This window comes from Pseudooceanicola nitratireducens (genome assembly GCF_900109195.1).
Classification (GTDB): domain Bacteria; phylum Pseudomonadota; class Alphaproteobacteria; order Rhodobacterales; family Rhodobacteraceae; genus Pseudooceanicola; species Pseudooceanicola nitratireducens.
The window spans coordinates 338,585-393,723 of sequence record NZ_FNZG01000003.1 but is presented as its reverse complement, the minus strand read 5'-3'; the positions used below and the strand labels follow the sequence as shown (position 1 = coordinate 393,723).

Here is a 55,139-nt window from a genome sequence, read left to right as displayed (position 1 = left end):
CATCGCCGCCCGTCATCTGAAGGTAGACTGGACATGAGCCTGAGAGACCTGCCCAAGCTGGAACTTCACCTGCACCTCGAAGGGGCGGCCCCGCCGTCGCTGATCCGGGGCATGGCGAAAGAGAAATCCGTCGATATCAGCCGGGTGTTCTGCGAAGACGGATCCTATGATTTCCGCGATTTCGTGCATTTCCTGTCGGTCTACGAGGCCGCGACCAGCGTGTTGAAATCGCCCGAGGATTACGCCCGGCTGATGACAGCGGTGCTGGAGGAAAGCGCCTCTCACGGGGTGATCTACACCGAATTCTTCGTCTCGCCCGACTTCTGCGGCGGCAGCGACGTCACGGCCTGGCGCGAATACCTGCACGCCATGGAAGAGGCCGCCACCCGCGCCGAGGCCCAGCTGGGCATCGCCAGCCGCGGCATCGTCACCTGCATCCGCCACTTCGGCCCCGACAAGGCCAAGCCCACGGCGCTTTGCGCGGCGGAAACGGCAGGCGGCTGGATTACGGGCTTTGGCATGGGGGGCGACGAATCCGTCGGCCATCAGGGCGACTACGCCTACAGCTTTGACATGGCGCGCGAGGCCGGGCTGCGGCTGACCACCCATGCGGGCGAATGGGGCGGGCCGACGTCGGTACGCGAGGCGCTGGACGATCTGAAGGTCGAACGCCTGGGCCACGGCGTCCAGGTGATCCAGGACCTGGCCCTGGTCGACCGCCTGATCGAAGAGGACATCGTGCTGGAAGTCTGCCCCGGATCGAACATCGTGCTGGGCGTCTATCCGAAATGGGATCGCCACCCGATCCAGGCCCTGCGCGAACGCGGGGTCAAGGTCACGGTCAGCACCGATGATCCGCCCTTTTTCCACACCACCATGACGCGCGAATACGAACAGCTGGCCCGCGTTTTCGGCTGGCGCGCGTCGGATTTCCACGAGATTTCGCAAACCGCACTGGACGCCGCCTTCTGCGACGCCGATACCAAGGCGCGACTCGCCGACAAGCTGAAGGACCATCCGCAATGACCGATCACCTGACAATCGTCGATCACCCCCTTGTCCAGCACAAGCTGACCCTGATGCGGGATCAGACGACCTCGACCGCCGTGTTCCGGCAGCTCCTGCGCGAGATTTCCCAGCTTCTGGCCTATGAGATCACGCGCAACCTGCCGATGACCACCCAGACCATCGACACGCCGCTGCAGCCAATGGAGGCCCCGGTGCTCGAGGGCAAGAAACTGGCGCTGATCTCGATCCTGCGGGCGGGCAACGGGTTGCTGGACGGGGTGCTGGAACTCATCCCCTCGGCGCGGGTCGGTTTCGTCGGGCTCTACCGGGACGAGGTCACGCTGCAGCCGGTGCAATATTACTTCAAGGTGCCCGAAAACCTCGAAGATCGCCTGGTGATTGCCGTCGATCCGATGCTGGCCACGGGCAATTCTTCGGCCGCCGCCATCGATCTGCTGAAGAACGCCGGGGCGACGAACATCCGCTTCCTCTGCCTGCTGGCCGCCCCCGAAGGCGTGGCCCGCATGAAGGAAGCCCACCCCGATGTGCCGATCGTCACCGCATCGCTTGACGAGAAGCTGAATGAAAAGGGCTATATCGTACCGGGACTAGGGGATGCGGGCGACCGCATGTTCGGTACTAAATAAGCGGCAAATATCGCTTTGCCCCCCGGCAGATCCCTTTACTCGGCCCCGCGCTTGGGGCAGGGTGAAGGCCACAGACCGGGGGGTTCTATGACCAGATTTTCGCGCCGTTTTTCGCAGTCCTGTTCCGTTGCCACCGTTGCCGCCGTGGCCCTGACCATCGGCGTCGCGGGCATCGGATCCTCGGCCATGGCGCAATCGCGCGGCCCGGCGGAATATCCGCCGGCCAGCTACGCGGGCTCGCAATATGTCGACAGCAAGGGCTGCGTCTTCGTGCGCGCCGGCGTGAACGGCAATGTCACCTGGGTGCCCCGCGTGGCGCGCAACCGCCAGGCGGTCTGCGGCTTCCAGCCGACGCAGGTGCAGGGGGCGACTGCTGCACCCACGGCCCGCCCGCCCGTGACCGTCATCACCGCCGCCGAACCTGAAACGCAAGCCGCCCCCGCGGCAGGGCCGGCACAGACCGCGGCCGCCCCCCAGGCGCAGCCTGCTGTGCCTGCGCCCGTGCGCCGCCCTGCTGCCGTTGTAGCCGGGCCCTCGGTGGCCCCGGTCGCGGTGCAACCGGTCCCCCGCGTCCGCGCCCCCGCCGCCCCGGTGGTCGAGGCACGCCCCCGCATCCTGCCCGCGCCTGCTGCTCCGGTCGTTTCTCCGGTCTTGGCACCGCAGGTGGCAACACCATGTGACGGATTGTCCGCCACGGGCCGCACCTACATGGGCTATGGCGGAACCCAGGGCCTGCGCTGCGGGCCGCAGTCTGACTATGCGTCGAATTACGCCTCCGGTGCGCCGCGCTTCATGGTTCCCGGTGCGGCCCCGGCCATGACCGCGCCGCAGGCCCCCCAGGCAGCCGCACCCGCGAGTGGCCCAAAGGTCTTTGCCGTGCCGACCCGCGATGTGAAACGCGTGGTCACCGCGCGCACAACCAGTGACCATCAGATCGATCCGGACGCGCGGGTCATGCCGAAACACGTCTACGAGAACAAGCAACTGACCCAGCAGGGCATTGCCGTGCCCAAGGGCTATCGCAAGATCTGGGAAGACGACCGGCTGAACCCGCGGCGCGCGGAACAGACCCTCTCGGGCAAGCGCAAGATGGAGATGGTCTGGACCAATACCGTCCCCCGCCGCCTCGTTCCGGTCGAGGTCGCGCCCGCCAAACCCGTCGCCCGCGCCGCCTCGGTCTCGTCGCGCAGCGCGCCGCAACCGGCCGCCCCCGCAGGCCGCTACATCCAGGTCGGCAGCTTCCGTACCCCCGGTAATGCCCAGGCCGTGGCCCAGACCCTGGCCAACAAAAGCGGCCAGCGCGTGCAGCTGCGCCAGTCCGGCACCGCGCGGGTGGTCATGATGGGACCCTTCACCAACGATCGTGACCTTGGTCGCGCCCTTGCCATCGCGCGGCAGGCCGGGTTCGCGGATGCCTTCCCGCGCCACTAGGCCCCAATAAAAATCCCCCGATCATCTTGCCCTAATTACTCCGGGGTAAGCGCGGAACGGCCCCTCGGGGCCGTTTTGCGTGAAGGGGCAGCGCCCCTTTCAACGCCCATCACCCCGCGCTGGCACCCATCTGACGCTCCAGCGCGATCAGCCGTTCCTTGCGCCACAGTCCGCCGCCATATCCGGTCAGGGACCCATCCGCCCCCAGCACCCGGTGACAGGGGATCATCACCGCGATCTGGTTGGCCCCGTTGGCGCGGGCGACGGCGCGGGTGGCCTCAGGGCGGCCGATCTCTTGCGCCAGGCCGGAATAGCTGCGGGTTTCGCCGGCGGGGATGCGGCGCAGGGCCTCCCAGACCTGGCGGGTGAAGGGTGTGCCGTGCAGGACCAGCGGTGTTTCGAACCGGGTCAGGCGGCCCGCCAGATAGGCGCGCATCTCCTCGGCGGCTTGGTCGATTGGGGCGGGACGGCCCAGGGCGACCCGGCCTTTCACCGCCTTGCGCAGCCGCTCCAGCTCTTTCGGCAGGGCGGGGCGGTCGGCGAATTCCAGAAGATGCAGCGCGTGATCGTCCGCCACGGCGATCATCGGACCAAGATCGGTCGAGATCCAGTCGATGCGCAGCAGCGGGTCAGGATGGCTCCAGCGATCCGGCGGGGCCCCCATGAGGCGGGTCAGCGCGGCACGAAAGCCCGATCCGCTGTCGAACCCGGCCTCCAGCTGGGCGTCGATCACCCGTGCGCCGCCCGCCAGCTGCCCCAGACCTGCCTGCAATCGCCGCATCCGGGCGAGGTCTAGGAAACTGATCCCCAGGCTGCGCCGGAAGGCGCGCCGTACGGTCGAGGGATCCAGGCCAAGCGCCAGCAGATCCGCCTCGCGCCAGCGGCGGGCGGGGTCATCCTCCAGCGCGCGGGTCAGGCGGGTGACCAGGGGATCGGCCCCCTCAGGCTCCAGCGGGCGGCAGCGCTTGCAGGGGCGGAACCCGGCCTCGACACAGGATTGGACAGAGGCGTGCCAGCTGCAGTTCTCGGGCTTCGGCTGACGGGCCGGACAGCCCATCCGGCAGAAGATCCCGGTCGAGGTCACACCGACCCAGAGCCGCCCGCGCATGTCGGGGGACCGGGCAAAGAAGCTGTCGTAACAGGTCTGGCTGTCGGGAAGGTCAAACATCATGGCCCAAGCCTAGCCGATTCCCCCGGGCCGCTGCGCCGAAAATCGGGCGTTGATGTCGGGGCCTGAATGGGGCCTGAACGCGGGCCTGAACGGGCGGGCAAAACCACCCCTCAAGATCCGCCCGGCAGCCCTATCCGCCGCAGATCGTCTGCAACCGCAGCCAGTCCGCATCGCGCAGCAGGGGCGGAGGGGCGGTGTCGGCAAAGGGGTCGGCCTCGATCAGGTCCAGGACGGATTCGCCGGTGACGTCCAGCGCATAGGCGTAGGGGGTCGAGCGCAGCTGCGCCTCGGCAAAGCGGGGGATCAGCGCATCGGCAGGCGGGCGGGCATCCGGCCCGGTCAGCAGGTATTCGGCGTATTTGCGGATCGTGCCCGAGGGCAGGTTGCCCGTGGTCAAAAGCCGGAAAGACGCGGTCAGCCCGGCCCGGTTCAGAAGCGCCGCCAGCGGATCGCCCGAGGTGCCGCGATACAGCTCGGCCACGACATAGCCGGCGACCACGTCGGGTTCCTCGTAGTCCTCGATCAGGGACTTGTTCAACAACATGCGGCGGCCCGGCAGCAGCAGCGCGCCGGTGACGCCCTGGCGCACGACCTCGACACTGAGGGTGGGTTCCTGCGGGGCAATGCGGGCGGTCAGCCGGTCCAGCGCCGCCTGGCCGCGCGGCGCATCGCAGGCAGGACCCGAGACGCGGGCGATTTCCGCCTGCAGCGCCTCGCCGATCTCGGCGCGCTTGGCCTTGGGCACGACGCTGATGGCATGGCGGCGCATGGCATCGGGCAGCCAGAAGATGCCCCCTGCCAGCACCGCGCCCAGCACCGCGATCAGGATGAACAGACGCAGCCGTCCGGGATGCGGGCGGCGGCGTTCGATATGGCTGCGCATCCGGTCCAGCGCAGCGATCATCGCGGCGTGATCTGCGGTCAGTTCCAGCGTCTCGCCGGGGTCGCCATCGGGGTGAAAGATCGCCGGAACCTCGCCGGGGTTGGCACGGTCCAGGGCGCCGATCGACCAATGCGCAAGGGTCTGGCCCTTGTTGTCGGTCAGGATCAGCGTGGCCTCGCCTATGGTCACCACGACCTCGCGGCGCTGCGCCTCGACACTGTCACGCCACAGCCCTACTGCGGTAAGGTTTTGATATTGCTGAAATACTGACATTCTGCCCGACTGCCTGTTCGCTGGTCCAAAGCCTAGCACGCACTGCCATGGGGGGCAATTCCGGCAATGCAATCCGGGGCTTCGGCAAGATTTGGCCGGCTGGAATGCAAATATGCGGTTGCGTTTGGTTGATAGGGCTTGTGGAAACGTTTTTCGCGGCTTTAGACTTCCCTCACGGCGCGGGAGAGGAGCCTGAGCCCAGGATCGCCCCATGTTCCATGTGTCCCATTCGGGGGTGTGCGGAAGATGCGGGCAGGTCCGCGCGGGACCGGGATCGGGTTCTGGACGCCCCTGGCGCAGAGTCCGATACCGGTCACGCAGATCCGCCGTGCGGGCGGTTCCAGGTCTGGCGCGCTTTCCGATTGTTCCGCGATTTCAAGCAACTGCTGTCAGGCGCGGGGAACCGGGGCCCCGGTGTCGGGACCCCGTGCAGCGCCGGACCGTCACAGGGCCTTGGCGCTTTGGCGCAGTTCGAATTTCTGGATCTTGCCGGTCGAGGTCTTGGGCAATTCCTGGAACACCACCTTCTTGGGCGTCTTGAACCCGGCCAGCCGTTCACGGGCGTATGCAATCAGCGCGGCCTCGTCCCCGGTGCGGCCGTCCTTCAACTCCACAAAGGCGCAGGGCACTTCGCCCCATTTCTCGTCGGGCTTGGCCACAACCGCGCAGAGCAGGACGTCGGGATGGCCCATCAGCACGCCCTCGACCTCGACGGACGAGATGTTTTCCCCGCCCGAGATGATGATGTCCTTGGCCCGGTCCGAGATCTGGATATAGCCGTCGGGATGCTGCACGGCGATGTCGCCGGTGTGGAAGTACCCGCCCGAGAAGGCCTCTTCCGTGGCCTTGGGGTTCTTGTAATAGCCCTTCATGACGCCATTGCCGCGCATCATGATTTCGCCCGTCGCCTGACCGTCCATGGGGATCTGATCCATTTCCGATGTCATGACGGTAATGTCGTCATAGGCGGGCATGGCCACGCCCTGACGCGCCTTGATTGCGGCGCGGGCGTCGCCCTGCAGGTCCCCCCAGAGGTCGTCATCCCAGGTGCATTCGGTGGCGGGTCCATAGACCTCGGTCAGGCCATAGACCTGGGTGACGTTGAAGCCCATGGGCTCGATCGCTGCAAGGGTCGCCGGGGCGGGCGGCGCACCGGCGGTAAAGACCTCGACCGTCTGGGGGAAGGGGCGGCGCTGATCCTCTGGCGCGTTGACCAGCATGTTCAGCACGATGGGCGCGCCGCCGAAATGGGTCACACCTTCGTCGGCAAAGGCCGAGAAGAGGGCGGGCGCGGTGATGTCCCGGCAGCAGACGACCGTGCCGCCCAGAAGCGGGATCATCCAGGTGTGGCACCAGCCGTTGCAGTGAAACAGCGGCACGATGGTCAGGTAGCGCGGGTAAAGCTGCATCCGCCAGGACAGGATCTGCCCCATGGCGTTCTGATGCGCGCCGCGGTGGTGATAGACCACGCCCTTGGGCCGCCCCGTGGTGCCCGAGGTATAGTTCAGCGCGATGCTTTCCCATTCGTCTTCGGGCAGGATCCAGTCGAACCCGGGGTCGCCGCTGGCCAGCAGGTCTTCATAGGTCTGGTGGTCGGATTGCACGTGCACCCCGGCCTGGTCATCGGGACATTCGATGATGGTCGGTGCGGGGCCCTCCATCCGTTCGAGGGCCTCGGCGAGGACGGGAATGAACTGGCTGTCGCACAGGACAACCTTTGCGCCGCCATGGTCGAGGATATAGGCGATCGTGTCGGGTTCGAGCCTTGTGTTGATCGCGTTCAGCACGGCACCGCAGGCGGGCACGCCAAAATGCGCCTCGGCATGGGGGGGCAGGTTGGGCAGGATCGTCGCCACCACGTCGCCCGGTTTAATACCCAGGGTGGTCAGCGCCGAGGCCAGCCGGGTGACGCGGTCGATGTATTCGGCATAGGTCTTGCGGAAGCTGCCATAGACCAGCGCCTCACGCCCGGGCCAGATGCGGGCGGCACGGCGCAGGTTGGTCAGGGGCGTCAGCGGAACGTAGTTTGCCTTGCGTTTCTCCAACCCGTTTTCGTCGGCCATCCAGCCCATGTGCGATCCTCCCTTTTCGCCTGCGCAGGGCAACGTAGCAGATCGCAGGGCAAGGGAAAGGGCCGGTGCGCCGGGCAGGGGACCTGTCGCAGGCTTTGTGCCCCGGCGGATCGCCTAGGGCTGGATCAGCCCGGTGATGCCCTTGGTCAGCAGGATGACGGACAGAAGCAGCAAAAGCGCCTCGATCACGCGGACATAGGCGGCCTGGGGCAGCACGCCGGTCAGCCAGCGGCCAAGGGCGGTGCCGGCGACGCCGGTGGCCACCAGCCCGGGCAGAAGCGCCCAGTCCAGCGCGTCGAACTGCCCGGCCAGCCAATAGCCCGGCAGTTTCGACAGGTTCACCACGGCAAAGCACAGGGCGATCGTCCCGGCGAATTCCAGTTTCGGCAGGCGCTGAGGCAGCAGATAGGCTTGGGTCGGCGGGCCGGCGGAATGGGTGATATAGCTGGCGACCCCGGCCAGAAGGCTCCACCCCAGGCCGGGGATCAGGGCGGGCCGGGTGGCATTGGGCTCGGGCCGTTTCAGAAGCGCCCGCCCCCAGGAGCGCAGGCAGTACCACAAGCCGATGACCCCGGTGAGGATCAGCAACAGCGCCTCGGGAGCGATGGTGACCAGCAGGGTGGCAAGGGCGACGCCCGCCAGCATGCCGGGGATCATGATCTTCAGGTTGGGGGCCGAATAATGCCGCCGGTATAGCCCGACGCTGACCCAGTCGGTGACGATATAGACCGGCAGCAGCAGCGCCGCCGCCGTCACCGGGTTCATCACCAGCGCCACCAGCGGCACCGCCAGCGACCCGATTGAAGACAGCCCGCCCTTGGCGGTGCCGACCATGAGGGCGGCGGGATAGAGAAGGTAGATCGGGTCCATGCGGGGCCTTGGTAGATCGGCGGGGTGGTGGGGCCGAGTGTTCCGGACTTTTGGTAGAACAGGGTACGCGAGGCGGCAATGGGGCGGCGCTGAATGGGCGGGCTTGTTGCAGGATTTGCTCTGGGGGGGGCTTGCTCCTCGGCCCTGACAGGCCTTGTCGCGGCCCGTGACACCCCGCATGTCCTTGCCTCATGCGGCAAGTTCCGCCTAACTCCGCCGCATGATCCTGTCGCACGGCCGCCGCTACCTGTTCATCCATATCCCCAAGACCGGGGGGACCTCTCTTGCGCTGGCGCTCGAGGGGCGGGCGATGAAGGACGACATCATGCTGGGCGACACGCCCAAGGCGCGCAACCGGCGCAGCCGGGTGAAGGGGATCGAGACGCGGGGGCGGCTGTGGAAACATTCGACCGTGGCGGACCTGGACGGGCTGATCAGTGCGCAGGACCTGGACGGGCTGTTCCTGTTTGCCCTGGTGCGCAACCCCTGGGCGCGGGCGGTTAGCTATTACCACTGGCTGCGGCGGCAGGACTTCGACCATCCGGCGGTGCGCATCGCCAAGGCGCATGACTTCAGCCCCTTTCTGAACCACCGCCTGATCACCAACAGCTTTCGCGTCAGCCCGGCCCGCCACTACGTGACCGATGCCACAGGGTGGGAACGCCCCGCGCTGTTCATCCGGCTGGAGCATTTTGAGGAAGACGCGCAGCCGCTGTTCGATCACCTGGGCTTCCGGCTGGAGCTGCCGCAGGAGAACGTGACCGGCACCGGGGCCACCTATCGCCAATATTACAGCGAATCCGATTCTCTTTTGCTGGCCGACAGCTGCGCCGAGGACATAAATCGCTTTGGCTACCGCTTTGACGGGGCCTGACTGTCGCGGCGGGTGGGACAATCCCGGGGGTCGCAGAAAGATCGTGTCCAAAACGCGGCCAAAGTCCGAAACTTGCCCCAATTCGATCCTGATCTGGCCCTGAACCCCGGGCTTATTGGATCCTGTCAAAAGACACGGCAAGAACGCCGCTGGACGGGAGAACGACCATGATCAAGGCCACCGACATCAACGTCACCATCACGCGCCGCATGACGGAAACGACGGGTGCCTACAACGGTGCGATCCTGGGTGCGATCTCGGGCCTGGTCGAAGGCACCAAGGTCGTCACGGCCAAGGGGTTCCAGCGTGTCGAAGAGATCAAGGCCGGTGACCGCGTCGTGACCCATGACAACGGTCTTCAGGTGGTGCGTGCCGTCCGCCGCACCCCGGTCTGGACCGCCGCCGTCTGCCCCCGGTCGATGCAGCCGCTGTTCGTTCCCGCCGGTGCCATCGGCAATGCCGCCGACATGATCCTGCTGCCGCATCAGGCGGTCATGGTCGACAGCGCCGCCGCCCGCGAAGAACTGGGCGATGCTTCGGTGCTTATGCTGGCCAAGGACCTGGACGGCGTGCGTGGCATCACCCGCATCACCCCCGAGGCCCCGGCCTATGTGGTGTCGCTGGAATTCGACAATGACGAAGTGATCTTCGCCGCCTCGGGCGCGATGTGCATCTGTCGCGCTGCCGTGGACGTCGACGCCGTTGCCCCGACCCGCGCCTATACCACGCTGAAATCCCGGTCCGACGCCGGTCTGGTCGCCGCCGTGCGCGCCGAGCTGTCGGATGATCTGGCCCGCGCGGCCTGATCCCCCCGCTTTCCCTTTCGCACATTCCCTTCCTGCGAAAGACATGCCTTCTGCTCTGTGAAGGTATCTGGACCACGGCCGTTGCCGTGGTCTTTTTTCGTTTTCCGTCAGTGTGATGTGTCGCGGCCCTTGCGGCGGCGCAATGCCAAGAGGCCAAGGCCGCCCAGCATCAGGGGCAGCCCCGCCGGCAGCGGCACGACCGAGGCCTCGGCACGGGCTTCGCCTTCGAAGGAGGCCTGGAAACCGCCAGAGGACAGGAAGGCCGCATAGTCGATGGCAAAGCTGACGCTGTCGGTGACGCTGAACCCGGTGGCCTGGATCATGCCGGGGGCGGTCAGAAACGCGGCCTGGTGGCTGATCAGATCGCCAAGGACTTCGGGGGCCGGAGCGCCCGGGCCAAAGCCGACGCCCCCGTCGAACGACGTCAGCCCGTTCCAGCGATGCAAAAGCATCACGCCGCCGGTGCCGCCCTGGGCGGACAGGTCCATGGCCTCGATCCGGTAGTCCAGCGTCGCGATGGCCGACAGCACGTTGCCCACCTCGGGCAGGGCACCAAGCAGGGCTGGGGGCAGTTCGCCCTTGGCTTCGGCCTTGACCTTGCCGTTCCAGGTGATGACCGCACGGGACGCGGCCACCTGTCCGCTGGCCTTGGCGCGCACGCCGCGCGGGGCACCGCCGGGCGGGTTGTTGCGGGCCGTTGCCTCGGCCGAGCCGGTGGCGTCGGTGGCCTGAGCCTTCACCTCTCCGGTGTCGCAGCCCCATCCGGGGCAGGCGGCGGAATCGGAATTGCCGCCCGATTTGACCGAAGCCACGGCGGCCGCGCCGCGACTTCCATTGATCCCCTCAAGCAGCAGTTCGATGGCCAGATCGATCACGACTTCGGTTCCGCCCGCGAGGGCCAGGTTCAGCTGACCGGCGGTCACGCTGGTGGCCCCGCCGGGGGCGGCCAGGGACAGCGCCACGGCAAGCACCGCAGCGCGCAGATATGGTTTGTGTGAAGCTTGGGTCATCTTCAGATCCTCCGGGTGAATGGAGCCCGCGGTCCTGCCTCGGCGCGCAGGGTACACCCTCGGCCCGAGTCGGACCAAATTCGGGGAACTGGCAAGAAAAAGGGGGAGGCAGCAGTGCCGCGTCCCCCGGTGGTTTTGGGTCCGATCTTCGGGCCCAGTCGTCGGATGTTTCCCGGGCCTTGGCCGGCCCGGGTCATGCAGCCCGATCAGGCCGCCTTTGCGTCCTTGCCGAAGCGGCCATAGAAGGTCTGACCCTTCGAGGCCATGTCGCGCAGCAGGTCGGGGCAGTTGAAGCGCGGCCCGAACTTCTGAGCCAGCTGGTCGCAGCGTTCCGCCGCGTAGGGCGCGCCAAGGATGTCGAGCCAGCTGAACGGGCCGCCGGACCAGGGTGCGAAACCCCAGCCCAGGATCGCGCCAACGTCGCCTTCGCGGATGTCTTCCAGCACGTCCTCTTCCAGCGCGCGGACCGCTTCCAGGACCTGGGCGAACATCAGGCGATGCTGCACCTCGGTCAGGTCGGGCTGTTCGTCCAGCGTGGGCGTCAGCGCGTCCAGACCGTCCCAATAGCCCTGGCGCTTGCCGGCTTCGTCATAGTCGAAGAAGCCTGCCTTGGACTTCCGGCCCAGGCGGCCCTGGTCGTAAAGCGCGAACATCAGGTCATCGACCGGCTTGTTGTCGGCCGGGTACTTGTCGCCCAGGGCGGCCTTGGTCGCCTTGGCGATCTTCACGCCCAGGTCGATCGAGGTCTCGTCGATCAGCTGCAGCGGACCCACGGGCATGCCCAGAAGACGCGCGGCATTGTCGACCAGCGCCGGTTCGACCCCTTCGGCCACCATGCGGGCCCCTTCGTTCAGATAGGGGATGATGCAGCGGTTGGCGTAGAAGAAACGCGCGTCGTTCACCACGATCGGCGTCTTGCGGATCTGACGGACGTAGTCCAGCGCCTTGGCCACGGCCCGGTCGCCGGTTTCCGCGCCCTTGATGATCTCGACCAGCAGCATCTTCTCGACCGGAGAGAAAAAGTGGATGCCGATGAACTGGTCAGGCCGCGAAGAGGCCTTGGCCAGATCGGAAATCGGCAGGGTCGAGGTGTTGGTGGCAAAGATGCAGTCTTCGGGGATCACGGCCTCGACCGCCTTGGTGACCTCGGCCTTGACGCCGACGTCTTCGAACACCGCCTCGATGATCAGGTCGGCATCGGACAGGGCGCTGTAGTCGGTGGTCGCGGTGATAAGAGACAGGACCTTGTCCTTCTTCTCTTGCGTGACCTTGCCGCGCTTCATGCCCTTGTCCAGAAAGGCTTCGGTATAGGCTTTGCCCTTGTCCGCGGCTTCCTGTTTCTGGTCGATCAGCACGACCTCGATGCCCGCCTGGGCCGAGACCAGCGCGATGCCCGCGCCCATCATGCCCGCGCCCATCACGCCGACCTTCTTGACGGTCTGGTCCGGGGCCTCGGGGCGGTTCGCGCCTTTTTCCAGCGCTTCCTTGTTCAGGAAGAGCGACCGGATCATCGCACCCGACGAGGGGTTCATGATGACGGATGTGAACCAGCGTGCCTCGATCTTCAGGGCGGTGTCGAAGGGCACCATCGCGCCTTCATAGACGGCGGACAGAAGCGCCTTGGGGGCCGGGAAGGCACCCCAGGTCTGGCCATTGACCATGGCATTGGCGCCCACGAAGGTCTGGAAGCCCGCGGGGTGGTAAGGCGCGCCGCCGGGCAGCTTGAAGCCCTTTTCGTCCCAGGGTTTGACGATCTTCGGTTCGGACAGAACCCATTCGCGGGCCGCCGCGACCGGATCGGCCACGACTTCGTCGATGATGCCCGCGCCCTTGGCTTTCTTCGGGTCAACCGATTTGCCCTGCAGCAGGTACTGGGATGCGCCCATGACGCCCAGCTTGCGCACCAGGCGGGTGGTGCCACCGGATCCGGGGAAGATGCCGACCATGATTTCCGGCAGGCCGATCTTGGCCTTGGGGTTGTCGGCCACGAAGATGCGGTGACAGGCCAGGGGCAGTTCCAGGCCGATGCCCATGGCGGTGCCGGGCAGGGCGGCGGCAATGGGTTTGCCGCCCTTGTTGGTCTTGGGCTCCATGCCGGCGCGTTCGATCTTGCGCAGCATGTGGTGCAGGGACATGACGCCGTCGAAGACGCCCTGCGCGCCGTCATCCTTCATGCCGGCCAGAACGTTCAGGTCCATGCCGGCGGCAAAGGTGTCCTTGCCACTGGTGATGACGATGCCCTTGACCGCGTCATCGGCCAGCGCGTCGTCGATCGCCGCGTCCAGCTGCTGCGCGCCTTCCAGGGTCAGCACGTTCATGGATTTCCCGGGCAGGTCCCAGGTGATCAGCGCGACGCCGTCTGCGCCTTTTTCAAGTTTGAATTCAGTCATTTGTCTAAACCTCTTACATCCGCTCGATGATCGTGGCCGCACCCATGCCCGAGGCGACGCAAAGCGTAGCCAGGCCGGTGCCCAGGCCGCGACGCTCAAGCTCGTCCAGCAGGGTGCCGATGATGATCGCGCCCGAGGCCCCAAGCGGGTGACCCATGGCGATGGCACCACCGTTCACGTTCAGCTTGGAATGATCCACGTCGAAGGCCTGCATGAAACGCAGCACGACCGAGGAAAACGCCTCGTTCACCTCGAACAGGTCGATGTCGGAAATCGACATGCCCGAAGTGGCCAGGATCCGTTCCGTCGCCGGCACGGGGCCGGTCAGCATGATGGTCGGATCGGTGCCGATCTTGGCGGTGGCGCGGATGCGGGCGCGGGGCTTCAGCCCGTATTTCTCACCGAATTCCTTGTTGCCGATCAGCACGGCGGCAGACCCGTCGACGATGCCAGAGGAGTTCCCGGCATGGTGCACGTGGTTGATGCGATCCAGATGCGGGTACTTCAGCTTGGCGACATTGTCGAAGCCGGGCATGACCTCGCCCATGTCCTTGAAGGACGCCTTGAGCGAGCCAAGCGCCTGCATGTCGGTGCCGGGGCGCATGTATTCGTCATGGTCCAGGATCGGCAGGCCGTTGACGTCGCGGATCGTGATGATCGACTTGTCAAAGCGGCGGTCTTCCCAGGCCTCGGCGGCGCGTTTCTGGGATTCCACGGCAAAGGCGTCCACGTCATCGCGCGAGAACCCGTATTCGGTGGCGATGATGTCGGCGGAAATGCCCTGGGGCACGAAGTAGCTGTCGATGGCCACGGTCGGATCGACGGCCACGGCCGCCCCGTCTGACCCCATGGGAACGCGCGACATGCATTCGACGCCGCCGGCGATATAGGCATCGCCCGCGCCGCCCTTGACCTGGTTCGCGGCCAGGTTCACGGCCTCCATGCCAGAGGCACAGAAGCGGTTGATCGACAGGCCGGGGATACGTTCGTCCAGGTCCGAGGCCAGCACGGTGGTCCGCGCCAGGCAACCGCCCTGTTCCATGGCCTGGGTGGCATTGCCCCAGATCACGTCCTCGACCGCGTGGCCGTCTAGGCCAGAGCGCTCCTTGATGGCGTTCAGCATCTGCTTGCCAAGCGCGACCGAGGTCACCTCGTGCAGCGACCCGTCGGGCCGCCCCTTCCCGCGCGGCGAGCGCACGGCGTCATAGATATAGGCGTCAGACATATTTGCCTCCTTCTTATAGGCCACGGTCGGAGGGCCGACCGGGCATCAGGTCATAGGGGTGTTTCCAGCCGTCGATCTGTTCGATGTTCGACAGCCAGCGATCGATATTGCCCCAATCCTTGCGGTCGAAGCCGAAGGGCTCGGGGTAGAAAAGATAGCCGCAGCAGGAAAAATCGGCGTGGCTGGGGCCGTCGCCCACAAGCCAGTCGCGGCCGTCCAATGCGGCGTCCAGGGTCTTGAAGGCGGCCTTGAGGCGGCCGGCGTTGAAGGCGATGACCTCTTTCGGGCGCTTGTCCTCGGGGACGAAGTTCATCAGGAACCGCTGCGTGCCGCATTGCGAGGACATCTTGTGATTGTCCCAGAACATCCAGCGCGTGATCTCGCGCGCCTCTTCTTTCGTGGTGCCGCCGAATTTGCCGGTCTTTTCCGAGATATACATCTGGATCACGCCGGATTGGCTGATCGTGACATCACCGTCCACCAGCACCGGCACCTCGGCCATGTTGTTGAGCGCGGTGTATTCCGGGCTGCGGGCCTCTCCTCCGAAGAAGTCGACCTTCACCGGCTCCCACTCCAGCCCCGACAGGGACAGGGGCAGCGCCGCCTTGTAGGCATTTCCGCTTTCACCGAAGCAGTAGAGTTTGATCATGTCCGTCCTCCCTTGGACTTATCGTTCCCCCGGGATTGCCGCGCGTCGCACCCGTGGCCGGCGTCGCACGGCGGGGGTTTCACCCCCCCGCACCCCCGTGGAGTATTTTCGGCAAGATGATGGGGATCTGGCCCCTCTGGTCTCTGCGCCGCCCAGCTTGCCTGATCGGGGGGCGCCTGTCCTCTGTTGCTGCTTTACCGGATATTAAGGTTAACGCCCCTAGACTGCAGTTGCGTTACAGGCTGGAGAGCCGATGGACGTGCAAGGTGATGCCCTGTCCTGACAGACCCGTTAGCCAATCCGGTGGAGCGGGGCAGGGCGGATCCCGGGTGGGTTTCCTGAGACCCCGATCCGAAATCATCTTGCCCAAAATACTCAAAAAACGGCGCGGTCGCGGCCGCCGTCGCTTCGGCAGGGGGGCGCGCGAAGATCATCGCTTGCGGGCCTCGAGCTCGGAATTGAACAGGCGCAGGCGGTGGGTCAGGTTGTCCTCGTGCGTGACGCTGTCGAAATTCTCGAAGAGGAAGGACAGGGCCTCGCCCTCGTCTAGGCCGGCCTCGGTCGCGAAGCGCTTGAGGCGGCGGTAGCCGTCTTCGGTCATCGCGACCGGGAAGCGGCGTGTCAGGCGGAAGCGTTTCGGCATCATTCTCCTCCTGTGTCCCCGGGGGCCGCCGCAAGGGACGGGCCCGTCGGGGATCTGGTGTCCCTGCAGCCCCTTGCAAGGACACCCCTGCCGTCACCCGGTGCCCGTGGGGCTGCCGGGGTCTGGCCGATCTCCGTGAGTGGAGGCATGTGCCCCCTGTCGGATGGTCTTGGGCCGGGTTTTATCCGGCTCAGAAGTTGGCCGCGTCCAGCGCCATCACGGGATCCGCACCAGAGGTGATGCGGGCCACGTGCATTGCGCAGGCGGGCAGGCGGCGGGCCATGTAATAGCGGCCCGTCACAAGCTTGGTTTCGTAGAAGTCCTTGTCCTCGGCACCGGCGGCCAGGGCGGCCTTGGCGGCGACGGCCATGCGGGCCCACATGTAGCCCAGGCAGACGTGACCGAAGAGGTGCATGAAGTCATAGGACCCTGCCAGCGCCTCGTTCGGGTTCTTCATGCCCTGGGCCATGAAGAACATCGCCGCTTCCTGCAGCTGCTTGGAGGCCTGTTTCAGCGGATCCATGAACTGGGTCTTCAGCTCTTCGTCGTCCGAGTTCGCCTTGATGAAGGACTTGATCTCTTCGAAGAAGGCCATGGCGGGCTTGCCGCCGCCCGAGGCCAGTTTCCGGCCGACAAGGTCCAGCGCCTGAACGCCGTTGGCCCCTTCGTAGATCATGGTGATCCGGGCGTCGCGGGTGAACTGGGACATGCCCCATTCCTCGATATAGCCGTGGCCGCCGTAGATCTGCTGCGCCAGCACGGTCATGTCGAAGCCCTGGTCGGTCAGGAAGCCCTTGAGAACCGGGGTCATCAGCGACACCAGGCCCTCGGCCTCGGCGTCCTTGCTGCGGTGCGCGCGGTCGATCAGTTCGGCGCCCCAGAGGCCAAAGGCCCGTGCGCCTTCGACAAAGCTTTTCTGGTCCATCAGCGAGCGGCGGATGTCAGGGTGCACGATCAGCGGATCGGCGGGGCCATCGGGGTTTTCCGTGCCTGTGACGGCGCGGCCCTGAAGCCGGTCCTTGGCATAGGCGAGGGCGTTTTCATAGGCCACGGTCGCCTGGGACAGGCCCTGCATGCCGACGCCGAGGCGCGCTTCGTTCATCATCGTGAACATGGCGCGCATGCCTTTATGTTCTTCGCCCAGCAGGTAGCCGGTTGCGCCATCGTAGTTCATGACGCAGGTGGCATTGCCGTGGATGCCCATCTTCTCTTCGATCTTGCCGACCGACAGGGAATTGCGCGCGCCCGGCGTGTTGTCATCGTTGACGATGAACTTCGGCACGATGAACAGCGACACGCCCTTGATGCCCTCGGGGCCGCCGGGGATCTTGGCCAGCACCAGATGGATGACGTTGTCCGACATGTCGTGATCGCCGGCCGAGATAAAGATCTTCTGGCCGGTGATCTTGTAGGACCCGTCGCCTTGCGGTTCTGCCTTGGTGCGCATCAGGCCCAGATCCGTGCCGCAATGCGGTTCGGTCAGGTTCATGGTGCCGGTCCATTCGCAGGTGACCATCTTGGGCAGGAAGGTCTGCTTCTGCTCGTCCGAGCCATGGGCGTGGATGGCGGAATAGGCCCCGTGGGTCAGGCCCGGGTACATCATGAAGGCCATGTTCGAGGCCGAGAAGATTTCCCCCGTTGCCGTCGACAGCAGGTAGGGCAGGCCCTGGCCGCCATATTCGGGATCGCAATCCAGGCCGGTCCAGCCGCCTTCGCGGAACTGGTCGAAGGCCTCCTTGAAGCCCTTGGGCGTGTAGACCACGCCGTTTTCAAGGCGCACGCCTTCCTGGTCACCAACCGCGTTCAGCGGCGCGAAGACGTCGCCTGCCAGCTTGCCGGCCTCTTCGAGGATGGCGCTGGTGAAATCGCGGTCCAGCTCGTCATAGCCGGGCACGTCCTGTTCGGAAGCTTTCAGCACGTCATGCAGGATGAATTGCATGTCCTTGACGGGGGCGGTGAAGGTCGGCATTGCTCTCTCCCTTTTGCGGCCGGTTACTCGGCCGCCTTCGTGTTGCGCAGCGAGGAGATCATCTTGTCACCCCACGCCATCTGTTCCTTCAGCTCCGCGATCGCTTCGTTCAGCTCATCGCGTTTCTGTTCCATGTCCGAAAGACGCTGCTGTGCCACTTCATAGGTCTTCACCAGCTGCGTGTGCTGCTGATCGCCCATGTCGTACAGGTCCAGAAGCTGGCGGATTTCCTCGAGGCTGAAACCGAAGCGCTTGCCGCGCAGGATCAGTTTCAGACGGGCCCGGTCGCGCCGGGTGAAAAGCCGTTTCTGGCCGATACGGATCGGAAACAACAACTCCTTCGCTTCGTAGAACCGCAGGGTGCGTGCGGTGACCTCAAAGGCATCGCACATCTGGCGGATCGTCATCTGTTCTTCTGAGTCCATGATGTCATCCCATCGATTTTGATCGACTGGTCAAAACACGACCCTGATCCTCTTTACAACGCTGTCCGAAGTTGACGTAACCGATACGTCACGTCACTTCGAAGTTGACGTAAGATCAGCGAAGTTTCGGTCAAGGGCGTGAAACAATCGTAAAGGCGGATTTTTCCTATCCGCCCTTAAAAGTAAGGGTTTCCTTACCCGAAAGAAGAGGGCGTCCGCCTAGGTCTTGGCGGTTTTCCGCGCCGCATCCCGCGATTCGTAATCGCCCAGAGACGCGGCGGTGCGGTCGCGCAGGCTTTGCAGTTCGTCGATGGCCTCGTCGATCTGGGCCCGCTGTGCGCGCAGTTCTTCCAGCTGGTTGTCGGCGTTCTGCACCCAGATTTCCATCTGCGCGGCCGACCCCTGTTCGTCGTAGATATCCAGCCACTGGCGGATCGTCTCAAGCGAGAAGCCGAACTTGCGGCCCCGCAGGATCAGCTTCATCCGGGCGCTGTCCCGGGCGGTGTAGAACCGCGACCGGCCCTCGCGTTCGGGGCTGAGCAATTCGATGTACTCGTAATAGCGCAAGGTGCGCGGCGTCACATCGAACTGCTCGCACATCTCTTTGAAACTGATCCGGCTGTCGCTCATCTCTCGGGTCTCCGCCCAATTACCCTGACGTCTCCCTACGACGTAGGTGCTAGTTTGGCGGGAAACAACACCGGCTTCAAGCCCGTCGCGTGCGGCTTTGCGGGGCAGCTTGACGCAACTGGACGCATGGGGGGACGACAGGCCGGTCTGCACCCGGGGACGCAACGGCATCAACGGTGCTGCGGGGCAGGGGCTTGCCCCCGCATCGAATTGCCGATCTAGTCGCCGGGAAGGAGCCCACATGCCAGCCAGCAAAGACCCAAGCCCGCAACCATCCTCCGGGATTTCGCCAGACACGTCCGCAGATAGTTCCGCGGGTAGGGACGGCAGATTCGCCAAGCCCGTAGACCCGGATGCCGGGACGAAGAAACGCGACATGGCCGGGATCACCCGCCAGTTCATCGACGCGCTGCCGCATGCAAAGGCCATCGGCCTTGACGTGCGGGACGTCGGTGCCGGTCGGGCCGAATTCATCCTGCCCTACCGAGAGGACCTGATCGGCGATCCCGAGACCGGGGTGCTGCATGGTGGCGTGGTCTCGACCCTTCTGGACACGACTTGCGGGGCGGCGGTGATCTGCCATCCCGAAAGCGGTGGCGGCACCGCGACCCTGGATCTGCGCATCGACTACATGCGGGCGGCGACGCCCGGCCAGGTCATCGTGGCCAAGGCCGAATGCTATCACGTCACGCGATCTGTCGCATTCGTGCGGGCGGTCGCGCTGGATGACGACACGGATCGGCCCGTGGCCTCGGCCACCGGGGCCTTCACCTTCAAGGCCAAGCCCCGCGCAGAGAAACAAGAGGGCCAGGCATGAGCGACAGCAGACATAAACGCCCAGAACCCGTTCAGGTGATCAAGGAACGCCGCGACGCCGCGCTCGAGGCGCTGGTTGGCCGCGTGCCCTATATCCGCTTTCTCGGGGTGGAATTCGACCGCCGCGGGGACGAACTGACCGCGGTGCTGCCGTTCAAGGACGATCTTATCGGCAATCCCTTTTTGCCCGCGATCCACGGCGGGGTGATCGCCGGGTTCCTTGAGATCACGGCGATTGTCGGCCTGGGTTGGGCCCAGCTGTGGGACGGGGTGGAAAGCGGCGCGCTGGATGCCAAGGCTCTGAAGGACGGGGCGATGCCGCGCCTGCCCAAGACCATCGACATGACGGTGGATTACCTGCGCTCGGGCCTGCCAAGGGATGCCTATGCGCGGGCCCGGATCACCCGGGCCGGGCGGCGCTATGCCAGTGTCCAGGTCGAAGGCTGGCAGGACAACCGCGACCGGCCCTTCGCCCAGGCCACGGGCCATTTCCTGATGCCGCGCCCTATCGAGGCGGGTGACACCTCGGGCGGCCTGAGCTGAGGATGAGCACCGGGGCGGCGGCGATCACCCATGCGCGGGTTCTGAAGATCGCGCTGCCGATCGTGCTGTCCAATGCCACCGTGCCCCTGCTGGCGGCGGTGGACACCGGCGTGGTGGGCCAGCTGGGCGATGCGGTGCCGATCGGGGCCGTGGCCGTGGGGGGCATTACCCTGACGGCGATCTACTGGATGTTCGGCTTTCTGCGAATGGGCACCACGGGGCTGACCGCCAATGCCGTCGGGGCCGGCCAAAGCCACGAGGTCGCGGCCCTGCTGACCCGGGCGCTGCTGATCGCCTTTGCGGCCGGGCTGGCGCTGATTGCGCTCCAATTTCCGATCTTCTGGGCGGCGTTTTCGCTGTCCCCCGCCTCGGCCGAGGTCGAGGCCCTGGCGCGCCAGTACATGGCCATCCGCATCTGGTCGGCACCTGCGGCCATCGCGGTCTACGGGATCACCGGCTGGCTGATCGCGCAGGAAAGAACCCGCGCCGTGCTGGTGGTGCAGCTGGTGATGAACGGCATGAATATGGGGCTCGACGTGCTGTTTGTGCTGGGCTTCGACTGGGGCGTGCCGGGGGTGGCGGTGGCGACCTTCCTGTCGGAATGGGCAGGGTGCCTTGTCGGGCTCTGGCTGTGCCGCGCGGCGTTCCGGGTTCCGGCCTGGCGCGACTGGCCCCGGGTCTTCGACCGGGCGCGGCTGATCCGCATGGCCGTGGTGAACCGGGACATCCTGATCCGCTCTCTCCTGCTTGAGATCATCCTGGTGTCGTTTGTCTACTTCGGGTCGGACTTCGGGGACGTGCAGCTGGCGGCGAACCAGGTGCTGACGCAGTTCACCTTCATTACCGCCTATGCCATGGACGGCTTCGCCTTCGCGGCCGAGGCCTTCGTGGGCCAGTCCCTGGGGCGGGGCGACCGCGCGGGCCTGCGGCGCGGGGCGGTGATGACCAGCATCTGGGGCTTTGCGATCTGCGTGGTGCTGGCGCTGGTCTTCTGGATCTTCGGCGGGGCGATCGTCGACCTGATGGCCAAGTCCGTGCCGGTCCGCGCCGCCGCCCGCGACTATCTGCCCTGGATGGTCGCCGCCCCGATCCTGGGCTGCGCCAGCTGGATGTTCGACGGTATCTTCATCGGCGCGGCCCGGTCGCGCGACATGCGCAACATGATGGCGATCAGCTTCGTGATCTATGGGTTGGCGGTCTGGGCGCTGGTGCCTTTGTTCGGCAACCACGGGCTCTGGATGGCCCTGCTGATTTCCTTCGTGGCGCGCGGCGTGACCCTGGGCCTGCGGTACCCGGCGCTTGAAGCTTCGGCCGGTTCGCCTGCGGCGGGCGGGCAGGGGGGCTAGCCCCCCGTCCTTCGGACTCCCCCCAGGATATTTGCGAAAACCAAAGAGGGGGCGGGGTGCTCATATTCTCTTTGGTTTTCTGAAATATCCCGGGGGTTGGCATCAAAGTGTCAGCTTTGATGCCAAAAAGGGGGCAGCGCCCCCTTACGGCCCCTGGGCCGTTCCTGCGCGACGTTTGGGTCGCGCTTAGCCTTCGAGCAGGGGGAGAAGGTTCTCCGTCGGGCGGCCGATGGCGGCGCGGGCCCCGGAGATCAGGATCGGGCGTTCGATCAGGACCGGGTTTTCCGACATCGCGCGGATCAGAACGTCCGGGGCGCTGTCAGCGCGCAGGCCCAGTTCGGCAAAGCGCTTTTCCTTCGGACGCATCATGTCGATCGGGGCCACACGCAGCGCCGCAAGCACGCCGCGGATCTCGTCCTCGGAGGGGGCGTCGTGCAGGTAGGCCCGGATCTTCGGGCGGATTCCATGGTCTTCCAGCAGGTCCAGCGCCTGGCGGGATTTGGTGCAGCGGGGGTTGTGCCAGAGGATCACAGCCAGTCCTTCCGTCCGGTTCCGACGGCCTCTGCCACCGTGGCAAAGCCGTCGCGTTCAAGAATCGTATCAACTCCGTGCACGATTTCCGCGGCAAGGGACAGGCCCTTGTAGGCGAGCGCCGTGTAAAGCTGCACTGCCGAGGCCCCGGCGCGGATCTTGGCATAGGCGTCCTCGGCCGAGGCCACGCCGCCCACGCCGATCAGGGGCATCCGCCCCTCGGTCAGCTCGTAGAGCTGCGCCAGCACACGGGTCGAGCGGTCGAACAGGGGGCGGCCCGAAAGCCCGCCCTTTTCCGAGCGGTTGGCGTTCTGCAGCCCGTTGCGCGACAGCGTGGTATTGGTGGCCACGATGCCGTCGATGCCGCGGGCCAGGGCAATGCGGGCGATGTCGGCCAGCTCGGCCTCGGTCAGGTCTGGCGCGATCTTGAGGAACAGCGGGATGCGGCGCGGCAGCCAGTCGCGCGCCTCCTGGGCCTTCATCAAAAGCGCCTCGAGCGCGGCCGCCCCCTGCAGGTCGCGCAGGTTTTCCGTGTTCGGAGAGCTGACGTTGATCGTGGCGAAATCCACATGCGGGCCGCAGCGCGCCAGAACGCGGGCGAAATCCTCGGACCGGTCGTCGCTGTCCTTGTTGGCTCCGAGGTTCAGGCCCACCACGGCGCCAGCGGGGCGGCGCTCCAGCCGGTCGGCGATCGCCTCCATGCCCTCGTTGTTGAAGCCGAAGCGGTTGATGACTGCGCCGTCCTCGGGCAGGCGAAACAGGCGCGGGCGGGGGTTGCCCGGCTGGGGGCGTGGCGTGGCAGCGCCGACCTCGACAAAGCCGAACCCCGCACGTGAGAGCGGGGAGAGGCATTCGGCATTCTTGTCGAAGCCCGCCGCCAGGCCGATCGGGTTGGGCAGCGAAAGGCCGGCAAGTTCGGTCTTCAGCCGGGACGATGTGATCTGACCGGGCAGAGGCGCAAAGCCGGTGTTCAGGGCGCGCAGCGCCAGGCGGTGCGCGGTTTCGGGGTCGATGCGGCGCAGGGCGGCAAGGCCCAGTTTCTCGATCATGCTCATGATGCCGCTCCGTCGGATGCGTCGTCGGCTGCGGCGTCTGCGATGACGCTTTCGGGGAACCGATGCAGCCCGTCGATCAGCGGCAGATCCGCGTGCCAGAGCACTTCGGACAGGGAAAGCCGCCGGTAGAGGTGCGGGAACAGCTGCCCGCCGCGAGAGGGCTCCCACACCAGGGCGTCGCCCAGGGTGTCGGCCTCGATTGCGGCCAGGACCAGGCCCTCGGCCCCGGCGAAATGCTTGGCCGCGGTTTCCGCCGCCTGGGGGGCGGTGGAGAAATGGATATAGCCATCTTCCAGGTCGATGGGGGCCCCGGCGGTTTCGCCGGCGGCTTGCAGGTCGGCCCATTCGGGGGCGCGGAAAATCTTGTAGATCAGCATGGAACGGGGATGCATCGCCGCCCGGCTCTGGTCAAGGGCTATGCGCATGGGCCGCGCCGCTGCCCGGGAAATACCGCTTGCCGTTTGGTCATCTGCGGGAAGGCGCGCCGGTGAGGGGCGCAATGACAGATGTGCTTTGACACGACGCCCGGCGCCGTTGCAGCATTCGGTCCATCACAAACACCAACAGGGGGCTTTCATGTCCGTTCGTTTTCTTTCCTCCGTCGCGGCGCTTGCGCTCAGCTCTGGCGCGGCGATGGCCGATTATTCGCTGACCATTCTGCACACCAATGATTTCCACGCCCGGTTCGAGCCGATCTCGAAATACGACTCGGGCTGTTCCTCCGAGGACAACACCGAAGGCAAATGCTTTGGCGGCTCGGCCCGTCTGGTGACGGCCATCGAAGAGGCGCGGGCGCGGTCCAACAACTCGATCCTCGTGGATGGCGGCGACCAGTTCCAGGGCACGCTGTTCTACACCTATTACAAGGGCAAGCTTGCCGCCGAGATGATGAACAAGATGGGCTACACGGCGATGACTGTGGGCAACCACGAGTTCGACGACGGCCCCGAGGTTCTGCGCGGCTTCATGGATGCGGTGAACTTCCCCGTGCTGATGTCGAACGCCGATGTCTCGGGCGAGCCGCTGCTGGCGGATGTCCTGATGAAATCCACCGTGATCGAACAGGGCGGAGAGAAGATCGGCCTGATCGGCCTGACGCCGCATGACACGGACGAACTGGCCTCTCCGGGGCCGAACATTATCTTCACCGATCCGTCGGACGCGGTGCAGGGCGAGGTCGACAAGCTGACCGCCGAGGGCGTGAACAAGATCATCGTGCTGTCGCACTCGGGCTACAATGTCGACAAGACGGTCGCGGCGAACACCACCGGTGTCGACGTCATCGTGGGCGGCCATTCCAACACCTATCTGTCCAATACCTCGGACCGCGCGGAAGGGCCCTATCCGACCATGGTGGGCGACACGGCCATCGTGTCGGCCTATGCCTATGGCAAGTTCCTGGGCGAGCTGAACGTGACCTTCGACGACGACGGCAAGGTCGTTGAGGCCGCAGGTGAGCCGATCATCATGGACGCGGCCGTGTCCGAGGATGAGGGCACGAAGGCGCGCATCGCCGAAGCCGCCGCCCCCCTGGACGAGATCCGCAACAAGGTCGTCGCGGAAACCGCCGAAGCGATCGACGGCGACAAGAACGCCTGCCGGTCGGGGGAATGCACCATGGGCAACCTGGTGGCCGACGCCATGCTGGACCGCGTGGCGGATCAGGGTGTGACCATCGCGATTGCCAACGGTGGCGGGTTGCGGGCCTCGATCGACGCGGGCGAAGTGACCATGGGCGAAGTGCTGACCGTGCTGCCGTTCCAGAACACGCTTTCCACCTTCGAAACCACCGGCGCGGTGATCGTCGAGGCGCTGGAAAATGGCGTGTCGCAATACGAGGACGTGGCAGGCCGCTTCCCGCAGGTCGCGGGTCTGAAGTTCACCTTTGACCCCGCAGCCGAAGCCGGATCGCGCATCTCGGACGTGATGGTCAAGGACGGCGAGGGCTATGTCGCCATCGACCCGGCCAAGACCTACCTGGCGGTGACCAACAACTATGTCCGCAACGGCGGTGACGGCTATGCGATGTTCAAAGGCGCGTCCAACGCCTATGACTTCGGGCCGGACCTGGCGGATGTGACGGCGGAATACCTGGCCGCCAATGCGCCCTACACGCCCTACACCGACGGCCGCATTACCAAGAAATAAGCGGTCTTCGAAATGGTTAAGGGCGGGCCTTTGGCTCGCCCTTTTCTTATCTTGCTTTGTTGGATTGTGAGAGCACGGATCCTGCTAGCTTTTTGCTTTTTGTTGAATACTTGCTCTTCGCAACAACTTTGGACGCAAGACTCTCCATTTTTTTGCCGGTTTGTTTTGTTGTTCCCGACTGCGACAGTGCAGATCCTGCCAAACTTTTCTGAGTCTTTGAGGCCTTCGGATCGCTCAGAATTTTTGATGCCGTAGATGCCATCTTTTTGGACGTCGCCTTTATGTTTTTTCCCATGAATTTCTCCTTTTGAATCTATTTTGGGTGCTCGGTAGATGGTGTTTCGATATTTCTATTCAATGGTCTGTCTTGATTTTTTTATCAAATTGTTGTTGCTTCATAGCTTTAGCTGGCAAAATGTGGTGTGCGTCGGTTCGTGGTTGCATAGCCCTGTTTCTCGCTTCTTTATGAGATGGGCAGGCGTTTCTTTTCAAATTTCCACCGGACCAGCGCCGAAATTCAAATATTGGCATTGGTGTTTAATCGATCTCGCAACGGCGGTGACGGCTATGCGATGTTCAAGGGTGCGTCCAACGCCTATGACTTCGGGCCGGACCTGGCGGATGTGACGGCGGAATACCTGGCCGCCAATGCGCCCTACACGCCCTACACCGACGGCCGCATCACCAAGAAATAAGCGGTCTTCACAGAAGGCCGAACAGACAGGCCATATCGCCCCCGTCCGGTCCGCCGGGCGGGGGTTTTCCGTTCGCATCCAGCGGCAGCGGCGGCAGGTCCAGGTCCAGCGGCAGGGTACAGACCTCGGGCGGGGCGGATAGCGCGGCGATACGTTCGGGCCCCTGGGGCGCGTGCAGCAGGTTGGCCCCGGCCACGGCGGTCACCAGTGTTGCCATGACGACGATGAAGCCCGCCAGCGGACGGCGGAGGTAGCTGCGAAGGGGCCTCCAGCTGACTGCGATCAGAAGCGCCAGTCCCAGGATTGCCAGCGCCGTTGCCATAACGCTGTGCTGGTTCAGCAGGGCGATCACTCCGATCAGGCCCAGGGCGGATCCCGTCATCAGGGTCCGTCGTGGGTTTGGGCGGGGGCGGCGGGGCTGTCTCATGCGGGCGTCCTTTTCGGGATCTTGTTGCAGTGTCGGAACTGATACGTAAGGCGCGGGATTTTCCGTCGCCGGATCGCGCAATTTCTTGCCGTCAGGGTTCGCAACCTGGGTCGGATCCCGCGCGATCTGGAACCGAAGCCGCCAAGGCGCTAGATTGAAGGGCAACGCAACAGGGGCCGTTCCGTCAGGGCAAGGACCCCAGGGAACCGGGGCGCGATGGATCACCCGCTGATAGACCTGATCAATGCCAAGATCGCCGAGGCCGAGAAGGACGGGGCCTTTGACAACCTGCCGGGCGCAGGCAAGCCCCTGCCGCGCCTTGAAGATCCCGAAAACGCCCTTCTAAATCGGGTGATCGCGGAAAACGGGGCCGAGCCCGAGTTTGTCACTCTTTCGCGGCAGTTGCGCCAGCTGCGGGCCGAGCTGGCCGAGGAAAGCGACCGGACCCGCCGCCGCGAGATCATGAAGGACATGTCGATGATGGAGGCGCGGATCGACCTGGCCCGCCGTGCCTATAGCCGCTGATGTGCGGTCGTTTCGCCGTCACCCTGCCGCCGGATGCGATGGCACAGCTGTTCGGGGCGGCCCCGGCCAATGATCTGGCCCCGGCACCCAACTACAACGTTTGTCCGACGGTGCAGATCAACGCCTGCGCACTTGGGGAAACCGGCCGCCAGCTGCGCCCGATGAGGTGGGGATTTATCCCGCATTGGTACAAGAAACCGAACGATGGCCCGCTGCTGATCAACGCAAGGGCCGAGACGATCGCGGAAAAGCCCGCCTTTCGCGCCGCCGCGCGGGAACGGCGCTGCCTGATCGCTATGGACGGCTTTTACGAATGGGACCGGGCAGGGGACGAAAAACTACCCTGGTTCATCCACCGCAGCGATCGCGCGCCGCTGGTGGTGGCGGGCATCTGGCAGGACTGGTCCAGCCGCGAAGAGGGCGAGGGCGAAGACCGCATGGCCACCTGCGCTATCGTCACGACCGAGGCCAAGGGCCAGATGGCCGGGATCCACAATCGCATCCCCGTCTTCCTGTCGCCCGATGACTGGGGCCTGTGGCTGGGCGAGGAAGGCAAGGGCGCGGCGCGCCTGATGCAACCGGCCGAGGATGATGTCTATGCGATGTACCGTGTCGGGAAAGAGGTAAACTCGAACCGCGCGAGCGGTCCGAGTTTGATTGGGCCATTGTAGCCGGGAGGTGATCAGTAATTGTTGCCAACGCCAAAACCCTGGGTCAGACCCAGGGCATTACCATTGCCGTTACTCGTACCATCACCACTTATTCCGGATAACAAACTACTCAATCCGGATCCGACGTCTTGTATGAGCCCGCCGACCTCAGCAAGGGTATATCCTAACCCTTCCGCTTGTCGGACGACCTCTTCGTCCTTGCCTATGACGTTGCCGTTTTCGTCAATCAGGTCTCCGAAGTCGACCGCCTCGGGTTTGTCCCCCAGAATGATCTCTCCGTAGTAGGACGAGTTGTAGGAGGACCGCCGGAACAGAAGCTCGGTGTCTTCCTGGACGATCAGCGACCAGGATTGATCCTTCGACAGGGCGTCGCTTTCCCAGGACCAGTCGTCGGCACGCACCGTGTGGGTGGTATTGGCGAGATTGTAGAACTTGATCTCGTCGCCGGGCTGGGCGTGGACCTCGTCGGGGAAGAACGCCCCTCCGACCAGGTACACGGGGTGCACGATGCCGGTCGGATCGACCGGTTCAGGGGTATTGCCGCCGCCGGAACCACCGCCGCCGCCACCGCCGCCACCACCGGACCCACCACCGCCGCAGATGCCGCGGGTGATGCAGTTCAGCCAGTCGCTGAACGGACCAGCCTGCGCAGGGGCGGCAAAGCCAAGCGCCAGGGACATCACCAGAACCGCCTGCAACAGCGTGGCCTTGATCCGGGTCATGAACATCTTGATCGTCATCGGCTTTGATCCTTTCACCGGACGCAACATGCGCCACGGTTTCCGTCACCGTCGTTATGCCAGCGGAATGTGGCGATCTTGGGCGGAATTTGGGTCATTTCAGGGCATCTTGACCGGAACAAGGAACATTCCTCCGGGCCGGGTGTTGTTTGTGAAAGGACACGCAACAGAGATAGGAGATCCTGTCATGGCACAAGCCGCCACCGCAAATGGCGCCGACAAGGCGCTCAAGACCGCTCAGACCAAGGGAAGTGCCGATGACGTGCGCGACCAGATCGCCGCGCTTCAGGCCGACATGGCCGAACTGACCCGTGCCGTCAGTGCCTATGGCAAGGCCAAGGGCGAAGACGCCCGCGCCGCCGCCGAGCTGCGCGCCGAGGAACTGAAGACCCGCGCCGAGAAGATGGGCCGCGACGCCGAGGCGCAGCTGCGCTCGGGCTATGCGCAGGCCGAAGGTGCCGTGCGTGAAAACCCGGCCGCCGCCGTCGGCATCGCCGCTGGCATCGGTTTTGTCCTTGGGCTGCTGTCGACGCGTCGCTGAGGCTACTCATGTTCGGCTCGTTCATATATTCGCTGAAACTTTCGGTGCGTCGTGCAGGCTTTGGCCTGGGCGGCGCGCTTCTGATGCTGATCGGGCTGGGGTTTCTGACCGTGGCCGCCTGGATCGCCCTGGCCGAGGCGCGCGACACGCAGTTCGCCGCAATGGTGCTGGGCTTTGGCTATATCGGCCTTGGCGCGCTGGTCGCGGCCCTGGGATCGCGCCGCCCGCGCTACGTGGCCCCGGCACCGGGACCCTTCGGGCTGTCCACAGGCGGCCTGGGGGCCGCCTTTGCCCAGGGCTTCGGGGCAGGGGCCGCGACGCGGACGGCCATGCGCCGGTAAGCGCCGATAAGCACTGCGATCCGGTCAGGACATGAGATTGCGAAAAGGCGCGGGGGATCCGCGCCTTTTCTTTTGCTTTGGCCCCTATGTGATTGCAGTCTGATTGCGCGTGTTGCAATCGATGCATGCGCGGTGCACCACTTGCCGCAGTGACAGGCAGCAGACACGGCGACAGGCAGGACCCATGGCAGCAATCGTTTTCGACCTTGATGGCACGCTGATTGACGCGGCCAGCGACATCACCGCGATTTCCAACCAGCTGCTGGCGGACCGGGGCTTCGATCCGATTACCTTGGCCGATACCCACAGTTTCCTGGGCAACGGGGCCCCGACCTTCGTGGCCCGGCTGCGGGCGGCGAGGGGCGTGGGGGATGACCAGCACGCGGCGATGCTAAGCGAATTCGTCGATCTTTATGCCCGGCAGTTCGACCACACCTTCCTGTTTCCCGGCGTGATCGACGCGCTGAACGACTTGCGCGCCCTGGGGCATCATCTGGGCATCTGCACCAACAAACCGATGGAGCCGACACGGGCCGTGCTGGCGCATCTGGGGCTGACCGATCTGTTCACCACCGTCTGGGCCGGCGACAGCCTGGCCGTGCGCAAACCCGATCCCGCGCCGCTGCATGCCGCCTATCAGGCGCTTGGTGCGGGGGACGGGGACGACAGGATCTTTGTCGGCGACAGCGAGGTGGATTCCGAAACCGCCCTGCGCGCCGGGGTGCCGTTCCTTCTATACACCAAGGGCCATCGCAAGACGCCGGCCGGGGAGATCCCGGCCAGCCTGCGGTTCGATGACCATGCGGATCTGCCGGGGCAGGTGGCGCAGGTGCTGACCGGGCTGTGATCGCCCGGCCTTTGTCGGGGTGTCAGACCGCCTCGGCGTGGCGGCGGGCGGCGGCGGCTTCAAGATCCAGGTGACCGCGCAGGCCTTCGGACAGCGACATGTGGCTGGCCAGGTCCTGCAGGTAACGCTGTTCTTCGGGCGTGTCGGGGTCCACGGCAAGGGCCGAGGCCAGGTAGATCTCGGCCTGTTGCGCCTCGGTCCGGGCGAGGGCCGCGATGGCGCGGGCGTCGGCAGGGGCCGAGAAATAGTCGAACATCGCCGCCTTTTCCGCCGGGCCAAGGCCCAGGTCTGCGATCTGGTCGCGAATGCGCTGGTGTTCCTCGGCGTCGATATGGCCGTCGCTTTTGGCCGCCGCGATCATCGCGCGCATCAGCGACAGGCGGATGTCCTGGCCTTGCGCGTCCTGATCGTTGTCGATGTCGAAACCGCTGTCGGCGGGCGGCTTCGGAAGGCTCAGCGCGTCGGGCTCCTGACCCGAAGGGCGGTTCTGCTGGTGATCGCGCCAGGCCTTGTAGGCCAGCCCGCCTACGGCGGCGAGGCCACCGTATTTCAGCGCCTTGCCGCCCAGCTTGCGGCCCTTCTTGGTGCCCAGCAAAAGCGCGACCAGCCCGCCTGCGGCGGCACCGCCGGCCAGCCCGCCGGGAAGCCCCGCCGATCGGGCCAGGGCCTGTACATCGGTGCCCCGACCGGATCCCCCGGCCGAACCTTGGTCACCCGCTGCACCCGGTGCGCCCAGACCCTGGCCACCCAGGAACCCCGACAGAAGCTTGTTCACATCCATGGTCATTCGCCCTTTCAACATCTTTTCAAACAGATCTGTGTTGTCAGGGACGTAGGTACGGAGGCACCCCATTCCAAGGGTTGCCACGTACCTCTGGCGCAGATGTGAGCGGGGCCTAGCCGACGCGGTAGACGTCGATCACGATCACCCGGCCGCGCGGCGCGATGGAACAGACGAAAAGCGTCTCGGACAGCCAGCGGTGCGGGCCGTCGGGCGCGTCAAACACCGGGGCCGCGCGCATGTAGTATTCAGACGGCAGCACCTGTTCGCCGCTGCGCAGCCGCGCCCGCACCTCGGGGGATGAGGTCCGCAACCCGCGGTTGGTCACCCGGATCAGCGTGCCGTCATCGGCCTGGATGGTGTAATGCGCCTCGATGCGGGAATGGCCGTCGGGGCCGATCAGCGGCCAGTCCGAGCCGCCGGGCAGTATCTGACCGCTAAGCCGGGGGCCGTCCACGCGCCCGCCGGTGATCGGGATATGCAGCCGTTCGCCATGTGGGGCAGGGCCGGCGGACAGGGGCGCGTCGATCTCGGCCCGGATGGTAAAGACCTTCTCAAGCTCGGGCACCACCGGGTCGAGGGCATGGGCCACGATCGCGGTCATAGGGCGGCCATCCAGGCGGCCATCTTCTGCAGTTTGGCGCGACTGTCGTCGCAATACTCCATCGCGCGCAGGTAACCGTGGATCAGCCCGTCGCCCAGGTCCAGTTCCGTGGGCACCCCGGCGGCACGCAGCTTTTCGGCATAGATCACGCCGCTGTCGTAAAGCGGGTCGTTTTCGGCCACCGCGACAAAGGCGGGGGCAAGCCCGCTGTGATCGGCGGCCACGTAGGGCGCGACGCGGGGATCGGTGGACAGCAGGTGTTCGTTCGCCTCACCGCCCACGTACATGCGGTTCACAGCCGACATGCCCTTGGTCTGCAGCAAGGGGGCTTCGGCATTGGCGATCATCGAGGGGCGCGTGGTGTCGAATTCGGTGCAGGGATAGATCAGCAGCTGACCGAGGAAGCCGAAGTCCTTCATCGCCAGCGCCACGGCGGCGGCCAGGTTGCCGCCCGCGCTGTCGCCGCCGATCACGATGCGGTCGGGGTCGATGCCCAGTTCCCCGGCCTGGTCGCGGCACCAGCGCGCCACGTCGCAGACTTGGTCGAAGGCGGCCGGGAAGGGGTGTTCGGGGCACAGCGCATAATCCAGGCTGATCACCGTCTGCCGGTTCCAGGACGCGAACCGCGCGGTGATGTCGGCATGGGTTTCCGGGCTGCCCTGCATGAAGGCCCCGCCGTGGGAATAGATCAGGCAATCCTGCGTCCCGCCCGAGGTATGGCGGAACACGCGCACCCGGATCCGGCCAGCGGCGCTGTCGATCCAGTGTTCCTGGCTTTGGTCCACATCCTCGGGGCGGGGCAGGGCCATGTTGACGGCCACCGTTTCGAAATGGGCCCGGCGGTCCTGCGGGGTGCTGCCCTGAAGGCTGGACCATTCGGCGGTCCAGCGGTCCATGAAGGCGGTGATCTGGGGGTTCAGCATGGGGATCCTTTCACGCCGCATCGGGCGTCGGTGACATCAGTCGGAAGTGCGGGGCAGGGGTGAGGGGCACACGTCGCCCAGGATCATCGCCACGGCGCGGTCGCGCAGGCGGTCCTGTCCGTCGCGCGTATACAGCGCCTTGCCAAACAGCGCCGAAAATGTGGGCCGGTTCGACACGTTGAAGACCGACAGCGCCGAGATCTGCCAGTGCAGTTCCGTGGCATCGACGCCGGGGCGGAAATCGCCGCTGGCCTCGCCCCGGGCGATCAGCGCTTCAAGCCGGGAAATCGCCCCGGCGTTCAGGTCGCGGATAATCTCGGACTGGCGCAGGTAGTCGGCGTGATGCACGTTCTCGATCATCACCATGCGGATGAAATCGGGGTTGCGGCGGTGGTGGTCGAAGGTAAAGGCGACCAGCCGCGCCAGCGCCTCACGCGGGGGGAGGTCGTCGAGATCAAGCTTGCTTTCGCCGTCGCGGACCTTTTCGTAGGCCGCTTCAAGCGCGCGGGCATAAAGCCCCTCTTTGTCGCCGAAGTAGTAATAGATCATCCGTTTCGAGGTCTCGGTCTGGGCCGAAATCTCGTCGATCTTGGCCCCGGACAACCCGTTTCGGGCGAATTCGGCCATCGCGATCTTGAGGATGTTGCGCTTTACCCTTTCGGGGTTCTGTTTCCAGCCCGCGCGGGTTTTTTCTTTGTTTGTCAGCTCTTTGGTCACGGGCACTCCTCCTGCCTTGGGTCAGGATTAGCACGGGTATTTTTAAACGGCTAGTTAAAAGTTGTTGACGCAATGTACCGCTGCGTACAATTGTTGGGCCACTCCAGGGCGACTCGCCCCGGTGAGGGAGGATGCACGACAATGACCGACGCCCGGTTCCAGGCGCCGTTTCCGGCACCGCTTCTTGCGCAGGCCCCACGCGCCGCGCAGGCCAGCCCCGAGACCGCGATGCGGTCGGGTGCGGGGCGTGTCGTGCGGGTCGGGCTGCTTGGGCGCGGCATTCAGCTGTCCCGGACGCCGGCGATGCACCGGGCCGAGGGCGCGGCGCTTGGCCTGGACTACAGCTATGACCTGATCGACCCGGACCAGCCCGCGCATGATCTGCCGCTGGCCGATCTGGTGGCCCGGGCCGAGGCGCAGGGCTTTGCCGGGCTCAACGTGACCTATCCCTTCAAGCGCGACGTGATGGCGCTGCTGGACGAGATGTCGCCGGCGGCGCAAAAGGTCGGCGCGGTGAACACCGTCGTCTTCCACGATGGCAAGCGGCGCGGGCACAACACCGATTTCTGGGGCTTTGCCGAAAGCCTGCGGCGGGGCCTTCCCGATGCTGCGCTGTCCAGCGTGCTTCTGCTGGGGGCGGGCGGTGCAGGCGGGGCCGTGGCCCATGCGCTGCGCGACGTGGGCGTGGCGCAGGTGCAGGTCTTTGATCAGAACATCCAGGCCGCCCAGGCCATCGCAGATGCGGTCGGCGGCATCGCCGTGACCGACCTGGCAGCGGCGGCGCAGGCGGCGGACGGCATCGTCAACGCCACCCCCATGGGCATGGCCAAGCTGCCGGGCACCGCCATCGACCCGGCCCTGCTGGAACCGCGCCATTGGGTCGCCGACATCGTCTATTTCCCGCGCGAAACCGAACTTCTGGCACAAGCGCGGCAGCGGGGCTGCCGCGTGCTGGACGGGTCCGGCATGGCCGTCTTTCAGGCCGTGCGCGCCTTTGAACTGTTTTCGGGCCTCGCGCCCGACCCCGATCGGATGAGGGCCACCTTCGAGGCCTTTGCCGACACCTAAAGACGCAAAAGGGAGGATACCATGCGTTTGTTCACCACCATTTCCGCCGTGGCCATTGCCGCCGCCGGGGCCGTTTCCGCTCAGGACAAGTTCGAGCTGATCTACTCGGACACCGTGCCGGAAAACGACGTCCGCTCGTCGATCCTGAAAGAAAGCTTTGGCAATTGCCTGGGCGATGGCTTTGATTTCCAAGCCTATCACGGTGCGACCCTGTTCAAGCAGGGGACCGAGCTGACCGCGATGCAGCGCGGCAACCTCGATATGGGTAACCTGGCGATCTTCGATTTTTACAACCAGGTGCCGTCGACCAGCGTTCTGGGCACGCCCTTCCTGTTCCGCGATTACGAGCACATGCGCGCGGTCTACAACAGCGACGTCCTGGATGACCTGAAGGCGGAAATCGAGGCCGAGGCCGGCGTCAAGATCCTGGCCATCCCCTACATCGGCGCGCGCCACCTGGGCTACAAGGGCGACAAGGCCTACATGACCCCGGCCGATCTGGATGGCGTCAAGCTGCGCATGCCCCCGGGCGAAGGCTGGCAGTTCGTCGGCGAAGCCATGGGCGCCACCCCGGTGCCGGTGCCCTTCACCGAGGTCTACACCGCCATGCAGACCGGCGCGATCGACGGTCAGGACAACGGGTTCCCGGCGACCTACAACATGAAGTTCCACGAAGTGATGACCCACATGGGCACCACCGGTCACCTGATCGCGGCGAATGAATTCACCATCTCGCTCGACACCTGGAACGAGATGACCGCCGAGCAGCAGGCCAAGGTCACCGAATGCGCCGCCAATTTCGAGGCCGCGCTGGACGCCGAGACCATCAAGCTTGAGGGCGAGCTGCGCGCGAAGATCGAGGAAAGCGGCGTGACCGTCTATGCCCCCGACAACGCGGCCTTCCAGTCGCATGTGCTGGACGTCTACGCGAACTCCAAGTTCTCGGCCGACTGGCCCGAGGGTCTGGTCGACGCCATCGTCGCGGTAGGCAAATAACCATCGTCAGGACTGCGGGGCAGGCGGGTCGGCCGCCTGTCCCGAACCGATCCGGCGCCGTTGCGGTGTCGGAACAGGGCCGAAAAGGACCGTGAGGGGGAAAGATGACCAGGTTGACGTATCTCTGGGGCTGGTTGGGACGGCGGGCCGAGAATATCCTGGCCCTGCTGCTGTTTTCCATGTTCGTCACCTTCCTGCTGCAGATCGTGTTCCGGTATTTCCTGAACCTGCCCGTGGGCTGGACCGTCGAATGGGTGACCATCGCCTGGCTCTGGGGGATCCTCTTCGGTTTTGCCTTCGTGGTGCGCGAGGCCGACATCATCCGGCTGGACGTGCTGTATTCGGCGCTGCCGCGTGGCACGCGGCGGGTCATGGACGTGCTGACCGGCCTCAGCCTGGCGGCGATCTTCCTGTATACGCTGCCCGCCAGCTGGGATTACATCGACTTCATGATGCGCGAGAAGACCGCCTATATGCGGCTGCCGTTCTTCTGGGTCTTCCTGATCTACATCCCCTTCGCCCTGTCCGTCGCTGTCCGGGGCCTGTTGACCGCATGGGCCGGGATCACCGGGTCGGGCCGGTTGTTCGACACGTCCAAATCCGCAGAGACCCACGATTATGATTGATCCCTTCACGCTGACCCTGATCCTGATCGTCGTTCTGTCGCTGGCCGGGGCCTCGGTCGGGCTGGCCATGATGGCGGGCAGCTTTGTCTACCTGATCCTCAAGGGCTTCGACCCCTCGATCGCGTCGGAAACGATGCTTCAGGGGTTGTTCAACAACTACACGCTGCTGGCGATCCCGCTGTTCATCCTGGCCGCCGACATCATGAACATCGGATCGCTGGCCGACCGGCTGCTGCGCTTTGCCCAGGCGCTTGTGGGCCGGTTCCGGGGCGGGCTGGGCCATGTCAACGTGGTGTCGTCGCTGATCTTTTCCGGCATGTCCGGGTCCGCCGTGGCGGATGCCGTGGGCATGGGCAAGATCATCATCAACATGATGACCCGCGACGGGAAATACACCAAAAGCTATGCCGCCGCGATCACCGCCGCCACTGCAACCGTCGGTCCGATCATCCCGCCGTCGATCCCCATGGTGCTTTACGCCATTGTGTCCGATCAGTCGGTCGGGTTCCTGTTTGCCGCCGGGATGGCCCCTGGGCTGCTGATGGCGCTGGCCATGGGCGTGATGAACTATGTCATCGCCCGCAAGCGCAATTTCCCCGTGGACGAGGTCGTGCCGCTGCGCGACATGCCCCGCATCACCTGGAAGGCGCTGCCGGCGCTGATGCTTCCGGTGATCCTGCTGGGCGGGATCTATGGCGGGATCATGACCCCGACCGAGGCCGCCGCCGTCGCCGCATTTTACGCGCTGCTGATCTCGGCCGTGTTCTATCGGTCGGTCACTTTCCGCGAGTTCTATCAGGCGCTGCTGGGCTCGGCCCGGTCGACGGCCTCGGTCGGGGTGCTGGTGGCCGGCGCGATTACCTTCAACTACGTCATCACCCGCGAACAGCTGCCGGTGTCGATCTCGGACTGGCTGGCGCAGTATGAATTCACCCGCTGGCAGTTCCTGATCGTGGTGAACATCCTGTTCCTGGCGCTTGGCATGGTGCTGGAAGGGGGCGCGATCCTGCTGATCATCGTACCGATCCTGATCCCCTCGGTTCAGGCCATGGGCATCGACCTGATCCATTTCGGGGTGATCGTCGTGGTCAATGCGATGCTGGGGCTGATCACGCCGCCCTACGGGCTTTTGCTGTTCATCACAGCCAACATCACGGACGAGCCGATCACGCGGATCATCAAGGACGTCTGGCCCTTTATCCTGGCGCTGATGGCGGCGCTTCTGGTGATCACCTTCGTGCCTGACTTCGTGCTCTTCCTGCCGCGGATGCTGGGCTATCAGGGCTAAGGTTCCCCGGCCTCGCGCCATGGGCGGCGGGGCCGGCGTATAGATTTTGTGATTTTGTTGTCGGTACTGCCGGTCAATAGGCAGGCAAATATTATACTAATCGAACAATTCTGGTCGTGGGGCGGATGGTCCGCCAGGCACGGGTGCTCCCTCCCGGCGGTGCCTGTCGGACAGCGTCCCACTTGGGCGGCAGCCGGTCTCTCCTCCTGCCGCCGCCCGTCTTCACTCTGCGCTTGGATCCGTGAGTGGCGCGCGCGAGGTGAAGAGTCCTTTGATCCAATGTTCGAAGTCATCGACGAAGGTGTAGACCACCGGGATGACCAGCAGGCTGAGGAAGGTCGAGGTGATGAGCCCGCCGATCACCACGATCCCCATGGGTTGCCGGAAGCTGCCGTCGCCCGAAACCAGGCTAAAGGCTGCGGGGGCCATGCCGGCGGACATGGCGATGGTGGTCATCAGGATCGGGCGGGCGCGTTTGTGACAGGCGTCGACCAGGGCCTCGAACCGGGGCATGCCCTGTCGCCGGGCCTCAAGCGCGTAGTCCACCAGCAGGATCGAGTTCTTCGACACGATGCCCATCAGCAGCAGAAGCCCGATGACCGCCGGCATCGAAAAACCCGCGCCGGTAACCACCAGCGGGAACAGCGCGCCGCCAAGCGCCAGGGGCAGGGCCATCAGGATGGTCAGCGGCTGCAGGAAGTCGTGGAACAGCAGCACCAGCACCGCGTAGACGCAGAAGATGCCGATGGCCATGGCGCTGCCAAAGCTTGAAAACAGCTCGGACTGGCGCTTCAGGTCGCCCTGTTCGACAAAGGACACGCCCGCGGGCAGGGTCTGGTAGGCCTCCAGCTGCTGCACCTCTTGATTGACGTCCGACAGGTTGCGGCCGTTCAACTCGATCGTCAGCGACACGTTGCGCGACCGGTCCAGGCGGTCGATCTGCGACGGGGACGAGGCGATTGAGATCTCTGCGATGCTGCCCAGGGTGACGTTGCCATCGGTGCCCGCCACCGGGATCAGCGCGATGTCGTCCAGCGAGGCCTGGACCGAGGTGTCCAGCGTCACCCGGATCGGCACCTGGCGTTCGGGTAGGTTCAGTTGCGACAGGGCGCTGTCATAGGCCCCGGTGGTGGCCACGCGCACCGCATCCGACAAGGCCTGCGACGTCACCCCGAAAGAGGCCGCGCGCGTCAGGTCTGGGGTGATCACGATCTCGGGGCTTTCCATCGCCGCCGAAGAGGTGACATTGCCGATGCCCTGCACATGGGCGCGGATGTCGTCTTCCAGCGCGCTGGCGGCCTGGATCAGCCGGTCGGAATCGTCGCCGGCCAGGGTGATCTGCAACTCCGTGCCGTTGCCGCCAGATCCGACCTCGATCCTGGCGCCGGGGATGTCGGCGACGGCGGCGCGCAGGGTGGCTTCGATTTCGGTCTGGGTGACATCGCGGTCGTCGATATTGGTCAGGTTCACCACAATGGTCGCCGAGGTCACGGAGGACGTCGATCCGCCCCCGCCGCCGCCACCCCCGGTCGAGGCCGTGCCGGTGACCTGGAAGATGCCGGTGACATGCTCGATTCCCTCCAGCGAGGCGGCGGCCTGGCGGGCGAGCGCATCGGTTTCCTCGATGGTCGTGCCGGGGGCGGTGGTGATGCTGACCTGGGTCTGGCTGCTGTCCGAGGCCGGGAAGAACCCGGTCGACAGGTTGCCCAGAAGCACAAGCGTCAGGGCAAAGAAGGCCAGCACGCCCAGCACCGGGATCCAGCGCCGGCGCAGCGCGCCACGCACCACCATCAGGTAATTGTGCATGATCCAGCCGTCGCCCCGGTCGGGTTTGGCATGGGTCTTCATCATGTAGGCGGCCATCATCGGCGTCACCAGACGCGCGACCAGCAGCGAACAGAAGACCGCGACGGAGGCGGTGATACCGAACTGTTTGAAGATGATGCCGACCACGCCGGACATGAAGGCCGTGGGTAGGAAGACGGCGATCAGGGTGAAGGTGGTGGCGATCACCGCCAGGCCGATTTCATCCGCCGCCTCGATCGAGGCCTGGAAGGCCGGTTTGCCCATGTGCATGTGGCGTTCGATATTCTCGACCTCGACGATGGCGTCATCGACCAGGATGCCGACCACCAGCGACAGCGCCAGAAGCGTCACGGTGTTCAGCGAATAGCCCATGAAATCCATCACCAGGAAGGTCGGGATGATCGACAGGGGCAGGGCCGTCGCCGCCAGCAGGGTCGCGCGCCAGTCCATCAGGAAAAGGAAGACGACGATCACCGCGATGATCGCGCCTTCATACAGCATGTGCATCGAGGCTTCGTAGTTCTGTTCGGTCGGGAGGATGGTGTTGTAGGCTTCCTCGATCTGGACCTGGGGGTTCTCGGCGGCGAAGTCCTGCATGGCGTCGCGCACGTCTTCGGTCACGGACAGGTCGGAATAGCCGGTCAGGCGCTTGATCTGCGCCGCAATCACCTTTTCGCCGTTCAGATAGGCGACCGAGGAGATGTCGGAATGGGTGTCGGTGACGGTGCCCAGTTCGTCCAGGCGCACCCAGGATCCGTTCGGCAGAGGGATCGGCGTGGCGCGCAGGCCCTCGATATCGTCGGCGGCGGCCAGGACGCGCACGGATTGCGAGGCACCGCCGATTGCGGCTTCGCCCCCCGACAGGTCGCGCTGAACCTGTTCCAGCCGGGTGTTCACGTCATCCGCGCTTAGGCCGAGGCCGTTCAGAAGGTCGGGGTTCAGCGTCACCTGGATCTCGCGGTCGATGCCGCCCAGGCGACCGACCTCACCGACGCCGGCGACCTCCATCATCGCGCGTTCCAGGGTGTTGTCGATGAACCAGCTCAGCTCGGCCTCGTCCAGTCGGTCGGACGAGACGGTGAAGGTGATCAGGGGCGAGGCGTTCAGGCTGCTTTGCGTGACCGTCGGGGCCTGCATTTCGGTCGGCAGGTCGCCCTGGGCCTGATCGACGGCGCTCTGCACCTCGTCCAGGGCGATCTGCACATCCTTGCCGACCTGGAAGGCGACCGAGATCTCGACCGATCCATCGGTGATCGTGGTGGTCACATTGTCCAGCTGGTCAAGGCCGGTCAGCTGATCTTCGATCTTGCGTGCGACCTCGGTTTCCAGCTGCGCCGCCGCTGCCCCGTCAAGCGAGGCGGAAATCGACACCGTAGGCAGGGACATGTCGGGAAAGTTCTGCACGTCCAGACGGTCAAAGGCCATCAGCCCGGTCAGGGTCAGCAGGATAAAGGCCAGGATCGGCGGAACGGGATTGCGGATCGCCCAGGCAGAGAAGTTCATTCGGCGGCTCCTTCGGCGGACGTTTCAGGGGTTTCGGCAGGGGTTTCTGCGGACAAGGCCGAGGTTTCGACAGGTGCCGCGTCGGTCACCCGCACGCGCGACCCGTCGGTCAGGAAGGCCCCGCCTGATTGCACCACCTGCGCGTCGGACTTCAGGTCCGAGGTGATCTCGACCCGATTGTCCTGGCGGCGGCCGGTCTCGACCCGCTGGCGGCGCACGGTGTCGCCGTCTTCCAGCACGAAGACATAGGCAAAGCCGTCCTGCAGCACCACGGCCGAGGACGGCACATGCAGCGCGCTGTCTTCGCCGGTCTGGAACCGGCCCGAGATCATGACGCCGATCTTGGGTTCGATGTCGCCGGGCAGCTGGTCGATATCGACATAGACCTTCACCCGGCCATTGGTGTCGGACGCACTCGGGGCGATGCGGCGGATCTTGCCGGTGACATCGCCGATCGGAGTCGGGATCCGGGCCGGGGTGCCGACCTTCAGGCCGAAGGTTTGGCGCAGCGGCACCTCGGCCTGCCATTCGATGCGGTTGTCGCGGATCAGGCGGAACAGCTCTTCTCCTTCCGACACGCCGGCCCCCAGGGTCGCGCTGCGCGAGGAAATCACCCCGCCGCTGACCGCCCGCAGGGTGGTGTTCTCAAGATCCAGGCTGGCCGAGGCCAGCGCGGCCTCGGCGCTGGCCACATCGGCGCGGGCCTGGCGTTCGGTCATCAGGTATTCGTTGATCTGCTGGTCCGAGATCGACCCCGAGCCCTGCTGCTGCAGCCGCCGGGCACGGTCGGCATCTGCGGTGGCCTGCTCCTGCGCGGCCTTGACGGAATCGAGGCTGGCCTGAAGTTCCAGGATGTCGTTTTCAAGCGAGGCGCGGGACAGTTCGGCCAGCACCGCGCCTTCTTCGACCGTGTCGCCCACGTCATAGTTCAGCGCGGTGATGCGCTGGCCGCCGACCTCGGATGAAATGACGGCCTCTTGCCAGGCGGCGGTCCAGCCGCTGGCCTGGATGTCGCGCGGCCAGAGATCGCTTTGCGGTGTGGCCACGGCGACGGTCAGGGCGGTGGCCTGGGCGGTGCCGGGGGTGTCGGTGGTCCGGACGCTGTCCTCGGGTCCGGCCTGCATGCCGCTTAAGGCAAGGCTGGCGGCGGCGGCGACGCCAAGAAGGCCGCCTGCGATGATCAGGGACGTCTTCATGTCAGCTGTCCTTCTTCTGAAGTGTGGTGGCCTGCGCGGTCTGGGTGGCGACGGTATCTGCGGCGTCCCCGGCGGGGCGCTGCCAGCCGCCGCCCACGGCCTTGTAAAGCGCGATCCACTGTCTCAGCAGGGTTTCGCGCTGGTCGATCCGGGTCAGCTGGGCCGACTGCAGCTGACGGCGGGCGTCTTCGCGGTCCAGCAGGGTGGTGCCCCCGGCCTTCCAGTCTTCGTCCACGGCGGCGAAATAGCGTTGGTACTGGCTGACCAGCACCTGCGCGCTGCCCAGGCTGCGGCTGGCCCCGTTCAGGCGGGTCAGGGCGTTTTCGACCTCTTCCACCGCGCTCAGCACCGTGGCGCGATAGGTTTCACCGGAGGCGATCGCATCGGCGTTGACCTTGCGGACGTTGGCCTTTGCGGCCCCGGCGTTGAAGATCGGCAGGGACAGGGCGGGGCCAAAGCTCCAACTTTGGGGGGAGCTGGCGGTGACAGTACCACCCAGGGTGAGCGAGGGGTAAAGCTCGCTCTGCGCGACGCGCAGGTCCTTGAGGCTGGCGGCGAATTCAAGCTCGGCTGACAGGACATCGCTGCGCTGGCGCAGCATGTCCGACGGAACCGATGTCACGCGGAAGGGTTTCGCCGCTGGAAGCCCGCCGCCCTTGGCTAGGATCGCGCGGATGCGGTCCTGCGGGGCCCCGACCAGGGTCGCCATGCTTTGCGCCACCAGCGCGCAGTCGGTCCGCTGGCTTTCCAGCGAAATCTCGGCACTCGCCACGTTGGCGCGGGCCAGCGCCTGTTCCGAGGCGGGCGAGAGGCCAAGATCGACCAGGTCTCCGGTGGCGGTCAGGGTCTGCCGCTGCGAATTCAGCGCCTCGCGGTAGACGCCCTCGGCCAGCTTGCAGGCGCGGTAGTCCATGTAGGTGTCGGCAACCTCGGCCGAGAGGGTGACATAGGCCCCGGCATAATCCGCCTCGCTGGCGCGGGACCGCAGGTGGCTGGCGCGGGCGGTGTTGGCGGCCTTGGCGAAAAGGTCGACTTCCCACGTGGCATCGACAAGGGCGCTGGTGCTGTCGGTGGCCGCCATGCCTTCGGTGCGGCTGCGGGTGGCGCTGGCCTGACCGGTGACGGCCGGGTATTGGTCCGCGCCGCTTTGCCGGGCCTGGGCGCGGGCGGACATGACGTTGGCGGCGGCGGTGCGCAGGTCGGGGCTGTTGGCCTGGGCCAGCAACAACAGTTCGGTCAGCTGCGCGTCATCGATCCGCGACCACCACCCCATGTCCAGCCCGGTATTGCCGGACGTGCCGCTATTCGCAGTGCTGGCCGGTGTCGCGCTGGAAAACCGCGCGGCCACGGGCTGTTGCGGCTGCGGCGCGACAATGGGCACCGAACAGCCCGCAAGGGCGGCAGTCAGAAAAAGGGGCAGGGCAGGTTTCATCGGCAGGCTCCGGCAGCGTCTGCCCTCTACATGGCGCATGCCTGTGTTAAGTTATGTCAAGACTGTGAAAAGAAGGGTAAAACCCCACTCAAAGGGCAAGGATCATGGCTAGAAGGAGCTGCACAGAGTGAGGGAGACCCGCATGGCATCGGTGCTGCTGATCGACGACGACACAGAGCTGTCGGGCCTGCTTGGGGCCTATCTTGAGGGCGAGGGCCTGGCCGTCACCCTGGCCCCGGACGGAGAGGCCGCGCTGACCGCGCTGGCCGGCACGCGGTTCGACATCGCCGTGCTGGACGTGATGATGCCGCGCCTGAACGGGCTTGAGGTGCTGCGCCGGATCCGCCGCGACAGCGACATCCCCGTGCTGCTGCTGACCGCCCGCGGGGATGAGATCGACCGTATCGCGGGGCTGGACCTGGGCGCGGATGACTACCTGGCGAAACCCTGTTCGCCGGGGGAACTGGCCGCGCGGCTGCGGGCCATCCTGCGCCGCACCGGTCCATCGCTGCGCCCGCATGGGGAACAGGCCTTTGGCCCGCTGGTGCTGGACACCGACCGGCGGTTGGCATCCTGGAACGGCGAAGCGGTGGCGCTGACCGGGATCGAGTTCAACATCCTCGAGGCGCTGACCGCCCGCAAGGGCGTCGCCGTCAGCCGCAAGGACCTGTCGCAGGAAGGGCTGGGCCGTCCGCTGGCCCCCTATGACCGGGCGCTGGATGTGCATATCTCGTCGATCCGGCAAAAGCTGGGGACCTTTGCCGACGGGCGGTCCCCGATCCAAAGCGTGCGCGGCATCGGATATCAATTCGTTCTGGAATAAGACCAGGATTTGACCAGGGAGCAGGCCCTTGTATCTACGCATCTTCGCCGTCATCTGGAGCGCGATCCTGATGACATCCCTGCTGTTCGCGGCGCTGATTTCCCTGCTGGATCTTGGCCCGCCGCGCGACACGCAGATCCTGCTGGAAATGGAGATCCTGCGCAGCCACCTGCAGGCCTTTGCCGACACGGGCGGGGTCGAGGCCGCGCAATCCGCCTGGGGCCAGCTGCAAGCCGCGCATCCGGGCATCACCGTGGTGCCCGATCCGACCTGTTCGGCGCGGGTGATGGTGTCGGACGACATGGCGCGCTGCCTGGCCCTTCAGGCCCCGACAGAGGCGCGGTCGCTGCTAAGCCGGTTGGAGCCGATGCTGATGCCGCTGTCGATCGGCGCGCTGATCTCGGCGGTGCTGGCGGCGGGGCTGACGCGGCTGCTGATCCGGCCCCTGCGCCGCCTGGGCACGGCCATGGGCGCGCTTGCGCGCGGGTCGCTGCAGACGCGGGTGTCGCAGGACCTGGTCGGGCTGGGATCGGAAATGGCGCAGCTGGGCACCGCCTTTGACAGCGCCGCCGCGCGGTTGCAGGACCTGGCCGAGAACCGCCGCCGCCTGTTGCACGACCTTTCGCATGAATTGCGGTCGCCGCTGGCGCGGCTGGGCGCGGCGGTCGGATTGCTTGAGAAACATCCCGACCGGCACGGGCAGATGATGGCGCAGATGGAGACCGACATCAGCCGCATGGACCGGATGATCAGCGAACTTCTGACCCTGTCGCTGCTGACGAACCCCGAACAGCAGATCGAACGCAAGACCTTGGATCTGATGGATATTCTGGAACCCATCCTGTCGGATGCAAGTTTTGAAGGCGAGCCGCGCGGGATTTCCGTGCACTTCTCCGGCGAAGACCGTCTGCCGATGACCGGCGACGCGGAACTGCTGCACCGCGCGATCGAGAACACCCTGCGCAACGCCATCGCCTATTCGCCCGACCACTCGGAGGTCGAGGTCGCGGCCCGCGACGACGGCCAGGCCCTGCAGATCGAGATCCGCGACCGTGGCCCCGGTGTCGCGCCCGAGGAACTCTCCGAGATGTTCAGCCCCTTCCGCCGCTTTGCCTCGTCCGAGGGGACGAAGGGATCGGGGCTGGGACTGGCCATCGCGCAGCGGGCGGTGACGGCGCATGACGGCGCGATCGAGGCCCGGTTGCGGGATGGCGGCGGGCTGATCCTGCGGCTGCGCCTGCCCAAGGCCTGAGGGTCACCCGGCCAGGGCAAGCTCGGGCAGGGGCGGGGTCAGGGTTTCGGCAAAGTGGCAGGCGACCTTGTGATCCTTGCCCATCTTCCGAAGCTCGGGCTTTTCGGCACGGCAGCGGTCCTGGGCAAAGGGGCAGCGCCCGGCAAAGCGGCAGCCCTTGGGCGGATTGATGGGCGAGGGCGGTTCGCCTGTGACGGTGAACCTTTCGCGGCCCCGGTCCCGGTCGTCGGGCGACAGGGCGGCGGCCATCAGCGACCAGGTGTAGGGGTGCTTTGCATTGGCAAAGATTTCCTCGACCGGGCCGGTTTCGACGAATTGACCCAGGTACATCACCGCGACATGGGTGCAGATGTTCTGCACCACGGCCAGGTCGTGCGAGATGAAGATGTAGGTCAGCTGCTTTTCCTGCCGCAGACGTTTCAGCAGGTTAAGGATCTGGGCCTGGATCGCCACGTCCAGCGCGCTGACCGGTTCGTCGCAGACCACCAGCTGGGGTTCGGTCACCATGGCGCGCGCGATGCACAGCCGCTGCCGTTGCCCGCCCGAGAACTGGTGCGGGAACAGGCGCTTGGCGTCGGGGTGCAGGCCGACGGCGCGGAACAGCTCGTCCACGCGGGCCTCGCGTTCTTCCCGGGTGCCGATCCCCATCAGGTCCAGCGGTTCGCGCACTGCCTTGCCCGCCCGCAGACGGGGGTTCAGCGACGAAAACGGATCCTGGAACACCATCTGGATGTCCTTGCGCGCCAGGCGCAGGGGTTCGCCGGTCAGGCCCGACAGGCTGTGGCGGCCGACGGACATCGAACCCGAGACCGGATCGACCAGCCGGGTCAGCGCCTGTGCGGTGGTCGATTTGCCCGACCCAGACTCTCCGACGATGCCAAAGCTTGCGCCCCGGGCCACCTTGAAGGTCACGCCATCCACGGCGCGCACCACGTTGCCGTTGGCCAGGGGGAAATGCACCTTGAGGTCCTGGACGTCGACAAGATTGCCGTGCGGGGTGTCGCGCTGGCTGCCTGTATCGGCGGCGGTGCCGGTCAGGGGGGCTGCGGTCGTTGCGGGTGCGGGGGTCATGCAAAGGCCTCCTCTTTCGCGTGCCAGCACAGGGCCGCGTGGGCGTCGTTCAGGGCCACCTTGGGCGGGGCGTCATGGGTACAGCGTGCATCGGCCAGGGCGCAGCGCGGGGCAAAGCGGCAGGCCTTGGGGAACCGGCCAAGCGGCGGCACCATGCCCGGGATCTCGCCCAGGGCCCCGGCATCGGGTTCGCGCGCCTGCGCCCCCAGCTTGAGCCGCGGGGTGCAGGACATCAGCCCACGGGTATAGGGATGCGCGGGGGTGTCGAGGATCTGCGCCACCGGCCCCGTCTCGATCGAGCGTCCGGCGTAGAAGACCGCGACCTCGTCCGCCATCTCGGCCACGGCACCCAGGTCATGGGTGATCAGCATGATGGCGGTTTCGGTGTCCATCTGAAGGTCGCGCAGCAGGCGGAAGATCTGGGCCTGCACGGTGACGTCCAGCGCGGTTGTCGGTTCGTCCGCGATGATGACCTTGGGGCGGCAGGCCAGGGCGATGGCGATCATCACCCGCTGGCGCATCCCGCCCGAAAGCTCGTGCGGGTAGGCCGCCAGCCGCGCCTCGGGAGAGGGGATCTGGACGGCGCGCAGCATCTCAAGCGCGATGTCGCGGGCCTCGGCCCTGGATTTCTGCTGGTGCAGTTCCACGACCTCGGCGATCTGGCGTTCCACGGTCAGAAGCGGGTTCAGCGATGTCATCGGCTCCTGGAAGATCATCGAGATCGCGTTGCCGCGCAATTGCCGCAGGCGGGACGGTTTGACGGTGGTCATCTCTTCGCCGGCCAGCTGGATCGACCCGCCCGCGACGCGGAAGCGGTCGGGCAGAAGGCCCATGGTGGCCAGCGCGGTCATCGACTTGCCGCAGCCGGATTCCCCCACGACGCCAAGGGTTTTGCCGGGGTAAAGGTCCAGCGACACGCCGTCGATGACCTTGTGCACGGCGGATCCGGTGTCGACTTCGACGACCAGGTCGCGAACGGAAAGGATCGGGTCCATCAGCGTCTCCTTAGTTTGGGGTTGAGCGCATCGTTGATGCCGTCACCGACAAGGCTGATGCCCAGCACGGTGATGAAGATGGCGATGCCGGGAAGGGTCACGGTCCACCAGGCATCCAGCAGGTAGTTGCGGTTCTGACCGATGATCAGGCCCCAGCTCATCACGTTGGGATCGCCCAGGCCCAGAAAGGACAGACCGGCCTCGAAAAGGATCGCGGATCCGACGGCCAGGCCGGCGGCGACGATCAGCGGCGGCAGCGCGGCGGGCAGGATCACCGCAAAGATCAGATAGCTGTTCTTGGCGCCTGCGGTGCGGGCGGCGTTGACATAGTCGAGCTTGCGGATGCGCATGAACTCGGCCCGGGCCAGGCGCGCGGTCTGAGGCCAGCTGACGATGCCGATCGCGATGATGATGGTCAGCAGCTTGGCCCCGAAGATCGACACCAGCAGCATGGCCAGCAGCAGGGCGGGCAGGATCTGGAAGAATTCCGTCACCTTCATCAGCGCGGCGTCGATGAAGCCGCCGAAGTAGCCCGCGAAGGACCCGATCAGGATGCCGATCACGACCGAGATCAGCGCCGAGGACGCCCCCACGGCCAGCGTGGCCTTCCCGCCCGAGATGATGCCGGCAAGGATGTCGCGCCCGATGTAGTCGGTGCCAAGCGGTGCATACTCTCCGCCAGGCGCGGCAAAGGGCATGTCGACCATCTCGTAGGGGTTCAGCGGGTAGATCACCGGCCCCAGGAAGGTCAGGGCAAAGACCAGGGCCAGAAGCACAAGGCCCAGGATCGCGGATTGGTTGCGGGCAAAGGCGCGGACGAACTCGGTCGCGGGATGCGCGGGGGTGATCGCGGCTTCGTCCGGGATGGACGCGGCCTTGGCGGGTTTGGACATGGCTGAGGTCGGCTCCATGGCGGTCTGTGTCATTGGGCGGCCTTTTGCGGGCTGGGGGCTTTCTTCTTGCGGCTGCCGATGCGCGGATCGATCCGGGCATAGGCCAGGTCGGTCAGCAGGTTGGCGACCACGACGATCACGGCCGAGAAGAAGAGAATGCCGAGAAGGGTGGGATAGTCGCGGCGCAGGATGGATTCGAAGGCCAGTCGGCCCAGTCCCGGCCAGTTGAAGACGGTCTCGACCAGCACGGCACCGGCCAGAAGCTGACCCATCTGCAGGCCCAGCATGGTGACCACGGGGATCAGCCCGTTGCGCAGCGCATGGCCATAGGTCACCTGGCGTTCCGACAGGCCCTTGGCGCGGGCGGTGCGGATGTAATCCGCGCCCAGCACGTCCAGCATCGAGGCGCGCGCCAGCCGCGAATAAAGTGCAATGTAGATCGAGGCCAGCGTGACGGTCGGCAGCACAAGGTGGTGCAGCACGTCCAGCACGTATTCGACCGGCCCTTCCACGCCGCGCACGCTGACCATGCCCGACACCGGGAACATCGGGATGATCGAGGAAAACAGGATCAGCAGCATCAGCCCGGTCCAGAAGACCGGCGCGGAATAGCCGGCAAGCGAGAAGATGGTGACAAAGTGGCTGAGCAGGCCCTTGGGCCGCTTGGCCGAGAAGATGCCAAGCACCGTGCCGATCACCACCGCCACCGAAACCGAACTGATCATCAGAAGGATCGTGGCCGGCAGGCGTTGCAGGATCAGCGTCAGCACCGGCTGGCTGTAGTAGATCGAATAGCCGAAGTCGCCGGTGACGATCTTGCCCAGGTAGATGCCAAGCTGCACGATCACCGGCTTGTCGAGCCCGTAGTCGGCCCGCAGCTGGGCGATCAGCTCGTCCGAGGCACCGCCCATCTCGCCGACGATCACCTCGACCGGGTCGCCCGGTGCGAACTGGATCAGCAGGAAGTTCAGGGCCACCACGGCAAACAGCAGGCCCACGACCGAGGCGAGTTTCATCAGGAAGGATTTCATTGCGGACACCTTGTGGGGTCTTGGGTCCCGCGCGGCCGAAGGGAAAGCCGCGCGGGACGGGCGGGGGTTATGTCCGGTTCACTTTGCCTAGATCACTGGGACCAGATCGCTCTGTCCAGATCACCGGGGCACGATCACCGGAACCGGGTCACTCGGGCATGCTCACGTCAAGCCAGGGCGACGCGGGCCCCCAGATGCCGGTCGGGATGCCGTCCATGCCGTCCTTGTAGGCCAGCGAATAAGGCATCTCCGACAGGTAGAGGATCGGGGCATCGGCCACGACGATCTGCTGGAATTCCTTGTACAGCTCGGCCCGTTTGGCGGTGTCGGTCTCGACCGCGGCGGCGGCCAGAAGCTCGTCCACACGGGCGTTGGAATATTGCTGGGTATTGGACCAGATCACGCCCGGCCGGATGTTCGAGCTGACATAGGTGCGGTTCACGCCGATCACCGGGTCGCCCCAGTTGAAGACCAGATCCTGCGTCACGTCGAAATCATAAGACGAGATGCGTTTGGCCCAGGTCGGGAAATCCGGAGAGGTGCGGACCTCGACCTCGACACCGATCTGCTTCAGCTGAGACCGCAGGTATTCCACCAGGTTGCGGCCGGTTTCGACGCCCCCGGGGATATAGTCGATGGTCATGGTGAAACGGGTGCCGTCGCCATCCGGGGCCAGCCCGGCCTCGTCCAGCAGGGCCTTGGCCTTTTCCAGGTCGAAGGCATATTGTTCGACGTCCGTGGTGGCCAGGGGAGAGGTCATGGTGATCGGCCCGGTGGCGTCATCGGCAAAGCCGCCCATGATGCGTTTCAGGTAGAAATCCTTGTTGATCGCATAGCCAAGCGCCTGGCGGACCTTCGGGTCGTCGAAGGGGGCCTTCTTGGTGTTGAAGGCCAGCCAGTTGATCGCGCCGATTGCCTCTCCGCCCTTGGTCGCGACGGATACGCCGTCGGTGCCGTCCAGGCGTTCGATGTCCCGCACGCCGGTCAGATAAGGCAGCATGTCGATGTCGCCGCGTTCCATCGCCATGACCAGGTTGGCGGTGTCGCCGAAGATCTGCACGATGATCTCGTCCAGCTTGGGCTGGCCGTCGATGAAGAAGTCGGCGTTCTTCTCAAGCTTGAAGTATTCGCCCTGCTTGTATTCGACGAACTTGAACGGGCCCGAGCCGACGGGGTTCAGGTTGGCGGGGTTTTCCTGGATGTTGCCTTCGCCATAGATGTGCTTGGGGATGATCGGCATCAGCGCCGGGCTCATCGCCAGCATCAGGGCGGGGTGGGGGTGTTCAAGCTTGATGACGGCGGTGGTGGCATCCGGGGTCTCGACCGTGGTGACCGGGGCCAGCATGGTCTTGAAGGGGTGGTTTTCCTTGATCGTCATGATCGAAAACGCCACGTCTTCGGATGTCAGCGGCGTGCCGTCATGGAAGGTCGCGTTGTCGACCAGGTTCAGCGTGACGGTCAGCCCGTCGGCCGAGGTTTCCCAGCTTTTCGCCAGGTAGGGGATCGGGTCCCAGCTGTCGGAATACATCAAGGGCGAGGCGAAGATCTGGGTCGAGGGCATGGCGGTGGCGATGCCCGACTGGATCGCGCCGTTGAAGTGACGCGGGACCTGGGTCGAACCGACCAGCAGCGATTGCTGGGCCAGGGCCGAGCTGGCCATGAGCGTCAGTCCGGTTGCAGCCCCAAGGGCGAATTTGCGGAAGTGTTTCATTGTCGTTCCCTGTTTTGGTCTTGGTTGTTGGTTTGGTTGTCTTGGAAGGGGATCAGATGAAGGCCGCGACCCCCTTTAATCCCGTGGCCACGGCCGTCAGGGCCAGCAGCGCGATGGCGGCGGTGCGATAGGTGCCTTCGCCCATCCGGGCAAAGGCGCGCCCGCCAATCCAGGTGCCCAGCAGCAGCGCCGGAAAGGCGCTGGCGGCCAGAAGGGTGGTGTCGGTATCCAGGCGGTCCGCCAGGATCAGCCCGGGCAGCGCCATCAGCGAGGTGAGGAAGAAAAACACCATCAAAGAGGCGCGGGTGGTCACCGCAGGCGCGGCGCGGCCCAGGAAATAGGCGATGGCCGGCGGGCCGGGCATCGCCGCAAGCCCCGAGAACAGCCCCGACAGAACTCCGGCCCCAAGGGCGGGGCCTCGGCCCGGGGCCAGTTCGACCCGGGCGATTAGCGCGATCAGCCCGGCCCCGACGACCAACGCCAGCACCACCCGCATGGCATCCGCCGACAGCTGGGTCAGCGCCAGGATGCCAAGCGGCGTGCCCAGCAGCGCGCCAATGGACAAAAGCCCAAGCGCATTGCGGTCCAGCAGGGCGCGCATCGTCACCACGTCGCGCAGCCCGACCAGGCATTGCAGCACGATGGCGATGCAGACGGCCCGCGCCGGAGAGACCACGAAGCTCATCGCCGGGACGGCGGCCAGGGCAAATCCAAAGCCCGTCAGCCCCCGCAGGACCGCAGCCCCGAAGACCGCCGCGCTTATGACCAGCGCCAGCATCATGCGTCGAAGGACATCACGATGGTCTTCTTGCGGGTGAAATGCTCGACCATCGCCTCGAGAGAGGCTTCCTTGCCCAGCCCCGACCGGCCGAAGCCGCCGTAGGAGACATTGGGCTGGATCGTCAGGTTCTGGTTCACCTGCACATAGCCGGCCTCGAGCCGCGCGGTGGCATCAAGCGCGGTGGCGATATTCGTCGTCCAGACCGTTGCGGCCAGCCCATAGCGGCTGTCGTTGGCGCGGGCGATGACATCGTCATAGTCGGTCCAGCTTTGAACCACGGCGACGGGGCCGAAGATTTCATCGGTGACGCATGGGTGATCCTCGGGCAGGCCGGCGATCAGCGTCGGCTGCATGAACAGATCGGGCGACAGGGCGGGATCCGTGGGCAGCGCGCCGCTGCGGATGACCTGCGCGCCCTCGGTCTCTTCGGCCAGGGCGACAAAGCGGTCGATTGTGGCCTTCTGGCGGGCCGAGATGATCGTGCCCACATCCGTGGCCTCGTCCAGGGGATCGCCGATCACCAGGGTCGACAGTTCTTCCCCGATGCGGGCCATGAAAGCTTCCATCAGATCGGCGTGGACGTAGATTCGGCTGGCGGCAGTGCAGCTTTGGCCCTGCCGGGTAAAGCGCATGCCCGAAATCGCCCCGGCAACGACCCGATCAAGGTTGGCATCGGCACAGACGATCATCGGGGATTTGCCGCCCAGTTCCAGGCTGACGGGCACGATGCGCTTGGCCCCGGCGGCATAGACGATTTCCCCGGCGGCTTCGGACCCGGTGAAGGTGATCTTGGCCACGTCCGGATGGGCGGTCAGCGCCGCGCCGCATTCAATGCCGGTGCCGCAGACGACGTTCAGCACGCCTTCGGGCAGGAAACCGGCGACGATCTCGGCGGCCTGGAGGGTGGCAAAGGGGGCCTCTTCCGAGGCTTTGACCACCACCGTGTTGCCGGCGACCAGGGCCGGGGCGATCTTGAGCATCATCAGGACCAGCGGCACGTTCCAGGGCAGGATCGCCGCCACCACGCCAAGCGGTTCGCGGGTGGTCATGGTCAGCATGCGGGGATTGTAGGGCACGGTTTCGCCCTTCAGCTCGGATCCCAGGCCGCCGTAGAATTCCAGCAGGTCGGCGGCGACGGTCAGCTCACCCCGGCATTCGGTGCGCAGGGCCTTGCCGGTCTCCATCGCGAGAAGGCGGGCGATCGTCTCGGCCTCGGCCCCAAGGGCGCGCCCGGCGGCGGCGACACGTTTGCCTCGGTCGCGGGCAGGCAGGTCGGCCCAGCCCCGGAAGGCGGCCCTGGCGGCGGCCACGGCGGCATCGGTTTCGGCGGCATCCGCGGCGGCGGCGCGACCCAGGGTTTTGCCGGTGGCGGGGTTGGTGACGGCCAGCGTCGCGGCCGAGGTTTTGCGCGCGCCGCCGATCAGGTTCACGCCGTCATAGGCCTTCAGGGCGGCCTCGGGGGTCAGGGAAATCGTGGTATGTTCCATCATGGTCTCATCTTCTGTGCTGCGCTGCGGCATGGCTTGGGCCAGCGCTGCGCTTTGAATGGGTCCAGCGTCAGCTGGCTGAAAACGCTTGGGTTTTCAGGGATTCGGCGATCGTGAAATCGGGGTCCGAGGCGATCGACACCAGGCGGGTCAGGCGCGGGGCGTCGGGGGCGGGCACCAGGCTCCAGCGGCCGGCGACATATTGCAGAAGCATCACCTCGGGCTCTTCGCTTAGCAGCACCCAGCCCTTCAGCCGCAGGACCGACTGGGGCAGGGCCTGAAGCATGGCTTCCAGCGTCTCGACCGGGATCGGCGTGTCGCTTTCAAAGCGGTCGCGGCCATAGATCGAACCGTGGTCGGTGTCGTCCTCCAGCGGGCCGGCGGCAAAGATCGCGTGGCTTGTGGCGGTCAGCAGATCAAGCGGCAGATCGGCCTCGACCGTTTCGATCACCCGGCGCCCGGGAGCGAGCCGGCGCAGGATGTCATGCGCCTTGGTCAGCGCATCGGGGCGGGCCGCATCGGCGTGGTTCAGAACGATCAGGTCGGCCCCGTCGAACTGCCGCGCCACCGTGTCCCCGATCAGCGGATCGCGGATCTGCCGGTCAAGCGCCGTGGCATTGGCCAGGGTCACGATCATGTCCAGCCGCAGCGCCGGATCGAGCAGGGCGAATTCGGCAATGCGCCGGGGTTCGCCGACGCCGCTGGCCTCGATCAGGATGGTTTCGGGGTTGGTCTTCAGCGCGGATTTGATCGCCGGACCAACGCCTTCGGCCATCGAACAGCAGATGCAGCCGCCCGACAGTTCAAAGGTCAGGTCGTCGCCGGCCTTGACCAGATCGAAGTCGACGTTGATCTCTCCGAAGTCATTGACCAGGACGGCGGTCCGCGCGGGCGAAGCCGCTAGAATGCGGTTCACCAGCGTCGTCTTGCCCGACCCCAGGAACCCGCCGATCACCGTGACGGGGATGCTCATGCGGGTTCCACCTGCGACGGGGTGCCGCGAATGGCGCTGATCTGCGGCTGGCCGGACAGGACGGTGCCAAGCACCTTGATGTCCTTCAGGGCTTCGCCGCCGACCTCAAGCGGGTCACGATCCAGCACGGCGAAATCGGCGAATTTCCCGACCTCGATCGAGCCGACAAGATGATCCAGCTTCAGCTGCCAGGCCGCCCCGAGGGTGATGGCATATAGCGCGTCCTCGACGCTGATCTTCTCGGCCTCGCCCAGGACACGGCCGGTTGCGGTCAGGCGGTTCACGGCGCACCAGGCGGTGAACAGCGGCGATAGCGGGGTCACCGGCACGTCGGAATGGATCGCCAGCTTGACCCCTTCGCGCAGGGCCGTGGCGCAGGCGTCCATGCGGTTGGCGCGGTCGGGGCCCATGGTCAGCGCATAGTGCTGATCGCCCCAGTAATAGATGTGGTTGGCAAAGAGGTTGGCGCAGACGCCAAGCGCGGCGGCCTTGCGGAACTGGGCGGCGTCGGCCATCTGGCAATGCTGCAGCGTGTGGCGGTGATCCGCATGGGGGTGTTCGTTCAGCGCCTCTTCCAGGCAGTCCAGCACGAATTCCGATGCCTGGTCGCCGTTCACATGCAGGTGCATCTGGATGCCTTCGGCGTTGTAGGCCTTGATCAGGTCCTTCAGCTGTTGCGGCGGGTTGTTCCAGATGCCGTTCGGCGCGCCGTTGTGATAGCCGGGCCACTTCAGCCGGGCGGTGAACCCCTGGATCGAGCCGTCGGTCATCACTTTGACCAACCCCAGGTGCAGCTTGTCGTTGCCGCGGTCCTTCAGCATCTTGATGCGCTCAAGCCCCGTGGGCACATCCCACATCAGCGATCCGAAGGCGGGCACGATGCGCACCTGGAAATCGGGCTCTTCCGTCACCGTTTCATAGGCGGCAAGGGCGTCGTCATCCATGCGCTGGTGCAGGTCGGTGCAGGTGGTGACGCCGGC

General features: G+C 65.6%; 56 protein-coding genes (2 of these 56 running past the window's edge). 22 read left to right on the top strand and 34 right to left on the bottom strand.

The window, feature by feature from the left end; all coding sequences use genetic code 11:
- From BMX99_RS12545 to BMX99_RS12530, 4 genes are all read left to right on the top strand, one after another.
- Positions 1–37: the 3' portion of a phosphopentomutase gene (locus tag BMX99_RS12545; RefSeq protein ID WP_093452269.1), read on the top strand. Its footprint begins 1,154 nt before the window's first position; the window shows 37 of its 1,191 coding nt (coding positions 1,155–1,191); its start codon lies off the left edge, out of view; its stop codon occupies positions 35–37.
- Positions 34–1,026: an adenosine deaminase gene (locus BMX99_RS12540; protein WP_093452267.1), complete on the top strand. Its 993-nt coding sequence runs from the start codon at positions 34–36 to the stop codon at positions 1,024–1,026. Before BMX99_RS12545 ends, BMX99_RS12540 begins: the two co-directional genes overlap by 4 nt.
- Complete coding sequence (gene upp / locus BMX99_RS12535) at positions 1,023–1,655, top strand: uracil phosphoribosyltransferase (protein WP_093452265.1); 633 nt, start codon at positions 1,023–1,025, stop codon at positions 1,653–1,655. Before BMX99_RS12540 ends, upp begins: the two co-directional genes overlap by 4 nt.
- A gap of 87 nt (positions 1,656–1,742) precedes the next feature.
- Positions 1,743–3,086, top strand: coding sequence for an SPOR domain-containing protein (locus BMX99_RS12530; protein ID WP_093452262.1), 1,344 nt, complete (start codon positions 1,743–1,745; stop codon positions 3,084–3,086).
- A 109-nt stretch (positions 3,087–3,195) separates the two neighbouring features.
- On the opposite strand, the gene BMX99_RS12525 is transcribed toward BMX99_RS12530, so the two are convergent.
- From BMX99_RS12525 to BMX99_RS12510, 4 genes are all read right to left on the bottom strand, one after another.
- Positions 3,196–4,257 carry a bifunctional transcriptional activator/DNA repair enzyme AdaA gene (locus tag BMX99_RS12525; protein ID WP_093452260.1) on the bottom strand — a complete coding sequence of 354 codons (1,062 nt, stop codon included), beginning with the start codon at positions 4,255–4,257 and terminating at the stop codon, positions 3,196–3,198.
- Positions 4,258–4,387: 130 nt separating this feature from the next.
- The gene (locus BMX99_RS12520; protein ID WP_093452257.1) at positions 4,388–5,413 is read right to left on the bottom strand and encodes a hypothetical protein; all 1,026 of its coding nucleotides are present in this window, start codon (positions 5,411–5,413) and stop codon (positions 4,388–4,390) included.
- A 443-nt stretch (positions 5,414–5,856) separates the two neighbouring features.
- Complete coding sequence (locus BMX99_RS12515) at positions 5,857–7,485, bottom strand: AMP-binding protein (RefSeq protein ID WP_093452254.1); 1,629 nt, start codon at positions 7,483–7,485, stop codon at positions 5,857–5,859.
- 114 nt (positions 7,486–7,599) lie between these two features.
- Positions 7,600–8,355: a sulfite exporter TauE/SafE family protein gene (locus tag BMX99_RS12510; RefSeq protein ID WP_093452251.1), complete on the bottom strand. Its 756-nt coding sequence runs from the start codon at positions 8,353–8,355 to the stop codon at positions 7,600–7,602.
- A gap of 220 nt (positions 8,356–8,575) precedes the next feature.
- Between BMX99_RS12510 and BMX99_RS12505 the strand changes: the two genes are divergently transcribed.
- Both BMX99_RS12505 and BMX99_RS12500 read left to right on the top strand, forming a co-directional pair.
- On the top strand, positions 8,576–9,229 hold the full coding sequence (locus tag BMX99_RS12505; protein ID WP_093452248.1) for a sulfotransferase family protein: 654 nt from the start codon (positions 8,576–8,578) through the stop codon (positions 9,227–9,229).
- Between the two features lie 167 nt (positions 9,230–9,396).
- The gene (locus BMX99_RS12500) at positions 9,397–10,035 is read left to right on the top strand and encodes a Hint domain-containing protein (protein WP_093452246.1); all 639 of its coding nucleotides are present in this window, start codon (positions 9,397–9,399) and stop codon (positions 10,033–10,035) included.
- A 107-nt stretch (positions 10,036–10,142) separates the two neighbouring features.
- Here the strand turns inward: BMX99_RS12500 and BMX99_RS12495 are convergent, their stop codons facing one another.
- The 8 genes from BMX99_RS12495 to BMX99_RS12460 form a co-directional block, all read right to left on the bottom strand.
- Positions 10,143–11,045 (bottom strand): hypothetical protein, encoded by a 903-nt coding sequence (locus tag BMX99_RS12495; protein WP_093452243.1) that lies wholly within the window; start codon positions 11,043–11,045, stop codon positions 10,143–10,145.
- 206 nt (positions 11,046–11,251) lie between these two features.
- Positions 11,252–13,435, bottom strand: a complete 2,184-nt coding sequence (locus BMX99_RS12490) for a 3-hydroxyacyl-CoA dehydrogenase NAD-binding domain-containing protein (protein WP_093452240.1) — start codon at positions 13,433–13,435, stop codon at positions 11,252–11,254.
- Between the two features lie 13 nt (positions 13,436–13,448).
- Positions 13,449–14,660 (bottom strand): acetyl-CoA C-acetyltransferase, encoded by a 1,212-nt coding sequence (locus tag BMX99_RS12485; RefSeq protein WP_093452238.1) that lies wholly within the window; start codon positions 14,658–14,660, stop codon positions 13,449–13,451.
- Positions 14,661–14,673: 13 nt separating this feature from the next.
- A complete protein-coding gene (locus BMX99_RS12480) occupies positions 14,674–15,309 on the bottom strand; it encodes a glutathione S-transferase family protein (RefSeq protein ID WP_093452235.1) in 636 nt (211 codons plus the stop codon).
- Positions 15,310–15,739: 430 nt separating this feature from the next.
- Entirely contained in the window at positions 15,740–15,952 is a 213-nt protein-coding gene (locus BMX99_RS12475; RefSeq protein ID WP_093453294.1) for a hypothetical protein, read from the bottom strand.
- Between the two features lie 190 nt (positions 15,953–16,142).
- Positions 16,143–17,921, bottom strand: a complete 1,779-nt coding sequence (locus tag BMX99_RS12470; RefSeq protein ID WP_093452232.1) for an acyl-CoA dehydrogenase C-terminal domain-containing protein — start codon at positions 17,919–17,921, stop codon at positions 16,143–16,145.
- A 23-nt stretch (positions 17,922–17,944) separates the two neighbouring features.
- Complete coding sequence (locus tag BMX99_RS12465; protein WP_093452230.1) at positions 17,945–18,346, bottom strand: MerR family transcriptional regulator; 402 nt, start codon at positions 18,344–18,346, stop codon at positions 17,945–17,947.
- Between the two features lie 219 nt (positions 18,347–18,565).
- Entirely contained in the window at positions 18,566–18,976 is a 411-nt protein-coding gene (locus BMX99_RS12460) for a MerR family transcriptional regulator (RefSeq protein ID WP_093452227.1), read from the bottom strand.
- A gap of 376 nt (positions 18,977–19,352) precedes the next feature.
- On the opposite strand from BMX99_RS12460, the gene BMX99_RS12455 reads away from it, so the two are divergent.
- Genes BMX99_RS12455 through BMX99_RS12445 form a run of 3 tightly spaced genes read left to right on the top strand, consistent with a single transcriptional unit; the run spans position 19,353 to position 21,681 of the window.
- Entirely contained in the window at positions 19,353–19,793 is a 441-nt protein-coding gene (locus BMX99_RS12455; RefSeq protein WP_093452224.1) for a PaaI family thioesterase, read from the top strand.
- Complete coding sequence (locus BMX99_RS12450) at positions 19,790–20,335, top strand: PaaI family thioesterase (protein ID WP_093452222.1); 546 nt, start codon at positions 19,790–19,792, stop codon at positions 20,333–20,335. The genes BMX99_RS12455 and BMX99_RS12450 overlap by 4 nt, the downstream gene beginning before the upstream one ends.
- Before the next feature lie 2 nt (positions 20,336–20,337).
- The gene (locus BMX99_RS12445; RefSeq protein ID WP_093452219.1) at positions 20,338–21,681 is read left to right on the top strand and encodes an MATE family efflux transporter; all 1,344 of its coding nucleotides are present in this window, start codon (positions 20,338–20,340) and stop codon (positions 21,679–21,681) included.
- Positions 21,682–21,867: 186 nt separating this feature from the next.
- Here the strand turns inward: BMX99_RS12445 and arsC are convergent, their stop codons facing one another.
- From arsC to BMX99_RS12430, 3 genes are read right to left on the bottom strand one after another with little or no spacing between them, the layout of a single operon-like run.
- A complete protein-coding gene (gene arsC, locus BMX99_RS12440) occupies positions 21,868–22,212 on the bottom strand; it encodes an arsenate reductase (glutaredoxin) (protein WP_093452216.1) in 345 nt (114 codons plus the stop codon).
- Positions 22,209–23,267 (bottom strand): quinone-dependent dihydroorotate dehydrogenase, encoded by a 1,059-nt coding sequence (locus BMX99_RS12435; protein ID WP_093452213.1) that lies wholly within the window; start codon positions 23,265–23,267, stop codon positions 22,209–22,211. The genes arsC and BMX99_RS12435 overlap by 4 nt, the downstream gene beginning before the upstream one ends.
- Positions 23,264–23,644 (bottom strand): DUF952 domain-containing protein, encoded by a 381-nt coding sequence (locus BMX99_RS12430; protein WP_093453291.1) that lies wholly within the window; start codon positions 23,642–23,644, stop codon positions 23,264–23,266. The genes BMX99_RS12435 and BMX99_RS12430 overlap by 4 nt, the downstream gene beginning before the upstream one ends.
- Positions 23,645–23,843: 199 nt before the next feature.
- Between BMX99_RS12430 and BMX99_RS12425 the strand changes: the two genes are divergently transcribed.
- Positions 23,844–25,415 carry a bifunctional metallophosphatase/5'-nucleotidase gene (locus tag BMX99_RS12425; protein ID WP_093452210.1) on the top strand — a complete coding sequence of 524 codons (1,572 nt, stop codon included), beginning with the start codon at positions 23,844–23,846 and terminating at the stop codon, positions 25,413–25,415.
- Between the two features lie 46 nt (positions 25,416–25,461).
- On the opposite strand, the gene BMX99_RS12420 is transcribed toward BMX99_RS12425, so the two are convergent.
- Positions 25,462–25,710: a hypothetical protein gene (locus BMX99_RS12420; RefSeq protein WP_093452208.1), complete on the bottom strand. Its 249-nt coding sequence runs from the start codon at positions 25,708–25,710 to the stop codon at positions 25,462–25,464.
- A 238-nt stretch (positions 25,711–25,948) separates the two neighbouring features.
- On the opposite strand from BMX99_RS12420, the gene BMX99_RS19720 reads away from it, so the two are divergent.
- Positions 25,949–26,110, top strand: coding sequence for a hypothetical protein (locus tag BMX99_RS19720; protein ID WP_170848665.1), 162 nt, complete (start codon positions 25,949–25,951; stop codon positions 26,108–26,110).
- A 7-nt stretch (positions 26,111–26,117) separates the two neighbouring features.
- Here the strand turns inward: BMX99_RS19720 and BMX99_RS12415 are convergent, their stop codons facing one another.
- Positions 26,118–26,492, bottom strand: a complete 375-nt coding sequence (locus tag BMX99_RS12415; RefSeq protein WP_093452206.1) for a hypothetical protein — start codon at positions 26,490–26,492, stop codon at positions 26,118–26,120.
- Between the two features lie 261 nt (positions 26,493–26,753).
- On the opposite strand from BMX99_RS12415, the gene BMX99_RS12410 reads away from it, so the two are divergent.
- Positions 26,754–27,062: a DnaJ family domain-containing protein gene (locus BMX99_RS12410; RefSeq protein ID WP_093452204.1), complete on the top strand. Its 309-nt coding sequence runs from the start codon at positions 26,754–26,756 to the stop codon at positions 27,060–27,062.
- Positions 27,062–27,733: an SOS response-associated peptidase gene (locus BMX99_RS12405; RefSeq protein ID WP_093452202.1), complete on the top strand. Its 672-nt coding sequence runs from the start codon at positions 27,062–27,064 to the stop codon at positions 27,731–27,733. The genes BMX99_RS12410 and BMX99_RS12405 overlap by 1 nt, the downstream gene beginning before the upstream one ends.
- Before the next feature lie 11 nt (positions 27,734–27,744).
- Here the strand turns inward: BMX99_RS12405 and BMX99_RS19715 are convergent, their stop codons facing one another.
- On the bottom strand, positions 27,745–28,473 hold the full coding sequence (locus BMX99_RS19715; protein ID WP_170848730.1) for a cupredoxin domain-containing protein: 729 nt from the start codon (positions 28,471–28,473) through the stop codon (positions 27,745–27,747).
- A gap of 187 nt (positions 28,474–28,660) precedes the next feature.
- On the opposite strand from BMX99_RS19715, the gene BMX99_RS19710 reads away from it, so the two are divergent.
- The 3 genes from BMX99_RS19710 (at position 28,661) to BMX99_RS12385 (ending at position 30,202) form a co-directional block, all read left to right on the top strand.
- The gene (locus BMX99_RS19710; RefSeq protein ID WP_093453288.1) at positions 28,661–29,014 is read left to right on the top strand and encodes a glycine zipper domain-containing protein; all 354 of its coding nucleotides are present in this window, start codon (positions 28,661–28,663) and stop codon (positions 29,012–29,014) included.
- A gap of 8 nt (positions 29,015–29,022) precedes the next feature.
- On the top strand, positions 29,023–29,355 hold the full coding sequence (locus BMX99_RS12390) for a phage holin family protein (protein ID WP_093452198.1): 333 nt from the start codon (positions 29,023–29,025) through the stop codon (positions 29,353–29,355).
- Between the two features lie 184 nt (positions 29,356–29,539).
- Positions 29,540–30,202 (top strand): HAD-IA family hydrolase, encoded by a 663-nt coding sequence (locus BMX99_RS12385; RefSeq protein WP_093452196.1) that lies wholly within the window; start codon positions 29,540–29,542, stop codon positions 30,200–30,202.
- Positions 30,203–30,224: 22 nt separating this feature from the next.
- Here BMX99_RS12385 and BMX99_RS12380 read toward each other — a convergent pair whose 3' ends face one another.
- The 4 genes from BMX99_RS12380 to BMX99_RS12365 form a co-directional block, all read right to left on the bottom strand.
- Complete coding sequence (locus BMX99_RS12380) at positions 30,225–30,989, bottom strand: tellurite resistance TerB family protein (protein ID WP_170848731.1); 765 nt, start codon at positions 30,987–30,989, stop codon at positions 30,225–30,227.
- A 109-nt stretch (positions 30,990–31,098) separates the two neighbouring features.
- Entirely contained in the window at positions 31,099–31,587 is a 489-nt protein-coding gene (locus BMX99_RS12375) for a DUF3237 domain-containing protein (RefSeq protein WP_093452191.1), read from the bottom strand.
- Complete coding sequence (locus BMX99_RS12370) at positions 31,584–32,510, bottom strand: alpha/beta hydrolase (RefSeq protein ID WP_170848732.1); 927 nt, start codon at positions 32,508–32,510, stop codon at positions 31,584–31,586. Before BMX99_RS12370 ends, BMX99_RS12375 begins: the two co-directional genes overlap by 4 nt.
- 36 nt (positions 32,511–32,546) lie before the next feature.
- A complete protein-coding gene (locus BMX99_RS12365) occupies positions 32,547–33,227 on the bottom strand; it encodes a TetR/AcrR family transcriptional regulator (RefSeq protein WP_244525538.1) in 681 nt (226 codons plus the stop codon).
- Positions 33,228–33,368: 141 nt separating this feature from the next.
- Here BMX99_RS12365 and BMX99_RS12360 point away from each other — a divergent pair, with 141 nt between their 5' ends.
- The 4 genes from BMX99_RS12360 (at position 33,369) to BMX99_RS12345 (ending at position 37,205) form a co-directional block, all read left to right on the top strand.
- A complete protein-coding gene (locus tag BMX99_RS12360) occupies positions 33,369–34,295 on the top strand; it encodes a shikimate dehydrogenase (protein ID WP_244525539.1) in 927 nt (308 codons plus the stop codon).
- A gap of 21 nt (positions 34,296–34,316) precedes the next feature.
- A complete protein-coding gene (gene dctP / locus BMX99_RS12355) occupies positions 34,317–35,291 on the top strand; it encodes a TRAP transporter substrate-binding protein DctP (protein ID WP_093452184.1) in 975 nt (324 codons plus the stop codon).
- 104 nt (positions 35,292–35,395) lie between these two features.
- Positions 35,396–35,917 (top strand): TRAP transporter small permease, encoded by a 522-nt coding sequence (locus BMX99_RS12350; RefSeq protein WP_093452181.1) that lies wholly within the window; start codon positions 35,396–35,398, stop codon positions 35,915–35,917.
- Positions 35,910–37,205: a TRAP transporter large permease gene (locus BMX99_RS12345; protein WP_093452179.1), complete on the top strand. Its 1,296-nt coding sequence runs from the start codon at positions 35,910–35,912 to the stop codon at positions 37,203–37,205. The genes BMX99_RS12350 and BMX99_RS12345 overlap by 8 nt, the downstream gene beginning before the upstream one ends.
- A 222-nt stretch (positions 37,206–37,427) precedes the next feature.
- Here BMX99_RS12345 and BMX99_RS12340 read toward each other — a convergent pair whose 3' ends face one another.
- The 3 genes from BMX99_RS12340 to BMX99_RS12330 are packed head-to-tail and all read right to left on the bottom strand — an operon-like array spanning position 37,428 to position 43,142.
- Entirely contained in the window at positions 37,428–40,514 is a 3,087-nt protein-coding gene (locus BMX99_RS12340) for an efflux RND transporter permease subunit (protein WP_093452177.1), read from the bottom strand.
- Complete coding sequence (locus tag BMX99_RS12335) at positions 40,511–41,710, bottom strand: efflux RND transporter periplasmic adaptor subunit (protein ID WP_093452175.1); 1,200 nt, start codon at positions 41,708–41,710, stop codon at positions 40,511–40,513. Before BMX99_RS12335 ends, BMX99_RS12340 begins: the two co-directional genes overlap by 4 nt.
- A gap of 1 nt (position 41,711) precedes the next feature.
- Entirely contained in the window at positions 41,712–43,142 is a 1,431-nt protein-coding gene (locus BMX99_RS12330; RefSeq protein WP_170848733.1) for an efflux transporter outer membrane subunit, read from the bottom strand.
- A gap of 127 nt (positions 43,143–43,269) precedes the next feature.
- On the opposite strand from BMX99_RS12330, the gene BMX99_RS12325 reads away from it, so the two are divergent.
- Together BMX99_RS12325 and BMX99_RS12320 are read left to right on the top strand one after the other, a co-directional pair.
- A complete protein-coding gene (locus BMX99_RS12325; protein ID WP_212632867.1) occupies positions 43,270–43,965 on the top strand; it encodes a response regulator transcription factor in 696 nt (231 codons plus the stop codon).
- A gap of 28 nt (positions 43,966–43,993) precedes the next feature.
- Positions 43,994–45,217 carry a sensor histidine kinase gene (locus tag BMX99_RS12320; protein WP_093452164.1) on the top strand — a complete coding sequence of 408 codons (1,224 nt, stop codon included), beginning with the start codon at positions 43,994–43,996 and terminating at the stop codon, positions 45,215–45,217.
- Between the two features lie 3 nt (positions 45,218–45,220).
- On the opposite strand, the gene BMX99_RS12315 is transcribed toward BMX99_RS12320, so the two are convergent.
- From BMX99_RS12315 to BMX99_RS12275, 9 genes are all read right to left on the bottom strand, one after another.
- Positions 45,221–46,288, bottom strand: a complete 1,068-nt coding sequence (locus BMX99_RS12315) for an ABC transporter ATP-binding protein (RefSeq protein ID WP_093452161.1) — start codon at positions 46,286–46,288, stop codon at positions 45,221–45,223.
- Entirely contained in the window at positions 46,285–47,283 is a 999-nt protein-coding gene (locus BMX99_RS12310; protein ID WP_093452158.1) for an ABC transporter ATP-binding protein, read from the bottom strand. The genes BMX99_RS12315 and BMX99_RS12310 overlap by 4 nt, the downstream gene beginning before the upstream one ends.
- Positions 47,283–48,209 (bottom strand): ABC transporter permease, encoded by a 927-nt coding sequence (locus BMX99_RS12305; protein WP_093452156.1) that lies wholly within the window; start codon positions 48,207–48,209, stop codon positions 47,283–47,285. The genes BMX99_RS12310 and BMX99_RS12305 overlap by 1 nt, the downstream gene beginning before the upstream one ends.
- Positions 48,206–49,207 (bottom strand): ABC transporter permease, encoded by a 1,002-nt coding sequence (locus BMX99_RS12300; protein WP_093452154.1) that lies wholly within the window; start codon positions 49,205–49,207, stop codon positions 48,206–48,208. The genes BMX99_RS12305 and BMX99_RS12300 overlap by 4 nt, the downstream gene beginning before the upstream one ends.
- A 148-nt stretch (positions 49,208–49,355) precedes the next feature.
- Positions 49,356–50,918 carry an ABC transporter substrate-binding protein gene (locus tag BMX99_RS12295; RefSeq protein WP_093452152.1) on the bottom strand — a complete coding sequence of 521 codons (1,563 nt, stop codon included), beginning with the start codon at positions 50,916–50,918 and terminating at the stop codon, positions 49,356–49,358.
- A gap of 52 nt (positions 50,919–50,970) precedes the next feature.
- The gene (locus BMX99_RS12290; protein WP_093452150.1) at positions 50,971–51,699 is read right to left on the bottom strand and encodes a sulfite exporter TauE/SafE family protein; all 729 of its coding nucleotides are present in this window, start codon (positions 51,697–51,699) and stop codon (positions 50,971–50,973) included.
- On the bottom strand, positions 51,696–53,189 hold the full coding sequence (locus BMX99_RS12285; RefSeq protein WP_093452148.1) for an aldehyde dehydrogenase family protein: 1,494 nt from the start codon (positions 53,187–53,189) through the stop codon (positions 51,696–51,698). Before BMX99_RS12285 ends, BMX99_RS12290 begins: the two co-directional genes overlap by 4 nt.
- Positions 53,190–53,256: 67 nt before the next feature.
- Positions 53,257–54,159, bottom strand: a complete 903-nt coding sequence (locus BMX99_RS12280; RefSeq protein WP_093452145.1) for a CobW family GTP-binding protein — start codon at positions 54,157–54,159, stop codon at positions 53,257–53,259.
- Positions 54,156–55,139, bottom strand: the 3' portion of a protein-coding gene (locus BMX99_RS12275) for an amidohydrolase (RefSeq protein WP_093452143.1). The gene runs 699 nt beyond the window's last position; only the last 984 of its 1,683 coding nucleotides appear in the window; the start codon falls outside the window, past its right edge; it ends in the stop codon at positions 54,156–54,158. The genes BMX99_RS12280 and BMX99_RS12275 overlap by 4 nt, the downstream gene beginning before the upstream one ends.

Coding starts and splice junctions, on each gene's coding strand:
- BMX99_RS12405 (WP_093452202.1), top strand. CDS start 27,062: ATGTGCGGTCGTTTCGCCGTCACCCTGCCGCCGGATGCGATGGCACAG.
- BMX99_RS12455 (WP_093452224.1), top strand. CDS start 19,353: ATGGCCGGGATCACCCGCCAGTTCATCGACGCGCTGCCGCATGCAAAG.
- BMX99_RS12470 (WP_093452232.1), bottom strand. CDS start 17,921: ATGCCGACCTTCACCGCCCCCGTCAAGGACATGCAATTCATCCTGCAT.
- BMX99_RS12305 (WP_093452156.1), bottom strand. CDS start 48,209: ATGACACAGACCGCCATGGAGCCGACCTCAGCCATGTCCAAACCCGCC.
- BMX99_RS12335 (WP_093452175.1), bottom strand. CDS start 41,710: ATGAAGACGTCCCTGATCATCGCAGGCGGCCTTCTTGGCGTCGCCGCC.
- BMX99_RS12450 (WP_093452222.1), top strand. CDS start 19,790: ATGAGCGACAGCAGACATAAACGCCCAGAACCCGTTCAGGTGATCAAG.
- BMX99_RS12445 (WP_093452219.1), top strand. CDS start 20,338: ATGAGCACCGGGGCGGCGGCGATCACCCATGCGCGGGTTCTGAAGATC.
- BMX99_RS12280 (WP_093452145.1), bottom strand. CDS start 54,159: ATGAGCATCCCCGTCACGGTGATCGGCGGGTTCCTGGGGTCGGGCAAG.
- BMX99_RS12285 (WP_093452148.1), bottom strand. CDS start 53,189: ATGATGGAACATACCACGATTTCCCTGACCCCCGAGGCCGCCCTGAAG.
- BMX99_RS12350 (WP_093452181.1), top strand. CDS start 35,396: ATGACCAGGTTGACGTATCTCTGGGGCTGGTTGGGACGGCGGGCCGAG.
- BMX99_RS12330 (WP_170848733.1), bottom strand. CDS start 43,142: ATGAAACCTGCCCTGCCCCTTTTTCTGACTGCCGCCCTTGCGGGCTGT.
- BMX99_RS12385 (WP_093452196.1), top strand. CDS start 29,540: ATGGCAGCAATCGTTTTCGACCTTGATGGCACGCTGATTGACGCGGCC.
- BMX99_RS12520 (WP_093452257.1), bottom strand. CDS start 5,413: ATGTCAGTATTTCAGCAATATCAAAACCTTACCGCAGTAGGGCTGTGG.
- BMX99_RS12415 (WP_093452206.1), bottom strand. CDS start 26,492: ATGACGGGATCCGCCCTGGGCCTGATCGGAGTGATCGCCCTGCTGAAC.
- BMX99_RS12435 (WP_093452213.1), bottom strand. CDS start 23,267: ATGAGCATGATCGAGAAACTGGGCCTTGCCGCCCTGCGCCGCATCGAC.
- BMX99_RS12475 (WP_093453294.1), bottom strand. CDS start 15,952: ATGCCGAAACGCTTCCGCCTGACACGCCGCTTCCCGGTCGCGATGACC.
- BMX99_RS12295 (WP_093452152.1), bottom strand. CDS start 50,918: ATGAAACACTTCCGCAAATTCGCCCTTGGGGCTGCAACCGGACTGACG.
- BMX99_RS12390 (WP_093452198.1), top strand. CDS start 29,023: ATGTTCGGCTCGTTCATATATTCGCTGAAACTTTCGGTGCGTCGTGCA.
- BMX99_RS12525 (WP_093452260.1), bottom strand. CDS start 4,257: ATGATGTTTGACCTTCCCGACAGCCAGACCTGTTACGACAGCTTCTTT.
- BMX99_RS12420 (WP_093452208.1), bottom strand. CDS start 25,710: ATGGGAAAAAACATAAAGGCGACGTCCAAAAAGATGGCATCTACGGCA.
- BMX99_RS12370 (WP_170848732.1), bottom strand. CDS start 32,510: ATGCTGAACCCCCAGATCACCGCCTTCATGGACCGCTGGACCGCCGAA.
- BMX99_RS12425 (WP_093452210.1), top strand. CDS start 23,844: ATGTCCGTTCGTTTTCTTTCCTCCGTCGCGGCGCTTGCGCTCAGCTCT.
- dctP (WP_093452184.1), top strand. CDS start 34,317: ATGCGTTTGTTCACCACCATTTCCGCCGTGGCCATTGCCGCCGCCGGG.
- BMX99_RS12490 (WP_093452240.1), bottom strand. CDS start 13,435: ATGACTGAATTCAAACTTGAAAAAGGCGCAGACGGCGTCGCGCTGATC.
- BMX99_RS12500 (WP_093452246.1), top strand. CDS start 9,397: ATGATCAAGGCCACCGACATCAACGTCACCATCACGCGCCGCATGACG.
- BMX99_RS12360 (WP_244525539.1), top strand. CDS start 33,369: ATGACCGACGCCCGGTTCCAGGCGCCGTTTCCGGCACCGCTTCTTGCG.
- BMX99_RS12380 (WP_170848731.1), bottom strand. CDS start 30,989: ATGACCATGGATGTGAACAAGCTTCTGTCGGGGTTCCTGGGTGGCCAG.
- BMX99_RS12430 (WP_093453291.1), bottom strand. CDS start 23,644: ATGCTGATCTACAAGATTTTCCGCGCCCCCGAATGGGCCGACCTGCAA.
- BMX99_RS12480 (WP_093452235.1), bottom strand. CDS start 15,309: ATGATCAAACTCTACTGCTTCGGTGAAAGCGGAAATGCCTACAAGGCG.
- BMX99_RS12540 (WP_093452267.1), top strand. CDS start 34: ATGAGCCTGAGAGACCTGCCCAAGCTGGAACTTCACCTGCACCTCGAA.
- BMX99_RS12510 (WP_093452251.1), bottom strand. CDS start 8,355: ATGGACCCGATCTACCTTCTCTATCCCGCCGCCCTCATGGTCGGCACC.
- BMX99_RS12515 (WP_093452254.1), bottom strand. CDS start 7,485: ATGGGCTGGATGGCCGACGAAAACGGGTTGGAGAAACGCAAGGCAAAC.
- BMX99_RS12315 (WP_093452161.1), bottom strand. CDS start 46,288: ATGACCCCCGCACCCGCAACGACCGCAGCCCCCCTGACCGGCACCGCC.
- BMX99_RS19715 (WP_170848730.1), bottom strand. CDS start 28,473: ATGACGATCAAGATGTTCATGACCCGGATCAAGGCCACGCTGTTGCAG.
- BMX99_RS12300 (WP_093452154.1), bottom strand. CDS start 49,207: ATGAAATCCTTCCTGATGAAACTCGCCTCGGTCGTGGGCCTGCTGTTT.
- upp (WP_093452265.1), top strand. CDS start 1,023: ATGACCGATCACCTGACAATCGTCGATCACCCCCTTGTCCAGCACAAG.
- BMX99_RS19710 (WP_093453288.1), top strand. CDS start 28,661: ATGGCACAAGCCGCCACCGCAAATGGCGCCGACAAGGCGCTCAAGACC.
- BMX99_RS12505 (WP_093452248.1), top strand. CDS start 8,576: ATGATCCTGTCGCACGGCCGCCGCTACCTGTTCATCCATATCCCCAAG.
- BMX99_RS12495 (WP_093452243.1), bottom strand. CDS start 11,045: ATGACCCAAGCTTCACACAAACCATATCTGCGCGCTGCGGTGCTTGCC.
- BMX99_RS12340 (WP_093452177.1), bottom strand. CDS start 40,514: ATGAACTTCTCTGCCTGGGCGATCCGCAATCCCGTTCCGCCGATCCTG.
- BMX99_RS12290 (WP_093452150.1), bottom strand. CDS start 51,699: ATGATGCTGGCGCTGGTCATAAGCGCGGCGGTCTTCGGGGCTGCGGTC.
- BMX99_RS12460 (WP_093452227.1), bottom strand. CDS start 18,976: ATGAGCGACAGCCGGATCAGTTTCAAAGAGATGTGCGAGCAGTTCGAT.
- BMX99_RS12410 (WP_093452204.1), top strand. CDS start 26,754: ATGGATCACCCGCTGATAGACCTGATCAATGCCAAGATCGCCGAGGCC.
- BMX99_RS12310 (WP_093452158.1), bottom strand. CDS start 47,283: ATGGACCCGATCCTTTCCGTTCGCGACCTGGTCGTCGAAGTCGACACC.
- BMX99_RS12485 (WP_093452238.1), bottom strand. CDS start 14,660: ATGTCTGACGCCTATATCTATGACGCCGTGCGCTCGCCGCGCGGGAAG.
- BMX99_RS12465 (WP_093452230.1), bottom strand. CDS start 18,346: ATGGACTCAGAAGAACAGATGACGATCCGCCAGATGTGCGATGCCTTT.
- BMX99_RS12375 (WP_093452191.1), bottom strand. CDS start 31,587: ATGACCGCGATCGTGGCCCATGCCCTCGACCCGGTGGTGCCCGAGCTT.
- BMX99_RS12530 (WP_093452262.1), top strand. CDS start 1,743: ATGACCAGATTTTCGCGCCGTTTTTCGCAGTCCTGTTCCGTTGCCACC.
- BMX99_RS12345 (WP_093452179.1), top strand. CDS start 35,910: ATGATTGATCCCTTCACGCTGACCCTGATCCTGATCGTCGTTCTGTCG.